Origin of the sequence: Pseudomonas sp. (assembly GCF_035497915.1) — a bacterium.
GTDB lineage: Bacteria > Pseudomonadota > Gammaproteobacteria > Pseudomonadales > Pseudomonadaceae > Serpens.
Map to the genome: position 1 here is coordinate 1 of NZ_DATJCS010000038.1, position 55,969 is coordinate 55,969.

General features: G+C 67.4%; 51 protein-coding genes, 1 tRNA gene and 1 pseudogene (1 of these 53 cut by a window edge). 28 read left to right on the plus strand and 25 right to left on the minus strand.

Annotated elements, in window-relative coordinates:
• The 8 genes and pseudogenes from VL129_RS11595 to pdxJ form a co-directional block, all read left to right on the plus strand.
• Window positions 1-147 (plus strand): annotated as a pseudogene (locus VL129_RS11595) (serine peptidase); the annotation flags it as partial.
• Between the two features lie 125 nt (window positions 148-272).
• On the plus strand, window positions 273-2,072 hold the full coding sequence (gene lepA, locus VL129_RS11600; RefSeq protein ID WP_325412977.1) for a translation elongation factor 4: 1,800 nt from the start codon (window positions 273-275) through the stop codon (window positions 2,070-2,072).
• A 5-nt stretch (window positions 2,073-2,077) separates the two neighbouring features.
• Complete coding sequence (gene lepB / locus VL129_RS11605; RefSeq protein ID WP_325412978.1) at window positions 2,078-2,935, plus strand: signal peptidase I; 858 nt, start codon at window positions 2,078-2,080, stop codon at window positions 2,933-2,935.
• Window positions 2,936-3,013: 78 nt separating this feature from the next.
• Complete coding sequence (locus tag VL129_RS11610; protein WP_325412979.1) at window positions 3,014-3,391, plus strand: DUF4845 domain-containing protein; 378 nt, start codon at window positions 3,014-3,016, stop codon at window positions 3,389-3,391.
• Entirely contained in the window at window positions 3,388-4,077 is a 690-nt protein-coding gene (gene rnc, locus VL129_RS11615; protein WP_325412980.1) for a ribonuclease III, read from the plus strand. The genes VL129_RS11610 and rnc overlap by 4 nt, the downstream gene beginning before the upstream one ends.
• A complete protein-coding gene (era, locus tag VL129_RS11620) occupies window positions 4,070-4,966 on the plus strand; it encodes a GTPase Era (RefSeq protein ID WP_325412981.1) in 897 nt (298 codons plus the stop codon). Before rnc ends, era begins: the two co-directional genes overlap by 8 nt.
• A gap of 6 nt (window positions 4,967-4,972) precedes the next feature.
• Entirely contained in the window at window positions 4,973-5,677 is a 705-nt protein-coding gene (gene recO, locus VL129_RS11625) for a DNA repair protein RecO (RefSeq protein ID WP_325412982.1), read from the plus strand.
• A complete protein-coding gene (gene pdxJ / locus VL129_RS11630) occupies window positions 5,670-6,404 on the plus strand; it encodes a pyridoxine 5'-phosphate synthase (RefSeq protein WP_325412983.1) in 735 nt (244 codons plus the stop codon). The genes recO and pdxJ overlap by 8 nt, the downstream gene beginning before the upstream one ends.
• A gap of 129 nt (window positions 6,405-6,533) precedes the next feature.
• On the opposite strand, the gene ung is transcribed toward pdxJ, so the two are convergent.
• On the minus strand, window positions 6,534-7,235 hold the full coding sequence (ung, locus tag VL129_RS11635) for a uracil-DNA glycosylase (protein ID WP_325412984.1): 702 nt from the start codon (window positions 7,233-7,235) through the stop codon (window positions 6,534-6,536).
• Between the two features lie 227 nt (window positions 7,236-7,462).
• Here ung and VL129_RS11640 point away from each other — a divergent pair, with 227 nt between their 5' ends.
• The 4 genes from VL129_RS11640 (at window position 7,463) to mmsB (ending at window position 11,842) form a co-directional block, all read left to right on the plus strand.
• Entirely contained in the window at window positions 7,463-8,710 is a 1,248-nt protein-coding gene (locus VL129_RS11640) for a substrate-binding protein (protein WP_325412985.1), read from the plus strand.
• Window positions 8,711-8,966: 256 nt separating this feature from the next.
• Window positions 8,967-9,785, plus strand: a complete 819-nt coding sequence (locus tag VL129_RS11645; protein WP_325412986.1) for an enoyl-CoA hydratase — start codon at window positions 8,967-8,969, stop codon at window positions 9,783-9,785.
• A 13-nt stretch (window positions 9,786-9,798) separates the two neighbouring features.
• Window positions 9,799-10,902 (plus strand): enoyl-CoA hydratase/isomerase family protein, encoded by a 1,104-nt coding sequence (locus tag VL129_RS11650; protein WP_325412987.1) that lies wholly within the window; start codon window positions 9,799-9,801, stop codon window positions 10,900-10,902.
• Window positions 10,903-10,951: 49 nt separating this feature from the next.
• The gene (gene mmsB, locus VL129_RS11655; protein WP_325412988.1) at window positions 10,952-11,842 is read left to right on the plus strand and encodes a 3-hydroxyisobutyrate dehydrogenase; all 891 of its coding nucleotides are present in this window, start codon (window positions 10,952-10,954) and stop codon (window positions 11,840-11,842) included.
• 138 nt (window positions 11,843-11,980) lie between these two features.
• Here mmsB and VL129_RS11660 read toward each other — a convergent pair whose 3' ends face one another.
• Genes VL129_RS11660 through VL129_RS11670 form a run of 3 tightly spaced genes read right to left on the minus strand, consistent with a single transcriptional unit; the run spans window position 11,981 to window position 16,785 of the window.
• Window positions 11,981-13,285 (minus strand): HlyD family type I secretion periplasmic adaptor subunit, encoded by a 1,305-nt coding sequence (locus VL129_RS11660; RefSeq protein ID WP_325412989.1) that lies wholly within the window; start codon window positions 13,283-13,285, stop codon window positions 11,981-11,983.
• Window positions 13,275-15,425, minus strand: a complete 2,151-nt coding sequence (locus VL129_RS11665) for a type I secretion system permease/ATPase (protein ID WP_325412990.1) — start codon at window positions 15,423-15,425, stop codon at window positions 13,275-13,277. The genes VL129_RS11660 and VL129_RS11665 overlap by 11 nt, the downstream gene beginning before the upstream one ends.
• Window position 15,426: 1 nt before the next feature.
• A complete protein-coding gene (locus VL129_RS11670) occupies window positions 15,427-16,785 on the minus strand; it encodes a TolC family outer membrane protein (RefSeq protein ID WP_325412991.1) in 1,359 nt (452 codons plus the stop codon).
• A gap of 237 nt (window positions 16,786-17,022) precedes the next feature.
• On the opposite strand from VL129_RS11670, the gene VL129_RS11675 reads away from it, so the two are divergent.
• The gene (locus VL129_RS11675) at window positions 17,023-19,692 is read left to right on the plus strand and encodes a retention module-containing protein (protein WP_325412992.1); all 2,670 of its coding nucleotides are present in this window, start codon (window positions 17,023-17,025) and stop codon (window positions 19,690-19,692) included.
• On the opposite strand, the gene VL129_RS11680 is transcribed toward VL129_RS11675, so the two are convergent.
• Both VL129_RS11680 and VL129_RS11685 read right to left on the minus strand, forming a co-directional pair.
• On the minus strand, window positions 19,683-21,656 hold the full coding sequence (locus tag VL129_RS11680) for a bifunctional diguanylate cyclase/phosphodiesterase (protein WP_325412993.1): 1,974 nt from the start codon (window positions 21,654-21,656) through the stop codon (window positions 19,683-19,685). The genes VL129_RS11675 and VL129_RS11680 overlap by 10 nt on opposite strands.
• Before the next feature lie 52 nt (window positions 21,657-21,708).
• Window positions 21,709-22,401: a transglutaminase-like cysteine peptidase gene (locus tag VL129_RS11685; protein WP_325412994.1), complete on the minus strand. Its 693-nt coding sequence runs from the start codon at window positions 22,399-22,401 to the stop codon at window positions 21,709-21,711.
• Window positions 22,402-22,712: 311 nt separating this feature from the next.
• Between VL129_RS11685 and VL129_RS11690 the strand changes: the two genes are divergently transcribed.
• From VL129_RS11690 to VL129_RS11705, 4 genes are read left to right on the plus strand one after another with little or no spacing between them, the layout of a single operon-like run.
• A complete protein-coding gene (locus tag VL129_RS11690) occupies window positions 22,713-23,570 on the plus strand; it encodes a c-type cytochrome (RefSeq protein WP_325412995.1) in 858 nt (285 codons plus the stop codon).
• Window positions 23,571-23,615: 45 nt separating this feature from the next.
• Window positions 23,616-24,980 carry a cbb3-type cytochrome c oxidase subunit I gene (locus tag VL129_RS11695; RefSeq protein WP_325412996.1) on the plus strand — a complete coding sequence of 455 codons (1,365 nt, stop codon included), beginning with the start codon at window positions 23,616-23,618 and terminating at the stop codon, window positions 24,978-24,980.
• Window positions 24,981-24,987: 7 nt separating this feature from the next.
• A complete protein-coding gene (locus VL129_RS11700; RefSeq protein ID WP_325412997.1) occupies window positions 24,988-25,800 on the plus strand; it encodes a CbbQ/NirQ/NorQ/GpvN family protein in 813 nt (270 codons plus the stop codon).
• A gap of 11 nt (window positions 25,801-25,811) precedes the next feature.
• On the plus strand, window positions 25,812-27,833 hold the full coding sequence (locus VL129_RS11705) for a nitric oxide reductase activation protein NorD (RefSeq protein WP_325412998.1): 2,022 nt from the start codon (window positions 25,812-25,814) through the stop codon (window positions 27,831-27,833).
• 8 nt (window positions 27,834-27,841) lie between these two features.
• Here VL129_RS11705 and VL129_RS11710 read toward each other — a convergent pair whose 3' ends face one another.
• Window positions 27,842-28,093, minus strand: a complete 252-nt coding sequence (locus tag VL129_RS11710; protein ID WP_325412999.1) for a hypothetical protein — start codon at window positions 28,091-28,093, stop codon at window positions 27,842-27,844.
• Between the two features lie 120 nt (window positions 28,094-28,213).
• Here VL129_RS11710 and VL129_RS11715 point away from each other — a divergent pair.
• Window positions 28,214-28,288, plus strand: a tRNA-Gly gene (locus VL129_RS11715).
• A 51-nt stretch (window positions 28,289-28,339) separates the two neighbouring features.
• Here the strand turns inward: VL129_RS11715 and VL129_RS11720 are convergent.
• From VL129_RS11720 to VL129_RS11730, 3 genes are all read right to left on the minus strand, one after another.
• Window positions 28,340-28,888 (minus strand): DUF2780 domain-containing protein, encoded by a 549-nt coding sequence (locus VL129_RS11720; RefSeq protein ID WP_325413000.1) that lies wholly within the window; start codon window positions 28,886-28,888, stop codon window positions 28,340-28,342.
• Between the two features lie 97 nt (window positions 28,889-28,985).
• Window positions 28,986-29,291, minus strand: a complete 306-nt coding sequence (locus VL129_RS11725) for a cell division protein ZapA (RefSeq protein WP_027590780.1) — start codon at window positions 29,289-29,291, stop codon at window positions 28,986-28,988.
• A complete protein-coding gene (locus tag VL129_RS11730; RefSeq protein ID WP_325413001.1) occupies window positions 29,288-29,554 on the minus strand; it encodes a hypothetical protein in 267 nt (88 codons plus the stop codon). The genes VL129_RS11725 and VL129_RS11730 overlap by 4 nt, the downstream gene beginning before the upstream one ends.
• A gap of 188 nt (window positions 29,555-29,742) precedes the next feature.
• On the opposite strand from VL129_RS11730, the gene VL129_RS11735 reads away from it, so the two are divergent.
• Together VL129_RS11735 and VL129_RS11740 are read left to right on the plus strand one after the other, a co-directional pair.
• Window positions 29,743-30,003 carry a hypothetical protein gene (locus VL129_RS11735; RefSeq protein WP_325413002.1) on the plus strand — a complete coding sequence of 87 codons (261 nt, stop codon included), beginning with the start codon at window positions 29,743-29,745 and terminating at the stop codon, window positions 30,001-30,003.
• 148 nt (window positions 30,004-30,151) lie between these two features.
• Window positions 30,152-30,376: a hypothetical protein gene (locus tag VL129_RS11740; protein ID WP_325413003.1), complete on the plus strand. Its 225-nt coding sequence runs from the start codon at window positions 30,152-30,154 to the stop codon at window positions 30,374-30,376.
• Between the two features lie 5 nt (window positions 30,377-30,381).
• Here VL129_RS11740 and VL129_RS11745 read toward each other — a convergent pair whose 3' ends face one another.
• The 5 genes from VL129_RS11745 to VL129_RS11765 form a co-directional block, all read right to left on the minus strand.
• A complete protein-coding gene (locus VL129_RS11745; RefSeq protein ID WP_325413004.1) occupies window positions 30,382-31,842 on the minus strand; it encodes a helicase HerA-like domain-containing protein in 1,461 nt (486 codons plus the stop codon).
• 131 nt (window positions 31,843-31,973) lie between these two features.
• Window positions 31,974-33,614, minus strand: a complete 1,641-nt coding sequence (gene groL, locus VL129_RS11750; RefSeq protein WP_325413005.1) for a chaperonin GroEL — start codon at window positions 33,612-33,614, stop codon at window positions 31,974-31,976.
• Window positions 33,615-33,657: 43 nt separating this feature from the next.
• Entirely contained in the window at window positions 33,658-33,951 is a 294-nt protein-coding gene (locus VL129_RS11755) for a co-chaperone GroES (protein WP_325413006.1), read from the minus strand.
• A 202-nt stretch (window positions 33,952-34,153) separates the two neighbouring features.
• Window positions 34,154-34,603, minus strand: a complete 450-nt coding sequence (locus VL129_RS11760; RefSeq protein WP_027590774.1) for an FxsA family protein — start codon at window positions 34,601-34,603, stop codon at window positions 34,154-34,156.
• Window positions 34,604-34,669: 66 nt separating this feature from the next.
• Window positions 34,670-35,398, minus strand: a complete 729-nt coding sequence (locus tag VL129_RS11765) for a HugZ family pyridoxamine 5'-phosphate oxidase (protein WP_325413007.1) — start codon at window positions 35,396-35,398, stop codon at window positions 34,670-34,672.
• Between the two features lie 101 nt (window positions 35,399-35,499).
• On the opposite strand from VL129_RS11765, the gene VL129_RS11770 reads away from it, so the two are divergent.
• Window positions 35,500-36,258 carry an SDR family oxidoreductase gene (locus VL129_RS11770; protein ID WP_325413008.1) on the plus strand — a complete coding sequence of 253 codons (759 nt, stop codon included), beginning with the start codon at window positions 35,500-35,502 and terminating at the stop codon, window positions 36,256-36,258.
• 39 nt (window positions 36,259-36,297) lie between these two features.
• On the opposite strand, the gene VL129_RS11775 is transcribed toward VL129_RS11770, so the two are convergent.
• On the minus strand, window positions 36,298-37,308 hold the full coding sequence (locus VL129_RS11775; protein WP_325413009.1) for a DUF481 domain-containing protein: 1,011 nt from the start codon (window positions 37,306-37,308) through the stop codon (window positions 36,298-36,300).
• Between the two features lie 108 nt (window positions 37,309-37,416).
• On the opposite strand from VL129_RS11775, the gene VL129_RS11780 reads away from it, so the two are divergent.
• Both VL129_RS11780 and VL129_RS11785 read left to right on the plus strand, forming a co-directional pair.
• Complete coding sequence (locus VL129_RS11780) at window positions 37,417-37,761, plus strand: MGMT family protein (protein WP_325413010.1); 345 nt, start codon at window positions 37,417-37,419, stop codon at window positions 37,759-37,761.
• Window positions 37,762-37,795: 34 nt separating this feature from the next.
• Entirely contained in the window at window positions 37,796-39,328 is a 1,533-nt protein-coding gene (locus VL129_RS11785; RefSeq protein WP_325413011.1) for an AmpG family muropeptide MFS transporter, read from the plus strand.
• A gap of 30 nt (window positions 39,329-39,358) precedes the next feature.
• On the opposite strand, the gene VL129_RS11790 is transcribed toward VL129_RS11785, so the two are convergent.
• A complete protein-coding gene (locus VL129_RS11790; RefSeq protein WP_325413012.1) occupies window positions 39,359-39,838 on the minus strand; it encodes a YajQ family cyclic di-GMP-binding protein in 480 nt (159 codons plus the stop codon).
• A 132-nt stretch (window positions 39,839-39,970) separates the two neighbouring features.
• Here VL129_RS11790 and VL129_RS11795 point away from each other — a divergent pair, with 132 nt between their 5' ends.
• From VL129_RS11795 to VL129_RS11810, 4 genes are read left to right on the plus strand one after another with little or no spacing between them, the layout of a single operon-like run.
• Window positions 39,971-40,927, plus strand: a complete 957-nt coding sequence (locus VL129_RS11795; protein ID WP_325413013.1) for a GGDEF domain-containing response regulator — start codon at window positions 39,971-39,973, stop codon at window positions 40,925-40,927.
• 55 nt (window positions 40,928-40,982) lie between these two features.
• A complete protein-coding gene (locus VL129_RS11800) occupies window positions 40,983-41,894 on the plus strand; it encodes a putative 2-dehydropantoate 2-reductase (protein ID WP_325413014.1) in 912 nt (303 codons plus the stop codon).
• A 45-nt stretch (window positions 41,895-41,939) separates the two neighbouring features.
• Window positions 41,940-43,946: an ATP-binding protein gene (locus VL129_RS11805; RefSeq protein WP_325413015.1), complete on the plus strand. Its 2,007-nt coding sequence runs from the start codon at window positions 41,940-41,942 to the stop codon at window positions 43,944-43,946.
• Between the two features lie 5 nt (window positions 43,947-43,951).
• Window positions 43,952-44,533, plus strand: a complete 582-nt coding sequence (locus VL129_RS11810; protein ID WP_325413016.1) for a cob(I)yrinic acid a,c-diamide adenosyltransferase — start codon at window positions 43,952-43,954, stop codon at window positions 44,531-44,533.
• A 172-nt stretch (window positions 44,534-44,705) separates the two neighbouring features.
• Here VL129_RS11810 and VL129_RS11815 read toward each other — a convergent pair whose 3' ends face one another.
• From VL129_RS11815 to VL129_RS11850, 8 genes are all read right to left on the minus strand, one after another.
• The gene (locus VL129_RS11815; protein WP_325413042.1) at window positions 44,706-46,742 is read right to left on the minus strand and encodes an LTA synthase family protein; all 2,037 of its coding nucleotides are present in this window, start codon (window positions 46,740-46,742) and stop codon (window positions 44,706-44,708) included.
• A gap of 96 nt (window positions 46,743-46,838) precedes the next feature.
• Window positions 46,839-47,435, minus strand: a complete 597-nt coding sequence (locus VL129_RS11820) for a hypothetical protein (RefSeq protein ID WP_325413017.1) — start codon at window positions 47,433-47,435, stop codon at window positions 46,839-46,841.
• The gene (locus VL129_RS11825; RefSeq protein ID WP_325413018.1) at window positions 47,432-48,727 is read right to left on the minus strand and encodes a sialidase family protein; all 1,296 of its coding nucleotides are present in this window, start codon (window positions 48,725-48,727) and stop codon (window positions 47,432-47,434) included. The genes VL129_RS11820 and VL129_RS11825 overlap by 4 nt, the downstream gene beginning before the upstream one ends.
• 104 nt (window positions 48,728-48,831) lie before the next feature.
• Window positions 48,832-49,776: a Nudix family hydrolase gene (locus tag VL129_RS11830; RefSeq protein WP_325413019.1), complete on the minus strand. Its 945-nt coding sequence runs from the start codon at window positions 49,774-49,776 to the stop codon at window positions 48,832-48,834.
• A 2-nt stretch (window positions 49,777-49,778) separates the two neighbouring features.
• Window positions 49,779-50,414, minus strand: a complete 636-nt coding sequence (locus VL129_RS11835; RefSeq protein ID WP_325413020.1) for a glutathione S-transferase family protein — start codon at window positions 50,412-50,414, stop codon at window positions 49,779-49,781.
• Window positions 50,415-50,526: 112 nt separating this feature from the next.
• Window positions 50,527-51,744, minus strand: coding sequence for a bifunctional glutamate N-acetyltransferase/amino-acid acetyltransferase ArgJ (argJ, locus tag VL129_RS11840; protein WP_325413021.1), 1,218 nt, complete (start codon window positions 51,742-51,744; stop codon window positions 50,527-50,529).
• Between the two features lie 111 nt (window positions 51,745-51,855).
• The gene (gene secA, locus VL129_RS11845) at window positions 51,856-54,594 is read right to left on the minus strand and encodes a preprotein translocase subunit SecA (RefSeq protein ID WP_325413022.1); all 2,739 of its coding nucleotides are present in this window, start codon (window positions 54,592-54,594) and stop codon (window positions 51,856-51,858) included.
• 230 nt (window positions 54,595-54,824) lie between these two features.
• Window positions 54,825-55,745 (minus strand): M23 family metallopeptidase, encoded by a 921-nt coding sequence (locus tag VL129_RS11850; RefSeq protein WP_325413023.1) that lies wholly within the window; start codon window positions 55,743-55,745, stop codon window positions 54,825-54,827.
• Between the two features lie 78 nt (window positions 55,746-55,823).
• Here VL129_RS11850 and VL129_RS11855 point away from each other — a divergent pair, with 78 nt between their 5' ends.
• A protein-coding gene (locus VL129_RS11855) for a DUF721 domain-containing protein (protein ID WP_325413024.1) crosses the window boundary here: on the plus strand, window positions 55,824-55,969 show its start. The gene runs 316 nt beyond the window's last position; 146 of the gene's 462 nt are visible here — the first part of the coding sequence; its start codon is at window positions 55,824-55,826; its stop codon lies off the right edge, out of view.

A 55,969-nucleotide genomic window follows, 5' to 3' on the forward strand; every position in this document is an offset into this window, starting at 1 on the left:
GTCATCACCCACCTGAACAACCAGGCCATCAAGTCCTCCCAGCACTTCGCGCAGATCGCCAAGGATCTGCCGAAGAACCGCTCGGTGTCGATGCGCGTGCTGCGCCAGGGCCGCGCCAGCTTCATCACCTTCAAGCTGGCCGAGTAAGCCGGGCAGGAGGGCGCCGTTGCGCGCCCTCCCCTCCCCCGGACGTGACGCCCTCTGCGGGCTTCAGGTAGAATCCCCGACTATTTTTCGGCGGGAGGTTCCCGCGGCCCTTCGAGTAATGTCCCGTGAGCGACCTGAGCCATATCCGCAATTTCTCCATCATTGCCCACATCGACCACGGCAAATCCACGCTCGCTGACCGCTTCATCCAGATCTGTGGCGGTCTGGCCGATCGCGAAATGGAAGCACAGGTGCTGGACTCCATGGACCTGGAGCGCGAGCGCGGCATCACCATCAAGGCCCACAGCGTGACCCTGTACTACAAGGCGCGCAACGGACAGACCTACCAGCTGAACTTCATCGACACCCCCGGCCACGTCGACTTCACCTACGAAGTCAGCCGCTCGCTGGCGGCCTGCGAGGGCGCCATCCTGGTGGTGGACGCCGGTCAGGGCGTGGAAGCCCAGTCCGTGGCCAACTGCTACACCGCCATCGAGCAGGGCCTGGAAGTGATGCCGGTGCTGAACAAGATGGACCTGCCGCAGGCCGACCCGGACAAGGTGAAGGACGAGATCGAGCAGATCATTGGCATCGACGCCACCGACGCGGTGCCGTGCAGCGCCAAGAGCGGCATGGGCGTGGAAGACGTGCTGGAGCGCCTGATCACCGTGGTGCCGCCGCCAGAAGGCGAAATCGAAGCACCGCTGCAGGCGCTGATCATCGACTCCTGGTTCGACAACTACCTGGGCGTGGTCTCGCTGGTGCGCGTCAAGCACGGCCGGGTGAAAAAGGGTGACAAGATTCTGGTCAAGTCCACCGGCAAGCTGCATCAGGTGGACAGCGTCGGCGTGTTCAACCCCAAACACACCGAAACCGCGGACCTCAAGGCCGGCGAAGTGGGCTTCGTGATCGCCGGCATCAAGGACATCCAGGGCGCGCCGGTGGGCGACACCCTGACCCTGTCCACCACGCCGGATGTCGAGATGCTGCCGGGCTTCCAGCGCATCAAGCCGCAGGTGTACGCCGGCCTGTTCCCGGTCAGTTCCGACGACTTCGAGGATTTCCGCGACGCGCTGGAAAAGCTGACCCTGAACGACGCCGCCCTGCAGTACCAGCCGGAAAGCTCCGACGCCCTGGGCTTCGGCTTCCGCATCGGCTTCCTCGGCATGCTGCACATGGAGATCATCCAGGAGCGCCTGGAGCGCGAATACGACCTGGACCTGATCACCACCGCGCCGACCGTGGTTTACGAGGTCGTGCTCAAGAACGGCGACATCGTCTACGTGGACAACCCGTCCAAGCTGCCGGACCTGGCCAACATCCAGGAAATGCGCGAACCCATCGTGCGCGCCACCATCCTGGTGCCGCAGGAACACCTGGGCAACGTCATCACCCTGTGCATCGAGAAGCGCGGCGTGCAGCGCGACATGCAGTTCCTCAGCAGCCAGGTGCAGGTGGTCTATGACCTGCCGATGAACGAAGTGGTGCTGGACTTCTTCGACCGCCTGAAATCGGTCAGCCGCGGTTACGCGTCGCTGGACTATAGTTTCGACCGCTTCCAGGCCGCCAACCTGGTGCGCCTCGACGTGCTGATCAATGGCGAGAAGGTCGATGCCCTGGCCCTGATCGTGCACCGCGACCGCTCCCATCAGAAGGGCCGCTCGCTGACCGAAAAGATGAAGGAACTGATCCCGCGCCAGATGTTCGACGTGGCGATCCAGGCGGCCATCGGTGGTCAGGTGGTGGCACGCACCACGGTCAAGGCGCTGCGCAAGAACGTATTGGCCAAGTGCTACGGCGGCGACGTGAGCCGCAAGCGCAAGCTGCTGGAAAAGCAGAAGGCCGGTAAGAAACGCATGAAGCAGGTCGGCAGCGTGGAAATCCCGCAGGAAGCCTTCCTCGCTGTGCTCAAAGTGGATAGCTGAGTTCTATGTCGATCAATTTCCCGCTGTTGCTGGTACTGGCCGTATTCATTTGCGGCGCCCTGGCCCTGTTCGACCTGCTGGTCCTGGCCCCGCGACGGCGGGCGGCGATCGCCGCCTACCAGGGGCAGGTCAACGGCGCGGCCGACACCCAGGTACTGGAGAAACTGAACAAGGAACCGGTGCTCGTCGAGTACGGCAAGTCGTTCTTCCCGGTGCTGGCCATCGTGCTGGTGCTGCGTTCGTTCCTCGTCGAGCCGTTCCAGATTCCGTCCGAGTCCATGCTGCCGACCCTGGAAGTCGGCGATTTCATCCTGGTCAACAAGTTCGCCTACGGCATCCGCCTGCCGGTGGCCGACACCAAGATCATCGAAGTGGGCGATCCCAAGCGCGGCGATGTCATGGTGTTCCGCTACCCCAGCGATCCGAGCATCAACTACATCAAGCGCGTGGTCGGCCTGCCCGGCGACACGGTGCGCTACACCAGCGACAAGCGCCTGGTGGTCAACGGCCAGCCGGTTGCCGAGTCCTTCCTGCATGAAGAGCCCGGCTCGCTGGGCAGCGCCGCGCTGTACCAGGAAAGGCTGGGTGAGGTCGAACACCTGATCCGCAAGCAGATGCGCCGCTACCGCATCGAACCCAGCCGTGAATGGGTGGTGCCCGAGGGCTACTACTTCATGGTCGGCGACAACCGTGACAACTCCAACGACAGCCGTTACTGGGACGATCCGGCGATCGCCCCCGAGCTGCGCGGCATGGTGGCCGACCGCAATATCGTCGGCAAGGCCTTCGCGGTGTGGATGAGCTGGCCGGAGCCCAAGGGCGGCAACCTGCCGAACTTTAACCGGGTGGGTCTGATCCACTGATTTGTGCGGCACCCGTCAATTCGCCGGGGGCGGCTTTTATAGGCTTGGCAGCCAATAGAAACCGCACCCGAGGTCATCATGACGTTTGCACACACCCAGAAAGGCCTGTCGTTGCTGGGCTGGCTGTTGGTACTGGCCGTGGTGGCCTTCTTCGCCAGCACGGCCTTCAAGATCCTTCCCCATTACCTCGACTACCTGTCGCTGGAGAAGATCATCAACTCGGTTGAAACCGACAAGGCGGCCGAGATCCGCGGTGTCGGGGATTTCTACACCCATGTCGGCAAGGGCATGCAGGTCAACAGCATTCGCGACCTGGACCTGCGCCAGGCCTTGACGGTGAAAGTGGAAAACCAGTATTTCCACGCACGATTGCAGTACGAAAAGCGTGAACCCCTGATCAAGAATCTCGATCTGGTGGTTCGTTTCGATAAAGAATTCCGCGTAAGAGTCCAGTGAACCCCCCACTCAATCGCCTTGAGCGCCAGCTCGGATACACCTTCCAGAACCAGGAGCTGATGCTGCTGGCCCTCACCCATCGCAGCTATGCCGGGCGCAACAACGAACGCCTGGAATTCCTCGGCGACGCCATCCTCAACTTCGTGGCCGGCGAGGCGCTGTTCGAGCGCTTCCCGCAGGCCCGCGAAGGCCAGCTGTCGCGCCTGCGCGCGCGCCTGGTCAAGGGCGAGACGCTGGCCGTGCTGGCCCGTGGTTTCAGTCTGGGCGACTACCTGCGCCTGGGCTCGGGCGAGCTGAAGAGCGGCGGCTACCGCCGCGAATCGATCCTCGCCGACGCGCTGGAAGCGCTGATCGGCGCCATCTACCTGGACAGCGGCATGGACCAGGCCCGCGAACGCGTGCTGGCCTGGCTGACCAACGAGCTGGAAAGCCTGACCCTGGTGGACACCAACAAGGATCCCAAGACCCGCCTGCAGGAATTCCTGCAATCACGAGGCTGCGAGCTGCCGCAGTACGAGGTGGTGGACATCCAGGGCGACCCGCATTGCCGCACCTTCTATGTGGAGTGCCGGGTCAGCCTGCTCAATGAAAAGACCTGCGGTCAGGGCGCCAGCCGGCGCATCGCCGAACAGGTATCCGCCGCGGCCGCCCTGGTGGCCCTGGGCGTGGAGAATGCACATGACTGAAATCAGCCGCTGCGGTTACGTGGCCATCGTCGGCCGCCCCAACGTGGGCAAGTCCACGCTGCTCAACCATATCCTCGGCCAGAAGCTGGCCATCACCTCGCGCAAGCCGCAGACCACCCGGCACAACATGCTGGGCATCAAGACCGAAGGCGCGACGCAGGCCATCTACGTGGACACCCCCGGCCTGCACAAGAACAACGAGAAGGCGCTGAACCGCTACATGAACCGCAGCGCCAGCAGCGCGCTGCGCGACGTCGACGTGGTGGTGTTCGTGCTCGACCGCACCCGCTGGACCGACGAGGACGAGCTGGTGCTGGAAAAGGTGCGCGGCGTGAAGTGCCCGCTGATCGTCGCCGTCAACAAGGCCGACCAGCTGGAGGACAAAGCCGAGCTGCTGCCGCACCTGCAGTGGCTGGCCGAGCAGTTGCCCAACGCCGAGATCGTGCCGATTTCCGCGTTGCACGCGCAGAACCTCGACACCCTGGAAAACCTGGTCAACGAACGCCTGCCGGAGAACGAGCACTTCTTCCCGGAAGACCAGATCACCGACCGCTCCAGCCGCTTCCTGGCCGCCGAACTGGTGCGCGAGAAGATCATGCGCCAGCTGGGCGCCGAACTGCCCTACCAGATCACCGTGGAGATCGAGGAGTTCAAGCAGGAAGGCCGCATCCTGCACATCCACGCGCTGATCCTGGTGGAACGCGAGGGGCAGAAGAAGATCCTCATCGGCGACAAGGGCGAGCGCATCAAGCGCATCGGCCAGGACGCCCGCCAGGACATGGAAACCCTGTTCGACTCCAAGGTGATGCTCAACCTGTGGGTCAAGGTGAAGGGCGGCTGGTCCGACGACGAACGCGCCCTGCGCTCGCTCGGCTACCTCGACCTGTAAATCCCCATGAGCCAGGCCGGCGCGCCGCAGTCGGCGTTCGTGCTGCACAGCCGCCCCTACAAGGAAACCAGTGCGCTGGTGGACCTGCTGACCCCCGAGGGGCGCCTGCGCGCGGTGCTGCGCGGCGCGCGCGGCAAGTCCGGCAGCCAGGCCCGGCCGTTCCTGCCCCTGGAGGTCGAGCTGCGCGGCAAGGGCGAGCTGAAGACCGTCGCCCGTCTGGAGCCCAACGGCATCCCCAACCTGCTGCACGGCGACGTGCTGTTCAGCGGCCTGTACCTCAACGAACTGCTGATCCGCCTGCTGCCGGCCCACGATCCGCATCCGGCGCTGTTCGAACATTACGCGCTGACCCTGCAGGCGCTGGCCGCCGGGCGCCCGCTGCAGCCCCTGCTGCGCACCTTCGAGTGGCGACTGCTGGACGAGCTGGGCTACGGCTTCGCCCTCGACCAGGATGTGCAGGGCCAGCCGCTCGTGGCGGACACCTGGTACCGCCTGCTGCCCGAGTCCGGCCTGGAAGCCGTCGATCACCTGCAACCCGGGTTGTTCCTCGGTCGCGACCTGCGGGCGCTGGCCGACGCCGACTGGGAGCAGCCCACCACCCTTGCCACCGCCAAGCGCCTGATGCGTCAGGCGCTGGCTCCCCACCTGGGCGGCCGACCGCTGGTCAGCCGCGAGTTGTTCATGAATCTCAAGGAGCCACCTCGTGTCTGAACCCATCCAGCTCGGCGTCAACATCGACCACGTCGCCACCCTGCGCCAGGCGCGCGGCACCCGCTATCCCGACCCGGTGAAGGCCGCGCTGGATGCCGAGGAAGCCGGCGCCGACGGCATCACCGTGCACCTGCGCGAAGACCGCCGGCATATCCAGGAGCGCGACGTGCTGCTGCTCAAGGAGTGCCTGCAGACCCGCATGAACTTCGAGATGGGCGTCACCGAGGCGATGCTGGCCCTCGCCGAGCGGGTGCGCCCGGAACACGTCTGCCTGGTGCCGGAAACCCGCCAGGAACTGACCACCGAGGGCGGCCTGGACGTGGCCGGCCAGGAAGAACGCATCCGCGCCGCCGTGCAGCGCCTGAGCGCGCTGGGCTGTGAGGTATCGCTGTTCATCGACGCCGAGGAAAGCCAGATCCGCGCCGCGCGCCGCGTCGGCGCGCCGGCGATCGAACTGCACACCGGCCGCTACGCCGACGCCCCCGATGCCGCCAGCCAGGCCCAGGAGCTGGAACGCATCCGCGCAGGCGTGCGCCTGGGCTGCGCCGAGGGGCTGATCGTCAATGCCGGCCATGGCCTGCATTACCACAACGTCGAGGCCGTCGCCGCCATCGACGGCATCCACGAACTGAATATCGGCCACGCCATCGTCGCCCATGCGCTGTTCGTCGGCTTCAAGGACGCGGTGAAGGAAATGAAGCAGCTGATCCGCACCGCCCGCGGCTGAACAGCAGCTTTTTTTGTAGGAGCGGCTTCAGCCGCGAGCTCTTGGCTGTGGTCGCACGAACAGCATCGCGGCTGAAGCCGCTCCTACAGAGTTGTAAGGCGGTCGGCCGCCGAAACCCGCCGTACCGCCCTACCCCTCCGCCAGCTCCGGCAACCGCCAGTCGATCGGCGTCATGCCGTGCTGTTCCAGATAGCGGTTGGCGCGGCTGAAATGCCCGTTGCCGATGAAGCCGCGATACGCCGACAGCGGCGAGGGGTGCGGTGAGCGCAGGATCAGGTGCTTGGTCGGGTCGATCAGCCGCTGCTTGCCCTGTGCGTGGGCGCCCCAGAGCATGAACACCAGATGCGGGCAATGCTCGCTGACCACCTGGATGATGCGGTCGGTGAAACGCTGCCAGCCGGCGTTCGCATGGGAGCCGGCCTGGCCCTGTTCGACGGTCAGCGAGGTGTTGAGCAGCAGCACGCCCTGTTCGGCCCAGGACTGCAGGCAGCCGTGGCTGGGAATCGGCAGGTTCAGGTCGCGCTGGAGTTCCTTGAAGATGTTCTGCAGCGACGGCGGCGCCGGCACCCCGGGCTGCACCGAGAAGCACAGCCCATGGGCCTGCCCCGGCCCGTGGTAGGGGTCCTGGCCGAGAACCACCACCTTCACCCGGTCGAGCGGCGTGGAATCCAGCGCGTTGAAGATCAGCGCCCCGGGCGGAAAGATGGTCTTGCCGTTGGCCTTCTCGCTGCGCAGAAACTCGCCCAGCTCCCGCATGTAAGGCTGCGCGAACTCCTCGCTCAACGCCGCCTTCCAGCCGGGTTCCAGCCTGATGCGCTGGCTGTCGTTCATGCCTACCCCCCGAAAAATCACCGGCCGGCACGCTAAGGAAGCCGTTGCGGCAAGTCAAGGCGCCAGCGGCAATCGGCCTCATTCCCCGGCGCCCAACCCGTGGCGTCTCATGATCTGTGGCATCCGTCACGCAGAAAACGCGATTCCTTAGACCAAAAGCCGATGCCGTCCATCGGTGCGTTTGCGTAAAAACCTTCGGATTGCCAATACGAAACCAGAGGTTATCCATGAAACGCCTGACTGCCACCCTGGCGCTCTGGGTCGGGATCGCAGCCTGTGCCCAGGCCGCCGACCCCATCACCCTCGGCCTGAACTACCCGCGCACCGGCAGTTACAAGGAAGAAGGCCTGTCACAGATGCGTGGCGCCCTGCTGGCCATCGATGAAATCAATGCCCGTGGCGGCGTGCTGGGTCGCCCGCTGCAGCTGTCCTCGCGCGACAGCGCCTCCCAGGTCGACAAGGCCATCCAGAACGTCGATGCGCTGGCCGGCGAAGGCGCCGCCATGCTGTTCGGCGGCTCCTCCAGCGCCGTGGCCATCGCCTCCGGCAAGCGCGCCCGCGAACACGGCCTGATCTACTTCGGTACCCTCGGCTACTCCAACGACACCACCGGTAAGGACGGCCACCGCTACCTGTTCCGCGAAAGCAACAACGCCACCATGAGCGCCCGCGCCCTGGGCCAGTACCTGGCCAAGCACCTGCCGAACCAGCGCTACTTCTACGTCACCTCCGATTACACCTGGGGCCTGACCACCGAGGACTCGCTGCGCAAGGCCACCGGCAGCGAAGACCAGGCCCGCCACCCCAGCGTGCGCCTGCCCTTCCCCGGCGCACGCCTGAGCCAGTACCGCGACGCCCTGACCCTGGCCGGCAAGAGCGACGCCCAGGTGCTCGCCCTGGTGCTGTTCGGCGAGGACCTGGTGCGTGCCATGCGCATCGCCCATGAAATGGGCCTGACCTCGCGCATGCAGGTGGTGGTACCCAACATCACCGGGCACATGGTCGAACAGGCCGGCCCGAGCATCATGGAAGGCGTGCTTGGCACCACGCCCTGGACCTGGCGCGTGCCGAACATGGAAAACAGCGAGCGCGGCAAGGCCTTCGTGAAGACCTATGTGGAGCGCTACCAGATTTACCCGACCAGCTCCGCCGCCCACGCCTACGGCATCGTGCATCAATGGAGCGATGCCGTGGAGCGCGCCAGGAGCCTGAAGAGCGAGCCGGTGATCAAGGCCCTGGAAGGCCATCGCTACCACCTGCTCAAGGGCGAGCAGGAATGGCGCGCCTTCGATCACCAGAACCTGCAACGGACCTACGTGGTGAAGGTCAAACCTCGCGCCGAGATCCTGAAGGATCCGCTGCACCAGGATTTCTTCGAGATCGTCCATCACCTGGACGGCGAGCAAGGTGCGCCGAGCCTGAGCGAGTGGCAGGCTGAACGCCGTGCCGCCGGCCAGCCGGAGAAGCTCCAGTAAGGTTCCCGGGGACTTCGATGCGGGCGCAGGGGCAACAGCTGATCGGCAGCGCCCGCGCCCGCACCGACAGCCGCCGACCGGGGCCGCCCCGCCGCTGCACAGCGGGGCTATGGTTATCTCACTGACGATTCACTGGCGCACGACACCCGCACCAACCGCTGGAGGATACCGGCGGAGTCGTCGTCCGGCCCAGGCGGGGCCGCTCGATTCGCCACAGGCCTGTACCGGCCACACCGACCGGAGGAACCCACACGCCATGACCCATGCCGTAGAGCCCTACCAGTCCATCCCCCTGGAGCTGACCCACAAGCTCACCGTGGAAAAGATCGGCCACACCGCGCTGATCACCATCAACCATCCGCCGGCCAATACCTGGGACCGCGATTCGCTGATCGGCCTGAAACTGCTGCTCGAGCACCTCAACCGCGACGACGACATCTACGCCCTGGTGATCACCGGCCAGGGCGAGCGCTTCTTCAGCGCCGGTGCCGACCTCAAGCTGTTCGCCGATGGCGACAAGGCGCGCGCCCGGGACATGGCCCGGCTGTTCGGCGCGGCCTTCGAGGCCTTGCGCGACTTTCGCGGCGTGTCCATCGCCGCCATCAACGGCTACGCCATGGGCGGCGGCCTGGAGTGCGCGCTGGCCTGCGACATCCGTATCGCCGAACGCGAGGCGCAGCTGGCCCTGCCGGAAGCCTCGGTGGGCCTGCTGCCCTGCGCCGGCGGCACCCAGGCGCTGCCCTGGCTGGTCGGCGAAGGCTGGGCCAAGCGCATGATCCTCTGCGGCGAGCGCGTCGACGCGCAGACCGCGCTGCGCATCGGCCTGGTCGAGGAACTGGTGGACAGCGGCGAGGCGCGCGGCGCCTCGCTGATGCTGGCCGCCCGGGTGGCGCGGCAGAGCCCGGTGGCGGTGCGCACCCTCAAGCCGCTGATCCAGGGCGCCCGCGAACGGGCGCCGAACAGCTGGCTGAGCGCCGAGCGCGAGCGCTTCGTCGACCTGTTCGATGCCGACGACACCCGCGAAGGGGTGAACGCCTTCCTGGAAAAGCGCGAACCCCGTTGGCGCAACGCATGACCCGGGGCCGCCCATGAAGGTGCATTTCGACGAGCAACCCGGCCTGCATGGCCAGCGCATCGGCGTGGCGACCCTGGCCGCGGCGCAGAGCCTCAACGCCCTGGACCTGCCGATGATCGAGGCCCTACAGGCGCGCCTGGGCGCCTGGGCCGACGACCCGGAGGTCGCCTGCGTGCTGCTGCGCGGCGCGGGCGACAAGGCCTTCTGCGCCGGCGGCGACGTGCGCCAACTGGTGGACGCCTGCCGCCAGCACCCCGGCGAGGTGCCGCCGCTGGCGGCGCGCTTCTTCGCCGACGAATACCGCCTCGACTACCGCCTGCACACCTATCCCAAGCCGCTGCTGTGCTGGGGTCACGGCCACGTGATGGGCGGCGGCATGGGCCTGCTGCAGGGCGCGACGGTGCGCATCGTCACGCCCGGCGCGCGGCTGTCGATGCCGGAGATTTCCATCGGCCTGTACCCGGACGTCGGCGCCGGCTGGTTCCTGTCCCGCCTGCCCGGGCGCTTCGGGCTGTTCCTCGCGCTGAGCGGCGCGCCGATCAACGCCCACGACGCCCTGCAACTGGGCCTGGCCGACCGCGTACTGCTGGACAGTCAACAGGACGCCCTGCTGGCCGGGCTGACCCAGCTGAACTGGCAACGCCAGCCGGAGCGCCAGCTGCTCAGCCTGCTCAAGGCGCTGGAGCAGGAGGCCCGTCCCCGGCTGCCCGAGCCGCAGTGGCTGCCGTTGCGCGCGCAGCTCGACGCGCTGCTCGACGTGGCCGACCTGCCAGCCGCCTGGCAGGCCATCAGCAGCCTGCGCGGAGAGGCGGATCCGCTGCTCAGCCGCGCCGGCCAGACCCTGCACGACGGCAGTCCGCTGAGCGCGCACCTGATCTGGGAACAGCTGCGCCGCGCCCGCCACCTTTCGCTGGCCGAGGTGTTCCGCCTGGAATACACCCTGAGCCTGAACTGCTGCCGCCACCCCGAGTTCGCCGAAGGGGTGCGCGCCCGCCTGCTCGACAAGGACAACCAGCCACGCTGGCACTGGCCCGACGTGGAGCAGGTGCCGGACGGCGTGGTCGCGGCACATTTCCAGCCGACCTGGGAGGGCCCGCATCCGCTGGACGATCTCTAGTCTGTCAATGGTCGGCGCCGCACTGCGCCGCTGATACGGAGGAACCGTCATGGCCCGCATCGCGTTCATCGGACTCGGCAACATGGGCCTGCCCATGGCCCGCAACCTGCTCAAGGCCGGTTACACCGTCAGCGGTTTCGATCTGGTGCAGGCCGTGGTCACCCAGCTGGCCAGCGAAGGCGCCCGCGCCGCCACCTCGGCCCGCGACGCGGCGCAGGATGCCGACGCGGTGATCAGCATGCTGCCGGCCGGCCGCCAGGTCGAGGACCTGTATCTGGGCGAGGACGGCTTGCTGGCGGCCCTGCCCGCCGGCCGCCTGGTGCTGGACTGTTCGACCATCGCGCCGGCGACCGCGCGCCGGGTCCACCGGGCCGCCGCCGCCCACGGTGTGGCCATGCTCGACGCGCCGGTGTCCGGCGGCACCGCCGGCGCCGCGTCGGGCAGCCTGACCTTCATGGTGGGCGGCGCCACCGTGACGCTGGAAAAGGCGCGACCGATCCTCGCCGCCATGGGTCGCAACATCTTCCACGCCGGCTTCGAGAGCGCCGGCCAGCTGGCCAAGCTGTGCAACAACCTGCTGCTGGCGGTGCAGATGATCGGCACCGCCGAAGCGATGGCGCTCGGCACCCGCTGCGGCCTGGATGCGGACGTGCTGGCCGAGATCATGCGCCAGAGCTCGGGCGGCAACTGGGTGCTGGAACGCTACAACCCCTGGCCCGGTGTGCAAGCCAACAGCCCGGCCTCGCACGGCTACCAGCCCGGCTTCATGGCCGGCCTGATGGCCAAGGACCTGGGCCTGGTGCAGGAAACCGCCCTGCAGGCCGGCGCCGCCACCCCGATGGGCAGCCTGGCGCTGAACCTGTACCGCCTGCTGCTGCAACAGGGGCTGGGCGGGCAGGATTTCTCGGCGGTGCAGAAGCTGTTCATCGATCAGCAATGACTGCTTCCCTGTAGGGCCGGTTTTATGCCGGCCGGCGGAGTTCCGGTCGCCGCCCGGGTGTATTTCCCACCTGCGTCGGCCGGCGTAAAGCCGGCCCCACAAGGGTTCCGTGCCGTCCCTTCCAGCCGTGCCTCGACTTCAACGCTCGCGAAACGCCTCGCTGCGCGCGCGGATGATCGGCTTGAGCAGGTAGCTGAGGATGCTCTTGCGGCCGGTGACGATGTCCACCGAGGCGATCATGCCGGGAATGATCAGCAGCGGCTCCTCCGCGCTGCCCAGGTGGCTGCGCTCGGTGCGCAGCTGCACCAGGTAGAAGCTGTTGCCCTCCTCGTCGCTGACGGTGTCGGCGCCGATCTGCACCAGGTGGGCCGGCAGGCCGCCGTACAGGGTGTAGTCGTAGGCGGTGAAGCGCACCATCGCCGGCTGGCCGGGATGCAGGAAGGCGATGTCCTGCGGGCGGATGCGCGCCTCGACCAGCAGGTGATCATCCAGCGGCACGATTTCCACCAGGTCGCTGCCCGGCTGGATCACCCCGCCGATGGTGTTGACCTGCAGGCGCTTGACGATGCCGCGCACCGGCGAGGTGACCAGCGTGCGGCGCAGCCGATCCGCCAGCCCCCGGCCGGTGGCGGCGAGTTTGTTGAGCTCGGCGCGCGCCTCGCTGAGCTGGCCCAGCGCCTCGTTGCGAAAGCGCGAGCGGGTTTCATCGATCTTGCGCTCCACCTCGCGGACCGCCGCCTCGGCGCGCGGAATGGCCAGGCGGGTGGCGTCCAGCTGCCCGCGAGTCTCCAGCTCGGCGCGGCGCAGGCGCAACACTTCCACCTGGGAAATCGCCCCCTCGGCCACCAGCGGCTCGGACATGCGGATCTCCTCGGCCTGCAGCGCCAGCGTGGCGCGGTACTGCTCGCGGCGGTTGGCGTAGTCATGCAGTTCCTGCTGACGCTGTTCCAGCTGCGCCTCCAGGCCCGCCACTTCCTCCTGCAACTGCTGGCGACGCCCGGCGAACAGCGCCAGTTCGCTGCGGCTGAGTACCGGCACTGCCTGTTGCAGCTCGGCGGAAAAGGCCGGCTCGCGCCCTGCCACTTCCGCCTCCAGCCGTTCGATGCGCAGCAGCAGGGCCTGCCGATCCGCCTCGCTTTCCCCCACGCTGGAGGCAAAGCGGGTGTCATCCAGCCGCACCAGCGGCGCACCGGCTTCCACCAGTTGGCCTTCGCGCACGAACAGCTCGGCGACGATGCCGCCCTCCAGGTTCTGGATCTTCTGCAGGCGCGACGAGGGAATCGCCTTGCCATCGGCGCGGGTCACCTCGTCCACCACGGCGAAGTGCGCCCAGAGTCCGGCAAACACGAAGAAGCCCAGCAGCGTCCAGAGCGTCAGCCGCGCCACGCGGGGAATATCCTCGTCGCGTGCCCGCCTCACGTCGGGCAACACATCAGCCGCCATACAGACGCCCCTCGCGCAGCGCGGCGAGCACCGCCTCGCGCGGCCCATCGGCCAGCAGGCGGCCGCGCTCCAGCACCAGCACCCGGTCCACCAGCGTCAGCAGCGAGGTCCGGTGGGTGACCAGCAGCAGGGTCTTGCCCGCCAGGGCCGGGCGCAGGCGCTGGATCAGGCGTTCCTCGCCGCCGGCATCCATGGCGCTGGTCGGCTCGTCGAGCACCAGCAGCGGCGGATCCAGCAGCAGCGCCCGCGCCAGCGCCACCTGCTGACGCTGGCCGCCGGAGAGCTGCTGGCCGCGCTCGCCCACCGGCAGTCCGTAGCCCTGCGGGTGCAGCTGGGCGAAGGCCTGCACACCACTCAGCTCGGCCACCTGCAGAATGCGTTCCTCGCTCGCCTGGCGCGCGCCCGCCACCAGGTTGTCGCGCAGCGTGCCGCTGAACAGCTGGATATCCTGGGGCACGTAGCCGATCTGTCGGCGCACCTCGGCGATGTCCAGCTGGCGAAGGTCCAGACCGTCGAGCAGCAGGCCGCCGCTTTCCGCCTGATACAGGCCGACCAGCAGGCGCGCCAGCGAACTCTTGCCCGAGCCGCTGCGCCCGAGAATGGCGACCCGCTCGCCCGGCGCGATGCGCAGGTTCAGCTCGCGCAGCGCCAGCTCCGGCTGGCCGGGATAGCGAAAGTTCAGCTGGCGGCACTCGATCTCGCCCCGCAGCCGGTGCGGCTCCAGCGCCCGTTCAGCGTCCGGACGCTCCTGGGGCAGCGCCATCATCTGATCGACGTTGCGCTTGGTCAGCCGCGCCTGCTGGTAGCGGGTCAGCAGCCCGGACAGTTGCCCCAGCGGCGCCAGTGCGCGGCCGTTGAGCATGTAGCAGGCGATCAGGCCGCCCATGCTCAGGCCGCCGCCGATGATCAGGTGCACGCCCCAGACGATCAGCACCACGCCGCTCAGCTGCTGCACCGCCTGCCCCAGGTGCAGCACCAGGCTGGACAGCTGGCGAGTGCGCAACTCCAGGCGCCCCAGGGTGCCGATGGTCTGCTCCCAGTGGTGCTGGCGCTCGCCCTCGGCATTGTTGGCCTTCAGCGCGTCCAGGCCGCCGAGGGTCTCGATCAGCGTCGACTGGCGCTCGGCGGCCAGCGCCATGCTGCGCTCCAGACTCGTCTTCAGCGGCGCCTGCAGCAGCCAGCCCAGGCCCAGCGCCAGCGGGAAGGCCAGCAAAGGCACCCAGACCAGCGGACCGCCCAGCCAGGCGATAGCCAGCAGCACCAGCAGGCAGAACGGCAGGTCGATCAGGCTGGTCAGGGTCAGCGAGGACAGGAAGTCGCGCAGGCCCTGAAAGTCATGGATGTTCTGCGCGAAGCTGCCGATCCGCGCCGGACGCAGGCTCAGCGGCATGCCGAGGATGCGCTCGAACAGGGCGGCCGAGACCATCAGGTCGGTCTTCTTGCCGGCCAGGTCCAGGCACAGGCCGCGCAGGCTGCGGAGCAGCAGCTCGAAGCCATAGGCGCCGACGATGCCGATGGCCAGCACCCAGAGGGTGGCCAGCGCCTGGTTGGGCACCACCCGGTCGTAGACATTCATCACGAACAGCGGCGCGAACAGGCCGATCAGGTTGATCAGCAGGCTGGCGACCAGGGCATCGGCGTACAGCCAGCGCGAGCGCAGCAGGGTGTCGCGAAACCAGGCGCGGGTGCGCGGAATCAGCGAGGCGGGACGCAGGTCGAAGGCGTGCCGCGGCTGGGCGAAGAACACCCGGCCGCTGTACTGCGCCGCCAGTTCGGCCAGCTCGATGCAGACCTCTCCCCCGCCGCTCTCCACGGCGAGGATGCGCGCCCGGTAGTCACCCACCTCCAGCAGTACCGCCGTGCCGCCATTGTTCAGCAACAGCAGCGCCGGCAGCGCCAGCGGCGGGATGTCGGCCAGCGCCCGGCTCAGCCAGCGGCCCTGCAGCCCGGCGCGGGCCGCCGCGCGCGGCAGCAGCGCGGCGCTCAGCCGTTGCGCCGGCAGCGGCAGTCCGCTGGTCAGCTGGCCACGACTGATCGGCCGATCGCGCAGCTGGCAAAGCAGCAGCAGGCCGTCGAGCAGCGGATCATCGGCCTCGTGCGGCGGCGCGCCCGCGGCAGCGGGCGCGGCCTGGATACCCACGTCAGTTCAGGCCGGGCAGCAGGTCGTCCCGCCGGGGCGGCGGCGAGCTGAGCGCCACGGCTTCCATGGGTGGCACCACGCCGAGGCTCTGCAGCAGTTCGCCTTCGGCCGCCTTGATGCGGTAGTGGCTGTACAGCTCGGTGTAGGTCAGATCGACCAGCCGGCGCTGGGCGGCGAACAGTTCGTTCTCGTTATCCAGCAGGTCGAGCAGCGTGCGGTCGCCCAGGCTGAACTGCTTCTGGTAGGCCTCCTTGACCCGCTCGCTGTACGACACGTAGTCGAAGGCCACGGCCTTCTGGTCGCGGGCGTTGTGCAGGGCGTTCCAGGCCAGGCCCAGATCCTCGCTGAGCAGACGCAGGGTATTGATGCGCACGTCCCAGGCCTGGGCGACCTGGTAGGAACGCGCCTCCAGCTGCGCCCGGTCGCTGCCGCCGGCCAGCAGGTTGTAGCGCATGCGCAGCATGGCCTGCCATTCGTTCACATGGCCGCGCTGGCCATCCAGGTTGTTGTCGGCGCTGTGCGACAGCTCGATGTCCATGCGCGGGTAGAAGCCGGCGCGAGCCGCCTCGTACTGGCTTTCCGCGGCGCGGATATCGGCGTCGGCCGCGCGCAGCAGCGGGTTGTTGTCGATCATGCGCAGGCGGGCCTGTTCCAGGCTGGCCGGCAGATGGCCAGGCAGCCCCGGCGGCAGGGACAGCTCTTCGGGAGGACGTCCGACCCGGCTGAAGAAGTTGACCTGGGCGTCGGCCAGGTTGGTGCGTTCGGTGGTCAGGTTGTTGCGTGCCTGGGCCAGGCGCGCGTCGGCCTGGTCGCGGTCGGAGGCGCTGCCCACGCCCCGCTCGCTGCGCAGGCGGATCTGGTCATAGACGCGCTGGTGGGCGCGCAGGTTGTCGTTGGCGATGCGCACCAGCTCCTCGCGGCGCAGCACGTCCAGATAGGCCTCGATCACCTGCAGCGCGGTGCGCTCGGCGGTCGCCTGCAGGGCATGCGCCTGCGAGTCGACTCCGGCCTTGCGACGCTGCACCTCGTTGGCGGTGGCGAAGCCATCGAACAGCAGCTGCTGGATGCGCAGGCTGGATTCGCCGCGCGTCAGGCTGGTCCAGTGATCGTCATCGCCACGTCGGGTGGCGGGCTCGTCGGTGCCTTCGCGGCCATAGCCGCCAAGCAGGTCGACCCTCGGCCAGTAACCGCCCCGGGCGGCCTTGAGCTGGTAGTCGGCGGCCAGCCGGCCATTCACCCCGGCGCGTACCTCCGGATGAACCTCCAGCGCCTGCTGCACCGCCTGCGGCAGGCTCTGCGCCTGGGCCGACACGGCAAGCCCCAGGGCACAGGGGAGGACGACGAGAAGAGACTTGCGCATGGTGGGACTTCCTTGTTCACGAGAAGGCATTGCATGCCGTGCGGCGGCGATCCGTTCGCCTGGCGCGCTGCCGGCGGCCGAACGGGCCGCAGGCGTAGCACTGCATAGATGCCCAAAGGCATAGACAAGGGTCTGGCGGAATGTCAAGGAAGCGGCACACAACCCGCCCTTCTCGGCTATAAGTGTGGAGCGGCAGTTCACGCCCGCAGTCCGTCATCGAATCAAGGAGAGATTCCCATGGCCTCCCCCTATGCCATCGTCCACACCGTGATCGGCCAGGTCTACGCGCGCTCGCCCGACGGCCTGCGCCGCCTGCTCGGCAAGGGTGCCCGGGTCTACGAAGGGGAACAGATCATCAGTCTGTCCAGCGAGGACATGATCACCCTGGCCCTGACGGACGGCCGCATGCTCGACCTCGGCCGCGACAGCCAGTGGATCCAGCCGCGCGGCCCGCGCAACCCCGACCACGTCGGCGAGGCCGTGCAGCAGATGCGCGAGATTCACTACCCGCTGCTGGCGGGCGTCGATCCGACCCTGATGTTCGAGCCGCCCGCCGCCGGCCCGGCCACCCCGGACGAGCCCGGCAAGGCCGCCGGCGGCCGGCGCAGCGTGGTGATTCTCGACACCGTGGGTGGCGAGGTGGAGGTGACCGGCGGTTTTGCCGTCGATGACCTGCCCCTGGCACGGCCGCTGGACGGTTACGAGGAGGGTCGTCATCCCCGCGCGGACGACGGGCCAGGCGTGCCGGCCCCGACCCACCAGCAGGGCCTGGAGGACCGCCCGCTGCAGGGTGACCTGTTCGAGGCCGGCGCCGCCCTGCGCCTGCTGGACTTTCGCATCGGCGACCAGACCCATGTCGCCGGCAGCCGCGTCCAGCTGCCCGGCCAGGGCAGCCTGGTACTGCATGCCGACGGCCGCTACGTATTCATCCCGGCGCCGGACTGGAACGGCAGCCTGCCGGAGATCCACTACCGGGCCGAGAGCGAGGGGCAGATTGCCGAATCGACTCTGCGCATCGACATCCTGCCCGCCAATGACGCGCCCGCCTCGGCCGACGTGCAGGTCAGCCTGGATCTGGGCCAGGCCTACCGGTTCAGCCCGGAGGATTTCCCTTTCGATGACGCGCGTGACGCGGTCAGCGGCCAGCAGCACGAACCGCTGCAACTGCTCATCGACAGCCTGCCCGCCTGCGGCAGCCTGCTGCTGAATGGCCAGCCCGTCAGTGCCGGCCAGGCCATCGATTTCGCCGACATCGCCGCCGGGCGGCTGCACTACCTGCCCGGCGCCGACGGCCAGGCAAGCTTCGACTTCCGCATCCGCGACAACGGCGGCCTGCCGGATGCGGACACCTCCGGCAGCCAGCGTTTCACCCTCGCCCAGGGCGACCTGGTGATTCCCGAGAACCCGAACTGCGACAACGAGGTACCCGGCGGCGCCGGCAACGACATCCTGCTCGGTGACAGCGGCGGCACCCAGACCAGCCTGCAGCCCGGGCAGAACTACAACATCGCCCTGCTCATCGACACCTCGGGCAGCATGGCCGCCGCCAGTGGCGACTCCAGCGCGACACGCATCGAGCTGGTGCGCGAGGCGCTGTTCAACCTGGCGCCGCAGCTCAAGGGGCACGACGGGGTCATCAATCTGGCGGTGATCGGCTTCGCCTCCCATGTCACCCTGCAGGTCAGCCTCGCCGGACTGGATGACGCCCGCCTCGACCAGTGGCTGGCGGACCTGGCGAACCTGGGCCCCGAGCACTTCGACTACAGCGCCGGCACCAACTACCAGGCGGGCTTCGAGGCGGCCACCGCCTGGTTCGCCCAGCAACCGGCGCAGGGCCATGAGAACCTCACCTACTTCCTCACCGACGGCAACCCGACCCAGTACTACGACCCCTACACCGGCAACCTGGCGGGTGGTGGCCCCTCAGTCAGCGCGGAAACGCTGCAGCACACCATCGACGCCTTCGCGCCGCTGGCGGCCATCAGCACCGTGCACGCCATCGGCATGGGCCAGGGCGTGAACGCCGAGCAGCTGGCCTTTTTCGACAACAGTCAGAGCACTGGCGAGCGCGGCCTGTGGCTGGCCGACGCCGACGGCATTCCCCGCTGGGTCAGCGGCCCGGCTGGCGACGCCACGATCATCGAACAGGCCGAGGAGCTGCAGGCCGCCCTGCAACCCGGCCGGCCGGTCAGCGAGCCGGTGGCGGTCGGCAACGACGCGATCACTGGCGGCGCCGGCAACGACATCCTGTTCGGTGATGTCATCAACACCGACCGCCTGCCCTGGGGCAGCGACGGCAACCCGGCGCGCCCGGAGCACCTGCCGGACGGTTCCGGGCTGGCGGCACTGGAAGCGTTCCTCGGCCTGCGCCAGGGCACGCCGCCCACGTCCGCGCAGCTGTACGACTACCTCAAGCAGCACCACGGCGAATTGCATCTGCCGGGCGACCCGCGCGGCGGGCACGACCGGCTGGACGGCGGCGCGGGGCACGATGTGCTGTATGGCCAGGGCGGCAACGACACCCTGCGCGGCGGGGCCGGCAGCGACCAGCTGTTCGGCGGGACCGGCGCGGACCGGTTCGTCTGGCGCCAGGGCGATGCCGGCAGGATTGGCGCGCCCGATCAGGACCGCGTCCATGACTTCAATGCCCAGGAAGGGGATCGCCTGGACCTGCGCGACCTGTTGCAGGGCGAGCACGCCGGCAACCTCGACGATTACCTGCAGCTGTTCGCCGCTGGCGAGGATGCCGTGCTGCTGGTCAGCTCGACCGGCCAGTTGAATGCCGGCGGCTCAGCGGGCACCCAGGCGGACCTGCAGATTCGCCTGGATGGCGTGGACGTGGCGGGGCGCAGCCTGGACAGCCTGATCGCCGGCGCCGATCCGCTGATCCGCGTGGATCAGGCCTGATCGCGCACCGGCACACCGGCGCCCAGCGCCGGCCAGGGCGCCGGCTCGCCGAACAGCCGGCCGACGACGCCCTGGAAACCCAGCACGCGCAGCACCTGCAGCTCCTCCGGGGTTTCCACCCGCTCGGCAATCAATGGCAGGTCGATACTGCGGGCGGTCTGCTGCAGGGCGGCGAGGAAGCGGCGTTTGTCCTCCTCGCGGTCGATGTGCTGGATATAGCCGCCATCGACCTTCAGCCAGGCCAGCCCGAGGCGTGACAGATTGCCCAGCCCGCCGAAGCGCCCGCCGAAATGCTGCAGGCTGAGGGCAAAGCCCAGGCGCCGCAGGCTGTGGGCCAGCGACTCCAGTTGCGCCGCCGGCAGCGGCCGGTTGCCGGCCAGCTCGAGGGTCAGCCGCGAGCTCAGCGTGGTATGCCGCCGCAGCAGGGCCAGCAGCTCCGCCTGGGCCTGCGCCGACTCCAGGCTGGCGGTGGACAGGCTCAGCGCCAGCGGCAGGCGATGGCCGGCCATCTGCTCCAGCACCAGGGCCAGCATCATGCGGTCGAAACGGGCCATCCAGCCGAAGCGCTCCAGCCAGGGCAGGAAACGCCCAGCCGGCAGGCAGCGGCCCTGCGCATCCGGCAGGCGCGCCAGCACCTTGTAGTGCAGCAGGTTGTCCGGATCGCGGGCCTCGACCACTGGCTGGAAGTGCAGCTGAAAGCGCCGCTGTTCCAGCGCCTGCTCCAGGCGCGCCTGCCACAGGTGGCGCTCTTCCAGGGTGTCGTCCAGGTCGGCGCGCTGCAGGCGATTCCACTGGGCGCTGGCCAGTTCGTCGATGGCCGCCAGCGCCTCGTCGGCCAGGCGCATCAGGGTCTGCGGATCGTCGCCGGGGCCGAACGGCACCAGGCCCAGGTGCGCCAGCGCGCCCTCGCGCGTGGTGGCGCGCAGGCTGTCCAGATCCGCCTGCAGGCGTTCGGCCAGCGCCTCGGCCTCGTCGGCCAGCAGCCCCGGCAACAGCAAGGCGAACTCGCCACCGCGCACCCGCGCCAGCAAGGCCGGCTGGGGCAGCTCGGCGCAGCGCTCGCGCAGCAGGCCGGCCAGATGGCAGATCAGCCGGTCCACCGGCTCGCCGCCCAGGCGCTGGTTCAGTCCCGCCAGGTCGCGGATGCGCAGCACGGCGAGGAAGCCATGGCGCACCGCCTCCTCGTCGGCCAGCCGGGCCCGCAGGCGCATCTCGAAGCTGCGGCGGTTGGCCAGCCCGGTCAGCGGGTCCGCGTAGGCCTCGTCACGCAGTGCTTCGAGGTGGCGGGCGTGCGCCTCGAACTGCCCGCGCAGACGCTCGACCATGTGATTCATCGCGCCGACCACTCGGCGCAGCTCCGGGCTGACCGGCTGTTTCGGCTGGCTGATGAACTCGCGGCGCTCCAGCGCTTCGGCCTGCTGCACCAGCGCGTCCAGCGGGCGCAGCTGCCGACGCAGCAGCCAGCCGCCGAGCAACGCGCTGGCCAGGCCGCACAGCGCCAGCCAGAACAGGCTGCCCAGCGCCGCGTGCCAGAGCGTGGCCAGGGCGAAGCGCGGCGTGCTGTCGACCTGCACGCGGGCCGCCTGCTGCCAGCCCCGGCTGACCAGCGCCTCGGCCTGGACCGCCGGCAGGTCGATCAGGCGCGCGAACCAGGCCGGCACCAGCGCCGGCTCGTGGCTGGCCTCCCGCTCCGCCAGCACCTGCTCGGCGGCGGGGTCGACCACGCGGATGCGCTCGAAGTAGCCGCTGTCGAAGATGGCGCTGACCAGCAGTTCGGTCATCTGCGCATCGTCCACATGATTGCCCAGCGCCAGGCCGAGTGCCGTCGCGGCGTTCTGGGCATGGGAGCGCAGCTGGGCCAGTTGCTGCTCGCGCGAGCTTTCCAGGCTGACCAGGACGTTGCCCGTATAGGCCAGGACCAGGAACAGGCCGATGGCCAGCAGCAGTTGTTTGAAGAGTGACATCCCTATCTCCATGAGCAAATTCCGTTGCGCGCCCCGTCGGGCCGGGCGGGCGCTAGCGCGGCACGCCGGGCGGGAACCCCTCGCGGCGCATGCGCTGCAGCACGTCCTGCCAGCGCGACAGGCCCAGGCTGTCGCCAGCCGGGCGATCGGCGTACCACAGGCCTTCGCCGTTGAAGGCATAGACGGGTTGCAGATCGCTTCGCTGGCTGGCGGGCAGCACGCGGGCGATGCGGTTATCCAGCACCCAGGGGTCCGCGTCGGCTTCAGCGTAGTAGGCCAGCACCATGTGCGCCTGTCCGTCGGCTTTCACATAGGTGAGGCGCAGGCGCTCCATCGGCACGCCGAGCCGGCGCAGGCTGACGTACTTGGCCAGCGCGTAGTCCTCGCAATCGGCCGCACCCTGGTACAGCGACTCGACGGGCGTGGCCCAGTAATCGATGCGCTGCCAGATACGGCGGTCCTCGTCGAAGCGCAGGGTGGCATTGAAGAAGCCGTTGACCGCGCGCAGCTGTTCCTCGACGTCGCGCTCGCGCTGCTCGTCGAGCAGGCGCCACCAGGCCTCCAGGCGCTGGCGACCCTCGGCCTGCGGGCCATACAGCGCCTCGGCGCGCCGGTCGATTTCCGCCTGATCCCAGGCCAGGACGGGCGCGGCACCGCCCAGCAGCACCAGCCAGCCGGCGATGCGCAGGCGCTCCGAGGCTCTTGGTAACCACGCTCCCGCGTCCGTCGATAGTCGCCTGTTCATGGGGTGGAATCCGCTCGCCGCGATCGGAAGGTTGGCCGGCCGCCGCCGTGACGGTCAGGCCCGGGCACAGGCTGTGACCGGGACAAGGCGGGAATGGTTGCATGGCCCGCGCGCCAAGGAACCGAACCCGCCCGGAGGACACTAAAGCGTACCTGCGTAGCGCAGCGGCGCCGAAGGAGCCAACCTCGATGACGACGATCTTCAGGCTCATCAGCTTTGCGGTACTCGCCCTCATGCTGATCGCAATCCTCTACGCCGGCACCATGGGCATCGTCCACTGGGCCGGTATCGGCGTCTGACGGGAGCCCGACATGAACAAGCGGCAGACCCGTTCCTTCGCCATCGGCTCCACCGCTGTCGCGGCGCTGGTCTTTCTCGGCCTCACCGTCGACAGCCACCGCCAGTTCCCCGAGCTGACCAACGCCGACAGCATCACCCCGGCGGTGACCCGCGGCATGGACATCTGGCACGCCAACAACTGCATCAACTGCCACACCCTGTTCGGCGAAGGCGCCTACTACGCGCCGGACCTGACCAAGATTACCCAGCTGCGTGGCGCGCCCTATCTCAAGGCGTTCATGAAGGAACCGGAACGCTTCTACGACGAACAGCGCCACCGCCGACTGATGCCCAATCCCGATCTCGAAGAGGGCGAGATCGACGACCTGATCGCCTTCCTGGACTGGGTCTCCAATGTCGACAACCAGGGCTGGCCGCCCCGGCCGATTCTGGTCACCGGCTCCTCGATTCCGGGCACCGGGCTGACCATCGCCCAGCAGGATCTCTCGGCCGGCGGTCAATTGCCGCCCGGCGCGCGCCCCGTCTCCGGCAGCGAGGATCCCATCGCCCTCGGCGAGGCCCTGTTCCGCACCGCCAGCCCCGCCTGCAACGCCTGCCATTCCATCGCCCCCGGGGTGAACCTGGCCGGGCCGACCCTGGCCGACCTGGCCACCCGGGCGCGCCAGGTCATCGAATCGCCGGATTACCAGGGCGAGGCCGACAGCGTCGAGGCCTTCATCCGCGAATCCATCGTGTCGCCGAGCGCCTACCTGCACCCCGGCGCGATGTATTCGACGGCGGGCGTTTCGTTCATGCCCACCAATTACGCCGAGGCGCTGTCCGCCGAGGAAATCGATCAGCTGGTGCAGTACCTCGCGTCATTCAAGTGAACGCGCCGCCACCGGTACGCCGGACGAACAATCAGGGGTTCAGCCATGCGCTACAAATCTCAATCCGTCGCCTACTGGTACTTCGCCGTGGCCATGGTGCTGTTCGGGCTGCAGCTGGTGTTCGGGCTGTTGTCGGCCGCCAAGTACCTGGGGCCGGATCCGCTGCTGAACATCCTGCCGTTCGACGTGAGCAAGGTGATCCACACCAACCTGCTGATCGTCTGGGTGCTCACCGGCTTCATGGGCGCGACCTACTGGATGGTGCCCGACGAATCACGCACCGAGCTGCACAGCACCCGGCTGGCCTATATCCAGCTGGTGCTGTGGGTGCTGATGGGCGTGACGGCGGTCATCGGCTACCTGTTCGGCTACGGCACCGGCAACAAGCTGCTTGAGCAGCCGCTGCCGCACAAGATCGTCATCGTCATCTGCATGCTGATCTTCCTCTACAACATCGGCATGACCATCAGGAAATCCGGGCGCTTCACCACCACCGAGGGCGTGCTGTTGCTGGGGCTGGTGAGCTCCGCCGTGCTGTTCCTGCCCGCCCTGCTGCATTACGAGAACTACACGGTCTCCATCTTCTACCGCTGGTGGACCATCCATCTGTGGGTGGAGGGCGTGTGGATGATGATCATGGGCGGCTTCCTCGCCTACCTGCTGATCCGCCTGTCCGGCGCGGACCGCGAGGTGCTGGAGAAGTGGCTGTACGTGATCGTCGGGCTGGTGTTCATTGCCGGCATCCTCGGCACCGCCCACCACTATTACTGGGTCGGCGTGCCCTATTACTGGCTGCCGATCGGCGGCTTCTTCAGCGCGCTGGAACCCCTGGCGATCGTCGGCATGGCCATGTACGCCTACAGCGCGATGCGCCGTTCAGGGCTGGCACACCCCAACGCGCTGGCACTGCACTGGACGCTGGGCAGCACCATCTTCACCCTGTTCGGCGCCGGGCTGCTGGGGCTGGCGCACACCTGGCCGAGCATCAACAAATGGACCCATGGCACGCTGGTCACCGCCATGCACGGCCATGCCGCCTTCTACGGCGCCTACGCAATGATCGTGCTGGCGATGATCACCTACGCCCTGCCCTCGCTCACCGACAAGCGCCCGGAGCAGGGCAGCGCCCTCGGCTACTGGGCGTTCTGGCTACAGCTGGCCGGCATGTTCGGCATGACCCTGTCCTTCGCCACCGCCGGCATCGGCCAGGTGTACCTGGAGCGGATCATGGGCATGGGTTATCTGGACGCGCAGCTGAAGATCCAGATCCACTTCGTCATGCTGATCAGCACCGCGACCCTATTCGCCGTCGGCGTGGGGCTGTTTATCTATGACTTCTTCCGCTACCACCCCCGCCTAGAGGTGATCACCGAGCGGGATGTACCGACCACGGCGGAGCGGAATGCCTGAGGTGGGGATGGAGCCGTCGATCCGGCTGACGGCGCGCCCGTCGGCGGACGCGCCCTGGTACTGCCCGGTCGGCGGCGAGGTGGCGTTGTTCGAGCAATGCCATGCCCGTGGGCTGGCCGTGATGCTCAAGGGGCCGACCGGGTGCGGCAAGACGCGCTTCGTCGAACATATGGCCTGGCGGCTGGGCCGACCGCTGATCACCATCCCCTGCCACGACGACCTGACCGCCAGCGACCTGATCGGCCGTTTCCTGATCCGCCACGACGGCACCGTCTGGCAGGACGGACCACTGACCCGCGCGGTGCGCGAAGGCGCCATCTGCTATCTGGACGAGGTCGTCGAGGCGCGACAGGACACCGTGGTGGTGCTGCATGCGCTGACCGACTACCGGCGCATGCTGCCGATCGACAAGACCGGCGAAACCCTCGAAGCCGCAGCGGGCTTCCAGCTGGTGGTGTCCTACAACCCCGGCTACCAGCGCCTGCTAAAGGACCTGAAACCCAGCACCCGGCAGCGCTTCGTGGCCATGGACCTGGACTTCCCGGCACCGGAGCAGGAGGCGCTGATCGTGCAACGGGAAAGCGGCGTCGAGCCGGCCATCGCCCGCGGGCTGGTCAGCCTGGCCGGGCGCATTCGCCAGCTGCGCGACCGTGGCTTGGCGGAAGTGCCCAGCACGCGGCTGCTGATCGCGGCCGCCACCCTGATCCAGTGCGGCGTTCCGGTGCGGGAAGCCTGTCGGGCGGCCATCGTCTCGCCACTGTCCGACGAGGCCTCGATGGTCAGCGCCCTGCGCGACCTGGTCGACGGCACCTTCGTGTAGAGGCGGGCGCCATGGCGGAAGCCGAAGAGCTGGTCAGCGACGCGGCGCGCCACGCGACTCTGCATGCGCGCGCGCTGTGGCGCCGCTACCACCCGCTGCCGGAAGGCCCGCCGACCGCCAGACTGGTCGACATCGCCCCGCGCCTGGAACTGTTGATCACCGCGACCACCGGAACGGCTTACCCGATCCGCATTGCCCAGCCACCCGCCCAGCCGACACTGCTGGCGCGCGTCTTCCGTCGCGCGCAGCACCCCTGGCAACGCCAGGCGGTCCCCGCCACCGACGGCCGTCACCTGTGGCTGCCCGCCGATTCGGGCCTCGAAGAGGTCGCCCGCGGCCACGAGCTCTATCGGGTCATGGCGCTGCAGCAGGCCATCCGGGCGCAACGCGGCAGCGCCGCAGCCATGGCTGCCCCGCTGCCGCCTCTGCTGGCAGACGCCTACCTGCTGCTCGAAGCCTGGGCCGTCGATGTGACGCTGACTCGGCTGCTGCCCGGGCTGGGCGCCGGCATCGAGCGCCTGAAGGCACATGCGCTGCGCCAGCGCCCGCCGCTGGCGGCATTCTCCGCACCACGCCAGCCACTCGAAGCGCTGGTCCGGCAACTGCTCGCCAGCCCCTGCGGCCAGGCACCGACGGGCTTTCCGTGCAGCGACTCGCCCGACCAGTCACTGCGCCAGGCTGCCGCCCTGCTCGCCAGCCTCGGCCTGTCGCCCGACGACCACCGCGTCGGCAATGCGCCGCTGCTGCACGACGGGTGGACCGGCAGTCTGCTTGCGCCAGCGCCTGGCGAGGCTGCCGCAGCGCCGGCGCCCGACCCGGCAGCCTGCCCGCCCCCACGCAGTGCCCGGTTGCCGCGTCGCCCGGAGGTGCGCCATGCCGAGCCGGACGAGGACCAGGGCGACGAAGGGATCTTCATGGTGCAGGCCGACGAGCCGCATCAGCATGCCGAAGACCCGCTGGGGCTGAATCGCCCGCTCGACCGGGACGAGGACACCAGCGCCGACGAATACGGCGACATGCTCAGCGAGCTGCCGCAGGCGCGACTGGTCGCCACGCCACAGCCCCCCCGGGAGGTTCTGATCAGCGACGATCCGCCGGAGGGCGGCACACGCCTGCAGCTCGCGCACGCCCTGGCAGCGGGCGAGGGGCTGGCATATCCGGAGTGGGACTACCGCGCCGGGCAGTATCGGCAGCCTGGCGCCATCGTCCGGCCGCTGCCCAACCTGCCCGGTTCGCCCGCCTGGGTGGAGCGGACGCTGGAGGAGCACCGCGCGCTGCTGGGGCAGATCCGGCGGCGCTTCGAGATGCTCAGGGCCCGGCGGGTGGCCCGGCGACGCCAACTGGACGGCGACGAGATCGATCTGGAGGCTTATGTCGACAGCTACGCCGACTTCCGGGGGGGCGCCTCGCTGTCCGAGGCGTTGTACCAGAGCCAACGCAAGGCGGAACGGGATCTGGCCATCTGCCTGCTGATCGACGTCAGCGGCTCCACCGACGGCTGGATCTCCAACCACCGACGCATCATCGACGTGGAGCGCGAAGCCCTGCTGCTGGTATGCGTGGCCCTCGACGGTCTGGGCGAGCCCTATGCGGTGCAGGCCTTTTCGGGCGAGGGCCCCGAGGTGGTGATCGTGCGCCAGCTGAAGGGCTTCGATGAGCCCTACGGCCGCGAAGTGGCGCTGCGCATCAGCGCGCTGGAGCCCGAGCACTACACCCGCACGGGCGCCGCGATTCGGCATGCCAGCAGCGGGCTGATGCGCCAGCGCGCCACGCACCGCCTGCTGTTGCTGCTCTCGGACGGCAGGCCGAACGATCAGGACGACTACGAGGGGACTTATGGGGTCGAGGACATGCGCCAGTCCGTCCGCGAAGCCACCGAGCAAGGCATTTCCACGTTCTGCCTGACCATCGACCGCCAAGCGCCCGGCTACCTGCCACTGACCTTCGGCGCAGGGCAGTACGCGCTACTGGACCATCCCGAACGACTGCCGAGCGTGCTGCTGGAATGGCTCAGACGCCTGGTAGCGCGCTGAGGATCCGCTCACTCCAGCGGTTCACGCTTCCAGCGGTAGTGGCTCACCTGACCGCGCCCTTCGTAACGACGGGCCTGGACGAAACGGTACTCACCCGCTGGCTCGTCGCGAAAATCCGCCTGCAGCGGCCGGAAGTGCTGGAACTGGGCCTTGGCTCCATAGCGGTTGAGCGCCTGCTCCGCAGTCGCCGAGTTCGGCTGGCCGGCACAGGCGGACAGCACAAGGGTGGAGCCCAGCAGGGCCAGGATCGACAGACGCATGGCAGGTCCCTCGCGGTAGGGGATGAGGTCACTGTGTGGACTCCTTCCGCCCGCCATGGTTGCAGCGCCGCGCCGGCGGGCTTCTTTTTTGCCCGGCCTTCTGGTAAAAAGGCCGCCGTTGCGGGCGTCGTATAATGGCCATTACCTGAGCTTCCCAAGCTCATGACGTGGGTTCGATTCCCATCGCCCGCTCCAGCTCTCCTGAAAACCGGCCCGATGGCCGGTTTTTTCGTTTCCGGCAGGTGCTCAGCGCGGTGCGCCCCAGACACTGGCCAGGTTCTGCAGCAGCGACGCGCTGACGCCTTCACCGCCGAAGTACTGCAGCAGCAGCTGGGAGAAGACCCCCACCATGCTGCTGTCCATGCCCAGCGCGGAAAACGCCTGGTTCACCCCGGCCTGGCTGCCGGTATTGCCCAGCGCGGCGCCGAGCAGTGATGACTGGCTGCCCTGGCCGCTCAGCATGCCCAGGGCGTTCAGCTGGCTGAGCGCGTTGCTGCCGGTGAGCTGCTGCAGACCCGGCACCTGCCGGGTCAGCTCGGCGTACTGGTTGCCGCCCAGCTGGCTCTGCGCCAGACCGAGCAGCGCGGCGGTGCCGCCCAGGGCCTGCTGGCCGGTGACCGGCGTGCCGGCGAACACATTGAGCAGCTCGGTGACGGTGCTTTGCGTGGCGCCGCCGGGGGTGGCGGCATGGATGGCCGAGGCGGTCTGCGCGGCATCGTTCATGGTCATGCCGGAGCCGGAGCAACCGGACAGCGCCGCGAGCAACGCCAGGGTCGCTGGAGCGAGGGGCTTCATCGAATAATCCTCATGGGGGGAAAAGAACCCAGCGGATTATCGACCGGTATCAGGCGATTGCCAGCCGAGCGGACTCGGCAGGCGCGAAGGAGGGGGATCAGCCGGCGGCCAGATCGAGTTGCAGCTGAATGCGGTCGCGGGTGGCCATGAGCCTTTGCTCGACCGACTCCAGCTGCTGGCGATGCTGTTCCTGCATTTCCAGGTGGGCGGAGCAGACGCTGAGCGCCGCCAGCAGTAGCAGTTCGTCCGAGCGCATGGCCGGACGCTTTTGCTGGATATCTGCAATGTGAGCGCGCAACAACGCAGCCGATTCCTCGAGAAGCTTCTGCTTCCCGCTCGGAGCCTTGAGAGCATAGTCGCGGCCGAAGAAGCTCAGAACCGAGACTGCGTTATCGCTGTTCATGCGCTGGCGATGACACTACCGATGCCGGTGCTCTGACCGGCGGCCGTCAGCTTGCCAGCCCGCTGCAGCAGGGTTTGCAGGCGCGCGACCACGGCGCCCTGTTTCTCTTCCATTTCCATTACCTGCAGTTGCAGGCTGTCGTTCTCTTCCTTGATCTGCGCCAGGGCTTCGGTCAACTCGGTCTGATTGGCCAGCAACTGCTGATTCTGCGTGAGCAGATCGCCAATGAGTTGCTCCATTTGCTCGAGGGTTTCTTCCAACATCATGACTTCCAGGGCATATCAACGGAGCCGCTACGATAATGGAAATGCGCAGCGGGTGGCCAGCAGCAAAAAGACTCCGAACGTCATCTTTCCGACCGCTACCCGCCGCAGTCGTCGGAGATTCGCACAGCGCTTCCCGGGGAACTATCTTTTCAGCATCGTTCACGACCGCAGGGAATCCCCGAACAATGATCAGCAACGCTTTTATAGATGCAGAAATCTTTCGCGAATATCTGATCGCCGTCGGCCTGGAAATACCGCCCCAGACAACTCCAGTGGAGGCCTGCGAGCTGGCGGTGCGCGGCCTCGACGACCAGCGGGCGCGGGAGCTGCGCCATCTGGTGGAACAGCTGCTGGCCGGCAGCGCCACCCTGCATCCGGACGTGCGCGAGGCCATTTCCCATGCGCTGCTGCCGGCGCTGTGCGAGGCGGCGGAACGGGGTGGCTGAACTCCCGGCTTTTTTATGCCGGCCACCTGCCAACGACACTTGCCGGCGATATACTTTGCAACCGCTACCGCTGTCTGGCGCGAACTTTCCGGCCAACAGTCACCGTACCCCATCTTTCAAATCACCGCGTATAGCAAACAGGTAACTCGTGACCAAAGAAGAGCTGCGTGCCGAACTCGAACGCCAGGCCAGCCGATATAAGGATATTTACGGCGGGGAAGTCATTACCTACGCCGCCCAGCCGGACCCGGGCCGCAAACCCTGGAGAAAGAAATCCACCGTTTCCGACCAAGTGTTCGAACGCGAACTGGAGCGCATGGAAAAAGACCTGCGCAAGGCCGCCGAAGAGCAGGCCGGCAAAGCGGGCAACTGATCCGCTCAGCGCTTGCCGCCGCCGCGCAGCGAGCCCAGCAGACCGCGCACCAGCTGCCGACCCAACTGACTGGCCGCCTGGCGCACCGCGCTTTGCACGGTGCGCTGCAGAAAATCACCAAGCTGCTCTGCCACCGGTGACCCGTCGCCCTGCTCTTCCGGCTTCGCCGTACTGACCACCGCCCGCGCCGCCAGCATTTCGTAGGCCGATTCGCGATCCAGGGTTCGCTCGTAGCGACCCGCCAGCGCCGAGTCGCGCAGCAGCCCTGCGCGCTCATCCTCGCCGAGCGGGCCGATACGCGATTGCGGCGGCGCGATCGCCACCCGCCGCACCGGGGCCGGCGTGCCCTTCTCTTCCAGCGTGCCCACCAGCGCCTCGCCGATGCCCAGCTCGGTCAGGGTGGCCAGGGTGTCGATCTCCGGGTTGGGGCGAAAGCCCTGGGCCACCGCACGCAGGGCCTTCTGCTCGCGCACCGTGTAGGCGCGCAGCGCGTGCTGGAGGCGCAATCCCAACTGGCCAAGCACCGCATCCGGCAGATCAGCGGGCGATTGGGTAACGAAATATACGCCGACCCCGCGCGAACGGATCAGCCGCACCACCTGCTCCAGACGCTCCTGCAGCGCCCGCGGCGTACCGTTGAACAGCAGGTGCGCCTCATCGAAGAACAGCGCCAGCAGTGGCCGCTCGGCGTCGCCACGCTCGGGCAACTGCTCGAACAGCTCGGCGAGCAGCCAGAGCAGGAAGGTGGCGTAGACCCGGGGCGCGTCATGCACCAGGCCACGGGCATCCAGCAGATGGATCATGCCGCGCCCGTCACTGGCCGGACGCAGCAGGTCTTCCAGCTGCAGGGCGGGCTCGCCGAACAGCGCCTCGGCGCCCTGCTGCTCCAGGGTGGCCAGGCGGCGTAGCAGCGCCTGGGCGGAAGCCCGGGTAAACAGCGCCGCATCGTCGCCCAGCGCCTGCGGGTTGCCCTGGAGGTAATTGAGCAGCGCCTTGAGGTCCTTGAGGTCGAGCAGCAGCAGACCTTCCCGATCGGCCACGCGGTAGGCCGCATACAGCGCGGCCTGCTGGCTGTCGGTCAGCTCCAGCAGATTGCCCAGCAACAGCGGGCCGATTTCGCTGAGGGTGGTGCGCAGCGGGTGACCGCTGCGGCCCTGGATGTCCCAGAGCGTTACCGGATAGGCCTTCGGCTGGTGCGCCAGCCAGGGCATGCTGGCGATGCGCTCGGCCACCTTGCCGGTCGGCGCACCAGCCGCGCCCAGGCCGCACAGGTCGCCCTTGATGTCGGTGGCGAACACCGCCACGCCGGCATCGCTGAAGTTTTCCACCAGGCGCTGCAGGGAGACGGTCTTGCCGGTGCCGGTGGCGCCGGCGATCAGGCCATGGCGGTTGGTCAGACGCAGCGGCTGGCCGACCGGCTGACCACGCGGGTCGCTACCGAGCAGGAAGGAAAGGGAATCGGACATGGCGGGCGCTCGCAGCGATGCATTCGCTTCTGAACGTAGCCCACCGGCCCGGATTCCTCGCGGGCCGGCCACGCAAAAAAGAAAAGCCCCGCACGAGGCGGGGCTTTCGGTACAGCGTGGGGCCGGTCGGCTTACATCATGCCGCCCATGCCACCCATGCCGCCCATGTCCGGCATGGCCGGAGCGGCCTTGTCTTCCGGCAGGTCGACGACCACGGCTTCGGTGGTGATCATCAGGCCGGCGATGGAGGCGGCGGCCTGCAGCGCGCTGCGGGTCACCTTGGCCGGATCGAGGATACCCATTTCGATCATGTCGCCGTACTCACCGGTGGCGGCGTTGTAGCCGTAGTTGCCGGAACCCTGCTTGACCTTGTCCAGCACCACGGACGCTTCGTCACCGGCGTTGGTGACGATCTGGCGCAGCGGAGCCTCGATGGCGCGACGCAGGATGTTGATACCGGCGTTCTGCTCCTCGTTGATCCCCTTCAGGTCGGCGATGGCCGACAGGGCACGCACCAGGGCGACACCGCCGCCAGGCACCACGCCTTCTTCGACGGCCGCACGGGTGGCGTGCAGGGCGTCTTCGACGCGAGCCTTCTTCTCTTTCATTTCCACTTCGGTGGCGGCGCCAACCTTGATCACCGCAACACCGCCAGCCAGCTTGGCCAGACGCTCCTGCAGCTTTTCCTTGTCGTAGTCGGAAGTGGTTTCTTCGATCTGCTTGCGGATCTGCAGCACGCGCGCTTCGATGTCGGCCTGGGCGCCGGCACCGTCGATGATGGTGGTGTTTTCCTTGGACAGGACCACGCGCTTGGCGTTGCCCAGGTGCTCCAGACCGGCGCCTTCCAGGCTCAGGCCGACTTCTTCGCTGATTACGGTACCGCCGGTGAGGATGGCGATGTCCTGCAGCATGGCCTTGCGGCGATCACCGAAGCCCGGCGCCTTGACGGCGGCGACCTTGACGATGCCACGCATGTTGTTGACCACCAGGGTGGCCAGGGCTTCGCCTTCCACGTCTTCGGCAACGATCAGCAGCGGACGACCGGACTTGGCCACGGCTTCCAGCACCGGCAGCAGTTCGCGGATGTTGGAGACTTTCTTGTCGACCAGCAGCAGCAGCGGGTTTTCCAGCTCGGCCACCATGGTGTCCGGCTTGTTGATGAAGTAGGGCGACAGGTAGCCACGGTCGAACTGCATGCCTTCGACGACGGACAGTTCGTTTTCCAGGCCCGAGCCTTCTTCAACGGTGATCACGCCTTCCTTGCCGACCTTGTCCATGGCTTCGGCAATGATGTTGCCGATGGAGTCGTCGGAGTTGGCAGAAATGGTACCCACCTGGGCGATGGCCTTGCTGTCGGCGCAGGGCTTGGCCAGGTTCTTCAGCTCGGCGACCACGGCGCTGGCGGCCTTGTCGATGCCGCGCTTGAGGTCCATCGGGTTCAGGCCGGCGGCCACGGACTTCAGGCCTTCGGTGACGATGGCCTGGGCCAGCACGGTGGCGGTGGTGGTGCCGTCACCGGCCTGGTCGTTGGCGCGGGAGGCGACGTCCTTCACCAGCTGGGCGCCGATGTTCTCGATCTTGTCCTTGAGCTCGATTTCCTTGGCGACGGACACGCCGTCCTTGGTGATCAGCGGCGCGCCGAAGCTGCGCTCGAGCACCACGTTGCGACCCTTCGGGCCGAGGGTGGCCTTCACTGCGTCGGCCAGGGTGTTGACGCCGGTCAGCATCTTCTTGCGGGCGGAATCACCGAACTTTACGTCTTTGGCAGCCATGTTCTTTCCTCGAATTCGTGGGGATAAATGCGTAAGCGGGGGATCAGCCTTCGATGATGGCGAGGATTTCGTTCTCGCTCATCACCAGCAGTTCTTCGCCATCGACCTTGATGGCGTTGCTGCCGGAATAGGGACCGAACACCACCTTGTCACCGACTTTGACGGTCAACGGACGAACGTCACCATTGTCCAGAATCCGACCTGCGCCTACGGCAACGACTTCACCGCGGTTCGGCTTTTCGGCAGCCGAGCCCGGCAGCACGATGCCACCAGCGGTTTTGCTTTCTTCTTCGCTGCGACGGATGACGACGCGGTCATTCAGAGGACGAAGTGCCATTGTCGATTTCTCCCAAGTAGTTGCTAGCAGCCGGTGATGCCACCGACCCGTTAGTGATTCCGGCGAGGCCGGAGCGGCGCGCCCCTGGCGCGCCGCGAAAACTGCTCTGCCGAAGCAGAAACCTTGCGGTGACAGCTAGATAGGGACAGGCAAGCGCATTTCAAGGGCGGGGGTGAAGAAAATTTCACCCCCGGGGGACGGGTCAGCGGTCGTGGCGCTTGTATTCGCCGTCGATAACGTTGGTGCGCTGCGACTGGCGCGCCGCCAGGTCGTCGGCAAAGGCGCGCTGGCGACGCGCCTGCTCCTCGGCCTTCTGACGCAGCTTGCGCAGCAGCAGGTTGCGGGTCATCGGCAACAGGCAGACCACGGCCAGGACATCGCTGATGAAACCGGGGAACAGCAGCAACAGGCCGCCGACAGCCAGCATCAGGCCTTCAAGCATGGCGGCTTCCGGCATTTCGCCGCGCGCCAGGCGCTCGCGGGCGCGCAGGGCCATGGCCGGTCCGGCCACGCGGATCAGCATGACGCCGAGAATCCCCGCGCCGATGATCAGCAGCAGCACGCCCAGTACCCCGATGGAGCCGCCGACCTTGATCATCACGGCCAGTTCGAGCAGGGGGAACAGCAGGAACAGCAACAGAAAGACACGCATCACAACTTCTCTGAAAGGGGAGCAACGCTCCGAATGCCCATTAGATGACGGTGCGCGGTCGGGAATTCAACCGTTGCGTTCGTCCCGTGCCGGCCATTGCGCGGCCCGCGCCAGCTGCACCAGGGCCTGACGAACCTCGAGCGGACTGTTACAGGATGTTGGGAACGCCAGCCAGTGCAGGCGCAACCCGACGCGCAGGTGAAATCCCTCGGCATCAATGCCGACCATTTCGGCCGCCTCGCCGGCAATGCCCGCCAGGGCCAGGTAGTGGGCAATCGCGGCGGCGTGATCGCTGTTCATGTGTTCCAGCATGCCGGACTCCGCCGCGCCGGCGAACGGATTGGCCAGGGTGATGCCGTCCAGCCAGTGAATCGCCCCGAAGCCGCCGATGAAACGCCAGCGCACCGGCTCGAGCACCCAGAAATCGAAATCGTGAATACGGTGGAAATCCCGCGCCTGCGGGAAATAGCGGTAGTAGCGCGCGGCAGCGGCCTCGATGGCGACCTCGTCATTCAGCTGCCGGGCCTCGGCCAGCAGGGTCAGCCGACCGGCGGCCTGCACGTCATCGGCGTCACGCTCGCCGACCAGCAGCGAACAGCGAGCGTCGGCGCGCAGGTTGTGGGTGTGCTGGGCGATGCGACTGATCAGCAGCAATGGCCGGCCGGCTTCATCCAGACAGTAGGGCACCACGGAACCGAACGGGAAACCGGGCATCTTTTTCGAGTGGGTAGCCAGCATGCCCCGGTATTCCTTGAGCAGCAGTTCTCGGGCATGCTTCGCGGCCTCGACGCTCATTTCGACTCCTCGCTGAATCCGTGGGAAACGGATGGGAGGCCCAGCATAGCCGCTGGCCCCCTGCGCGAGGCAACCACCCGCAGTACTTCAAGGGGCACAACATGGAACTCAAGGACAAAGTCATCATCATCACCGGCGGCGGACAAGGTCTGGGTCGCGCCATGGGCGAATACCTGGCGGGCCGGGGCGCCCGGCTGGCGCTGGTCGACCTCAACCAGGAGAAGCTGGACGAAGCCGTGGCCGCCTGCCAGAAGGCTGGCAGCGAGGCGCGCGCCTACCTGTGCAACGTGGCCAATGAAGAGCAGGTGACCGGCATGGTGGCCCAGGTGGCCGCCGACTTCGGCGCCCTGCACGGCCTGGTGAACAACGCCGGCATCCTGCGCGACGGCCTGACCATCAAGGTCAAGGACGGCGAGCTGAGCAAGATGAGCCTGGCCCAGTGGCAAGCGGTGATCGACGTGAACCTGACCGGCGTGTTCCTGTGCACCCGCGAGGTGGCGGCGAAGATGATCGAGCTGAACTGCCAGGGCGCGATCGTCAACATTTCCTCGATCTCCCGCGCCGGCAACATGGGCCAGGCCAACTACTCGGCCGCCAAGGCCGGGGTGGCCGCCGACACCGTGGTGTGGGCCAAGGAACTGGCCCGTTACGGCATCCGCGTCGGCGGCGTGGCACCGGGCTTCATCGAGACCGAGATGGTCGCCAGTATGAAACCCGAAGCCCTGGCCAAGATGACCTCGGGCATTCCGCTGCAGCGCCTCGGCCAGCCGAAGGAGATCGCCCACTCGGTGGCCTACATCATGGAGAACGACTACTTCACCGGTCGCATCCTGGAGCTGGACGGCGGCCTGCGCCTGTAATTCCGCTCCCCCGCCGCCGGCTCCCGCGGAGCCGGCGGATCACCAGCCGACGCCGACACCGAACAGGTAACGCTGCTCGTTCAGCCGGGCCTCGTCCTTGCCGCCCTTGAACATGTCCTTCTCGGCGCGCAGGTTCAGCCAGGCCCAGTCGGTGACCTTGTAACGCAGCCCCGCCTCGGCATCCAGCGCGTAGTCCGCCACGTTGTTCAGCGGCTTGCCGATCTCGCCCTTGCTGTACAGCTCGAAGCGCTTGCCCAGCAGGTAGCGGTTGTATTCCCACTTCAACGCCATGGACAGGAAGCTGTCGCTGCCGCCGCTGGCGTAGTCGTAATCGGTGCGGTTGAGCAGCGAAGCCAGCGAGAAGGCGCCCAGCTCGTTGTCCCAGAACTGGTAACCCGGACCGCTACCCAGCTGACGCTGGCGCTCCACATCGCCGATGTTGTCGCGCTGATAGTCGAGGCGACCCTGCCAGAACCATTGGTCGCTGACGAAATGGTCCAGCGCATAGTCGAGGTCATAGTTGTCCTCGACCTCCACGTCATTGCTCAGCTCCCGGTTGTATTCGGCCCCGGCATGGTGCCGCCAGCGACCATGACGGGCCAGGGTGGCGAGCTTGACGTTGTGGTCCTCCGTCTGGCTGGCGCCATCCTTGTAGTTGAAGGCCACGTCCACCGAGCCTTTCCAGGTCAGGTCGGTGAGCAACGGCTTGGGCCTGAGGATCTGCCGGATGCTGGACAGCGGCACGGTGCGCGGACGCTCGCCATTGGCCAGGGTCACGTGACCTTCCTCGGCGCTCTGCAGGGACCGGGCGACCTCGCCTTCATAGCGGCTTTGCTTGACCATCACGGCCTGGTCGCTTTCCAGGGTCGCCACACTCGACCAACTGATCGACAGCTCGCCGCTGTAGGAAGTCTGGAGGATCAGCTTGCCACCATCGAACGCCTTGATGGTGCCGGTCAGACGGTCGCCATTCTTCAACCAGACGGTATCGCCCAGCGCGGGCAGCGCGCAGCCCAGGGTGACTGCGCAGACAATACTTCTGAACCACATAGGGATAACTACATTGAATCGCTGCGGAAACGGTGCATTATCCCGGCTTGAACCAGGCGGCGCATCTTCGACCGACGGGCGTAGCCGTTCATCCCCTGGAGACCCGCCATGAGCGACCCGCTATTCGACAGCCCACAGGCGCGGCGCGAAGCGCTCTACGCCGCGCTCGCCCAGGTGCCGACCGGCAAGGTGGTGACCTACGGCCAGCTGGCCCAACTGGCTGGCCTGGGGCGCGCGGCGCGCTGGGTCGGACGCACCCTGGCGCAGCTGCCGGACGAAACACGCCTGCCCTGGCACCGCGTGCTGGCCGCCGGCGGACGCCTCAGCCTGCCCGCCGGCAGCCCGGCGGGCGACGAACAGCGCGCCCGCTTGCGGGGTGAGGGCCTGCTTATGGATGGGAACCGTGTGGACTTGCGTCGGCACGGCTGGCATCCGGAGGAAAACTGCGGTTAGATGCAGCCTTCTTGCCGCCTGCCTCGCCCTTTCCATGACCAAACAGACGTGGCGTGACGCCCTCGCCGCCTATGCCAGCCCGGCCACTCTGGCCCTGCTGCTGCTCGGTTTCGCCGCCGGCCTGCCCTACATGCTGGTGTTCGCCACGCTGTCGGTGTGGCTGCGCGAGGCCGGCGTATCGCTACAGGCCATTGGCTTCGCCAGCCTGATCGGCCTGGCCTATGCCTTCAAGTGGGTGTGGGCGCCAATGCTCGACCAGTGGCGCCTGCCGCTGCTCGGTCGCCTTGGCCGGCGTCGCTCCTGGCTGGTGCTGTCCCAGTGTCTGGTGATTCTTGGCCTGATCGGCATGGCGCTGTTCGATCCGCGCGAGCATCTGGCCTGGCTGATCGGCCTGGCGGTAATCGTAGCCTTCGCCTCTGCGACCCAGGATATCGCCATCGATGCCTATCGCCTGGAAGTCGCCGAGGACAGCCGGCAGGCCGCCCTGGCCGCCTGTTACATGGCCGGCTACCGGGTGGCCGCCCTGCTGGCCACCGCCGGCGCGCTGTACTTCGCCAGCTGGTTCGGCTCCACCAGCGAGGCCTACCATTTCGGCGCCTGGAGCGGCACCTACCTGCTGTTCGCCGCGCTGATGCTGCCCGGCCTGATCACCAGCCTGACGATCCGCGAGCCGCAGGCGCACAACCAGCAAAACGCGCCCTCCCAGTACGGCCTGCTTCGCCAACTGGCCTCGGTGCTGGTGCTGATCGTGTTGCTGGTTTCGGTCCCCGCGCTGTTCACCCAGCTGTACGACACCGAGTTCTCCCTGCTGGCCAGCAACCCGTTCGGCCTGCTCACCGATGATCGCGCCTTCCTGCGCGCCTTGCTCTACGGTCTGCTGGTCGCCGCCTGCCTGTCCGCCGTGGGCCGGCGCAGCCTGGCGCCGGTGCTCACGCCGGTCAGCGACTTCGTCCTGCGCTATCGCTGGCAGGCGCTGCTGATGCTCGGCCTGATCGCCACCTACCGGATGTCCGACACGGTGATGGGCGTCATGGCCAACGTGTTCTACATCGACCTGGGCTTTACCAAGGAGCAGATCGCCAGCGTCAGCAAGCTGTTCGGGCTGGTCATGACCCTGCTCGGCGCCGGCGCTGGCGGCCTGCTGATCGTGCGCTTCGGCATCATGCCGATCCTGTTCGTCGGCGGTGTGGCCTCGGCAGCCACCAATCTGCTATTCGCCCTGCTCAGCAGCATCGGACCCGATCTGCACATGCTGATGGTCACCATCAGTTGCGACAACTTCAGTGGCGGGCTGGCCACGGCGGCATTCGTCGCCTACCTGTCGAGCCTCACCAACCTGAAGTTCTCCGCCACCCAGTACGCGCTGCTCAGCTCCATCATGCTGCTGCTGCCACGCCTGGTGGGCGGCTATTCCGGCGCGCTGGTGGAAAGCCTCGGCTACCGGGAATTCTTCGTCATCACCGCCCTGCTGGGCATTCCCACCCTGATGCTCATCGGCCTGCAGTGGGGGCGTGATCGTCGCCATCCACAGCCTGCCCCGGCGGCCGAGTCCGAGGCACGCCAATGAAAAAGGGCCGGTGAACCGGCCCTTTTTCATTCAGTCGCGGAAGTTGTTGAACTGCAGCGGCATCTCGAAGTTCTGCCCGCGCAGCGAGGCGATGACCTCCTGCAGGTCGTCGCGCTTCTTGCCGGTGACCCGCACCTGCTCGCCCTGGATGGCGGCCTGGACCTTGAGCTTGGCGTCCTTGATATGGCCGACGATCTTCTTGGCCAGTTCCTTGTCGATGCCTTCGCGGAACGCCACATCCTGCTTCATCACCTTGCCGGAGGCGTAGGCGTCCTTCACTTCCATGCACTGCACGTCGATCTTGCGCTTGACCAGGCTGCCACGCACGATTTCCAGCACCTGCTCGAGCATGAACTCGGCTTCGGCGGTGATCGTCAGCTCCTTGTCCTTGCTTTCGATGCTGCATTTGCCGCGCAGGTCGAAACGCCGGTCAATTTCCTTCACGGCATTGTCCACGGCGTTGGTCAGTTCATGCTTGTCCAGTTCGGAAACCACGTCGAACGAGGGCATGGGAATCCTCCAAAAGGTTGTCGCGACCGGCTTCACGGAACGAAACGCGGCTGGCTTGACGGTTGTAAAGGGGCCGTCATTATAGCCGCACATTGTCCAAACCGGCCCCATGCGCCACCAGCGAGTCCGCCGATGCCCAACCCCCATGTCAGCATTCTGGTGGTGGACGACACCAAGTTCTCCAGCGCCCTGATCGGCCGCGCCCTGGCGCAGGCCGGTTACCCCGACGTGCGTTTCGCCAGCAGCGCCGGCGAGGCCCTGCGCCAGCTCGAGGAGCGGCCGGCCGGCATTCTGCTCGCCGACTGGCTGATGCCGGAAATGGACGGCCTGGAGCTGACCGCCCGGGTCCGCCAGCAGGACGAGATGTCCGACCACTACACCTACATCATGCTGCTCACCGGCCGCGAGGGCGAAAGCGATCTGAGCGAGGCGTTCGCGCGCGGCGTCGACGACTTCATCAGCAAGGCCAAGATCCATGAGCAGCTGGTGCCCCGCGTGCTGGCCGGCGACCGGCTGTGCAATACCCTGCAACGCCTGCTGCAGGAGAACCGTCAGCTCACCCAGAGCGTCACCAGCCTGGAGCAGCGCAGCCTGGTGGACCCGCTCACCGGCCTGGGCAACGCCCGCTGCCTGCACCTGAACCTGGCCAACTGCCTGCGCGAGCTGGAGAGCCGCGGCGGCGCCTTCTGCTTCCTGCTGATCGGTGTGCCGCAGCTGCCGGAACTGCTCGCCCGCAGCGGCGAGGCCCAGCATCGCGAGCTGCTGGCCGCCATCGCCCGGCGCCTGCAGCAGCTGGTGCGCCCGCTGGATGTGCTGGTCCGCCTGGATGACGGCCACTTCGCGCTGATCGCCCTGCTCGACCGCCTGGAGGAAGCGGCGGTGAACAGCTTCCGCCGCCTGGCCGACGGCCTCAACCGCCAGGCGTTCAAGACCCGCGACGGTTTCGTCGAGCTGCGCGCCGACATCGCCCTGCTGGGCGTCGACGCCCGCGCCCTGCCGCAGACCCCCGAGCAGTTGCTGGAACAGGCCGTCCAGTTGCTGGCCCGGAGCGGCCCCACGGGCGAGATGCGCATCCGCCAACTGGGCTGACACGCCGGGCGCTTTTGGCTATCGTCCGGACTTTTCCGCGCAAGAGCCCTCCTTCATGACCTGGCATATCCTCGGCGCCGGCAGCCTCGGCAGCCTCTGGGCTGTGCGCCTGGCACGCGCCAGCCTGCCCGTGACCCTGCTGCTGCGCAATGCCGAGCAACTGGCCGCCTATCGCGCGGCGGGCGGCCTGGCCCTGGTCGAGAACGGCGCGGAACAGCGCCTGGCGATCCCCGCCCAGACCCTCGACGACCCCGCGCCCATCCAGCGCCTGCTGCTGGCCTGCAAGGCCTACGACGCGCTTGGCGCCGTGCAAGCCATCGCCCCGCGACTGACGCCGGATGCCGAGCTGATCCTGCTGCAGAACGGCCTGGGCAGTCAGCAGCAGGTCACCGAACGATTGCCCCATGCGCGCTGCATCCTGGCCTCCAGCACCGAAGGCGCCTACCGCGACGGCCCGTTCCGGGTGGTGTTCGCCGGTCGCGGCCTGACCTGGCTGGGCGACCCGCGGGCTCCGACGCCGCCGCAGTGGCTCGGCGAGCTGAGCCGCGCCGGCATTCCCCACGAGTGGAGCGAGCGCATCGACAGCCGCCTGTGGCGCAAGCTGGCGCTCAACTGCGCGATCAATCCGCTGACGGTGCTGCACGACTGCCGCAACGGCGAGCTGCAGGCCCACGGCGACGAGGTGGCGGCGCTCTGCGCGGAACTGGCCGAGCTGCTGCACGCCTGCGACCAGGACGACGCCGCCAGCGGGCTGCTCGACGAGGTGCAACGGGTGATTCACGCCACCGCCGCCAACAGTTCCTCGATGCGCCAGGACGTCGCCGCCGGACGGCGCACCGAGATCGGCTACCTGCTCGGCCACGCCTGCGCCGAAGGCGCGCGCCGCGGCCTGCGCCTGCCGCGCCTCACCGCCCTGCTGCAAGCGCTGCGCGCCCATCTGCGCGCGCGCGGATTGCCCGATACCTGAAGCCCCGCTACCCTGCCCAGACCGCAATCCGTCGCGAATCCCGCCATGCGCCTGCAACGCCGCCTGGACAACCTGCCGGTCGGCCGCAAACTGCTCGCCGCCCTGCTGGTGCTGCTGGCCACCGTGCTGCTGGTGGCCAACCTGACCTTCATCAGCGCCGCCTACTGGATCTCCCAGCAAAGCGTCACGCCGCAGGCCATGCACACCCTCGGCCAGCTGGTAGCCACGCCCGCCCTGAGCCAGCAGGCGCTCGGCTCGCCGCAGGCCGCCGCCGAGCTGCTGGACCTGCTGCAGACCTACCAGCCGCTGCGCGCCGCCGCGCTGTTCGATGGGCAGGGCCGCCGCCTGGCGCAGTTCGGCGAGGACGACACCCTGCAATTGCCCAAGCACCTGGCCCAGCTGCAGGCCTGGCGCAGCGGCGAATTTCGCACCCACCAACTGACCGAGCTGCCCCAACCGCCCGGTCCGCCGGGACACCTGCTGCTGGTGGCCACTGGCGAACTGCCGGGCGCGTTCTGGACCGGCACGCTGAGCGCCAGCGCAGTGATCCTCGCCCTCAGCCTGCTGCTCTGGCTGCTGATCGATCGCCAGGTGCGCCGCCTGGTGACCCGGCCGCTGCGGGAACTGGAGGAACTGGCGCGCCAGGTGACCCGCCAGGAGAACTACGCCCTGCGCGCCCCCCCCGGCAACCGCGACGAGCTGGGCAGCCTGGCGGAAGCCTTCAACACCATGCTGTCGCGCATGCAGGCCCGCGAGCAGCAGCTCAAGCGCACCCGCGACGAGGCCCGCGAGGCGTTCGATCGCGCGCACTCGCTGGCCGAGGAAACCCGCCATTCCAACCGCCAGCTGGAGCTGGAAGTGCAGGTGCGCGGCAAGATCGAGCGCCAGCTGACCGGTTTCCAGAACTACCTGAACAGCATCATCGACTCGATGCCCTCGGCGCTGATCGCCCTCGACCAGGACCTGTTCGTCACCCAGTGGAACAAGGAAGCCGCGCGCCTGTCCGGCACCAGCCTGGAGCAGGCGCTCAACCAGCCGGTGCTGCTGGCCTTCCCGCAGCTCAAGCCCTACCTGACGCAGCTGCAGGAGGCCGTCGACCAGCACCGGGTGGAGCGCATCGAGCGAGTCGCCTGGCCGCAGGGCGACGAGCTGCGCCACTACACGCTGACGGTCTATCCGCTGGCCGGCGGCGCCGGACGCGGCGTGGTGATCCGCATCGACGACATCACCCAGCGCCTGGCGCTGGAAGAGGCCATGGTGCAGTCGGAGAAGATGCTCTCGGTGGGCGGCCTGGCCGCCGGCATGGCCCACGAGATCAACAACCCGCTGGGCGCAATCCTGCACAACGTGCAGAACATCCGCCGGCGACTGTCCGCCGAGCTGGAGCGCAACCGCCAGCAGGCCGAGGCCTGCGGGGTCGATCTGGAAGCGGTCACCCGTTACCTCGATGCGCGGGAAATCCCTCGACTGCTGGATGGCATCCAGGGGGCCGGCAGCCGCGCCTCGCGCATCGTCAGCCACATGCTCAGCTTCAGCCGGCGCAGCAATCGCGAAATGGCGCTGGCCTCGTTGCCGCAGTTGATCGACCAGGCTGTGGAGATCGCCGGCAACGATTTCGACCTCAGCGAAGGTTTCGACTTCAAGGGCCTGCGCATCGAGCGCGATTTCGACACCGAACTGGGCAAGGTGCCTTGCATTGCCAACGAACTGGAGCAGGTGCTGCTCAACCTGCTGAAGAATGCCGCCCAGGCCATTCACCCGCGCGACGACGGCCGCATCCTGATACGCACCCGCCTGAGCCCCCCCTGGGCGGAAATCCAGGTCGAGGATAACGGCATGGGTATGCCCGAGGCGGTGCGCAAGCGCATCTTCGAGCCGTTCTTCACCACCAAGGAAGTCGGCGAAGGCACCGGCCTGGGCCTGTCCGTTTCCTACTTCATCATCACCAACAACCACAAGGGCCAGATGGAGGTCGCCTCCATGCCCGGCCAGGGCACGCAGTTCACCCTGCGCCTGCCGCTGGCCGAACCGCCCACCAGCTCGGGACTTTGATCCATATGGGATACCGCTTGTCGAAGATCTACACCCGCACCGGCGACGCCGGCCTGACCGGCCTGGCCGATGGCCGGCGGGTGCCCAAGGACCACCCACGCATCGAGGCGATGGGCGAGGTGGACAGCCTCAACAGCCTGCTGGGCGTGCTGCTGGCCGAGCTGGACGAGGCGCAGGAGCGTCATCCCGGTCTCGGTGAGCTGAGCGAGGTGCTCGCGCCCTGCCAGCACCGCCTGTTCGATCTGGGCGGCGAGCTGGCGATGCCCGAATACCAGGCATTGGCGGCTGCCGAGATCGCCCGCCTGGAGGACGCCATCGACCGCTGGAACGAGGAGGTCGGCCCGCTGGAAAACTTCATCCTGCCCGGCGGCTCACGGCTGATCGCCCAGGCCCACCTGTGCCGCAGCGCGGCGCGGGCGGCCGAGCGCCGCTGCCAGACCCTGAACGGCGAGGAAGCCCTGCGCGGCGAGCTGCTGGCCTATCTCAACCGCCTGTCGGACCTGCTGTTCGTCGCCGCGCGGTTGATCGCGCGGCGCCAGGGCATCGCCGAGGTGCTCTGGCAGGCGGCGCCCAAGCCGGAAAGCTGATTTCCGAAGCTGCGCAACCTACCGGACCGATGGAACCTGTAGGAGCCGCGACTGCATTTCGTGCAGGCCGCACCCGGTCGCGGCTAAAGCCCCCTCCTACAAAATCAGGCCATCCGCTTCGCATAAAAAGGCCGACATCGCTGTCGGCCTTTTTGCACATCACCCCGAAGGGTCAGTCGCGCACGTTCTGGTACATCATCAGCCGCGCGCTTTCGTACAGGCCGCGAGTCAGGTTCAGCAGGCGCTCGAACTCCTCCGGATGCTGTTGCGCCACGTCCTCAAGGGGCGTTGGCGAGGCCAAATCGTGCAGCGTCGGCTGGCTGCCGTCGTGGTTCATCTGCAACAGGTAGTCCCGGGTGATGCCGCCGATGATCGGGAAGGTGCCGGTGCGCAGCATGATCGGCACCACCCGCTCGCCTTCCGGCGTCGGCTGCTGCACATCGCGCCCCATGGTGCCGCTCTGGAATTCCACGCCGAGCATGCCGAGCACGGTGGGCAGCACGTCGGACAGGCCGACCGCCTCCTCGATGACCCGCGGCGACAGGTACTTGGGCGCGTGGATCAGCAGCGGCACATGGTTGCTCTCAATGCCCAGCTTTTCGAAGGCCGGCGGCATGTGCGGCAACTGGGTGATGCGCGTGTTGTGGTCGCCGAACATCACGAAGATGGTGTCGTCGTACCAGCCCCCTGCCTTGGCGATCTCCATCAGCCGGCCGATGTTGAAGTCCAGCAGGCGAACGGCCTCGTACTGGGCCTTGACCACCGAACCGAACTCGCGCACTTCCGCTTCCGTGCGGTCGCTGATCTGGAAGCCGTCGTTGTCTTCGGGAATGGTGAAGGGACGATGGTTGCCGGCGGTCTGGATATAGGCGAAGAACGGCTTGTCCTTCGGCACCGCCTGCAGCAGCAGATCGGCTTCCTTGAACAGGCTGAGGTCGGAAATGCCCCACACATCCACATGCGGCGATTTCCAGAAGCTCTCTTCGTACAGGCGCACGCCATCGATGCTCTGGCGCACCAGGGCGTTCATGTTCGCCCAGCCGGCGTTGCCGCCGATCATGTAGAAGCGCTCGTAGTCTTTCAGGTCATTGATCAGCGTGTGCTGGTTGGGGATCAGCGGGTTGCGCGTGGCGGTTTCCTCGCGCGACACGTCCGGAATGCCGGTGATGCTGGCCCAGACGGTACGCGCGGTGCCCACCGCCGGCACGTAGAAGTGCTTGAAGGTCCAGCTCTGCTCGGCCAGGCGGTCGAGGTTCGGCGTCGGATTCAGCGGGTTGCCGTGGTGGCCCACCGCGCTGGCGCCGAGGGATTCGAGCATGACGAACACCACGTTGGGCTTGCGCTCGGCCTGGAAGGCGTAGGGCTGCGGACCTTGCACACGGCGCAGGTTGAGGCTCTGTTCGTCCGGTGCGTCGATGCCGAAGTACTGGGTCAGCAGCGGGTAGCTGCGACGCACCGCCTCCTCGTCATAGGGCGCCAGATTGACCCTGGAGGTGTCGTAGAGGAACAGCACCGGGTTCAGGCCCAGCGAGGCGATCTGGTTGTCGCCGGAGAAGAACGCATCGCTCCAGCGCAGCGGCACCGGGTTTTCCAGGTTGAGGTTCTCGAACCGGCCCAGCAGACCGAAGAACAGCGCCACCACCACCAGTGCGCCGCCCCATACCCGCGACCAGCGCTTGAGCACGCGGGCCGGGCGCGCCAGGGTGAAGCGCTCCAGGCGCACCAGCAGGACGGTCAGCAGGACGACGCAGACCAGCCAGCCGAGGGTGATCCACACCACCGGATAGGTCTGCCAGACCATGTCGGCGGAGATCTGCGCGTCCTTCAGGAAATTGAACACCGTGGCGTTGATGCGCACGCCCAGGTAGGCGTAGTGGCCGAAGTCGGTGATGTACACCAGCATCAGCACGGCCAGTGCCAGCGCCAGGTACACGCGCGGCAACCAGCGCAGCCAGGGCTGGCTGGCCAGGTTCCAGCGCGGCAGCCAGGCCAGCAGGGCCAGCGGCAGGGTCAGCAGGATGGCCAGGCGCAGGTCGAAGCGCAGGCCGATACCCAGTGTTTCGAGCACCGCCGCGTTGCCGGTCAGCGCGCCACTGTCCAGGCCGGAAAAGCCGAAGAAGAACACCATCCGCAGGACGGCGAACCACAGGAAGAGTATTGCCACGACGCCGAAACAGTACTGCAAACGGCGGGACTGCAGCCAATCCATCATTTCACCTCGGGTTGCACATTGAATCACCGGCCCGCATGGACCGGCCAGAAACAGCAAGGCCCTGCGCAGGCAGAGCCGTGGATTGCACGGCCGTCACGCCCGGGCGCGGCCACGCGATGACCAGAGCCGTCGGATGCCACTCACCAGCAGGGCGAGCCAGCAGTAGATGACGACGAAGGGGTCGAGCAGGTAATCCCAGTAGTTTTCCGACTCCAGCAGGCCCAGGCCGAACGCCAGAGTGGCCAGCGCCAGCATGCCCGTGGCCAGCCAGTGGCCAAGGTAAAGCAGCAGCAGGGCCACCAGGCCCAGCGCCACCAGCAGCGCGCGGGGGCCGAAGCCCAACTGGTAGCTGTCGAAGGCCCCCAGGCCCAGCGCGGCAGGGTAAAGGAACAGCCCCAGCGCGCCAAACAGAACCCGCAGAGTCACGCGCTGGTTGGCGGGCAACGGCTGCGCCAGGTCCAGGCGCACCAGCGCCGCCCAGCCCAGCGCCAGCAGGGTGACGATGGACACTTCCGGAGCCAGGGCGCGCGGATAGGCCACCAGGGTCAGCCCCTGCACCGGCACGAAGCCCAGCGCCAGCAAGCCGAGCAGCACGGCGCCCTGCATAGCCCGCGAGCGACCGCGCAGCGGCAGCAGCAGGAAGATCGCCAGTGCGAAGCACAGGTGCATGTTCCACAGAGCAAGCGTCACAGCTGTTCCTCCAGCCAGGCATCGTTGAAGCTCACGTGCTTGATCAACGAATGGTTCCACGAATAGACGAGGTGGTAACGGCCATCCGCGCCGCGAATCACGTACGGGTAGTCATAGGTGAAGGTGCACTTGCCCTTGGAGCAGACCCGGTGGTCGATGCTCGACAGGAAATCGTCGAGGCGCGCCTGGGCCTGGGCACCGTTGGAATTCAGGAAGTGCTCCGCGACGATCTGCCGGTAGCTGCTTTCCTCGATGGGGTCGCCCTCCTCGTCGGGCGACTCGTCCAGGTCCAGCAACGGCTTCCACTGCTGCAGTTGAGCGTCGGTGCCGTACAGGCTGAGGCGGAAACGGCCCTGTTTCAGGTCATTGAGCGCGACCAGCAGTCCGTGACGGGGCGTGGCGATGGCCGCCAGAGACGAGTCGGGATTGCTCGGTTCGAGCAGCATCGGTTCGCTCCAGGTGCGTCCGGCGTCCTCGGTGCGACTGGCCAGCACGCGGCGGTCTTCGCCCGAGTGGCGCAGCAGGGCGATGGCGCGCTGCCGGTCGAGCGGCACCACCGACGGCTGCAGGGAGAAGCGACCGTCGCTGATGCGCGACTTCGACAGCACCCGCCCCTCACGATCCAGGTGCAGGTACTCGCCGAACTTGCCGAGGAACTCGTGATAGACCGGCAGGCCGATGGAGCCATCGGCGTGCAGCACCGGAGCGCCACGCACCAGGGTGCTGATGTTCAGCAGCGGCGAGGTCACCAGCTGACGCGGCGTGGACCAGCTGCCACCCATGTCATCCGAATACACGGCATTGATCGAGCTGGCGGCCCAGCCACCAATGGACACCGACACGTAGAACATCCACAGGCGTTGATCGGGCGTGACCACCAGCACCGGGTTGCCCAGCTTGCGGACGAAGCGCTGCAGGCCCTGCTGGGTACCCTCGCGGGTGGCCAGGGTCACCTCCTCGCCCCAGGTGCCCGTACGGGCATCGAAACGCGCGCCGCGAATCTGCACATCCGCCGCGCCTTCGCGGGAACCGGCGAACCAGACGGTCAGCAGGTCGCCATTGGGCAGGGCGGTGATCGCCGAGGCGTGGGCGAAGTTCTTCAGGTTCGAGGAGGCGAAGCGCGACTCGAACACCGGCGCCTCGTTGGCCGGCAGCGGCAGCACCTGAACCTCGGGGAGCGCAAAGTCGGCGAGCTGCGGCGCGGGCCGGGCCTGCCAGGCGAACGCAAAGATCGCCGCCAGGCCGAGACCGCCCAGTAGCTGGGCAAGCCGCTTGGATTTCAGTTGATTCATGGCAGGTCCATCGAGCGAGACAATCCGGTCTCGGTGCGCGCCGTCAGACTTGACATCGTTGGCATTTTGGCGGCACCGGGCATCGGCTGCGCCGGATACAAGAATCAGGCCAGCGGCCAGAGTCCTCGTATGGCCGCGATGCCCTGCGCGCCGATCCCCTGCGCCTGGGGCAACCGCTCGAGGGTCAAACCGCCCAGCAGGTACACCGGGCAGGTGCAACGCTCGATCAGCCCCTCCGCCTGATGCCAGCCCAGCGGCTCGGCCTCGGGATGGCTGCGCGTGGGCAGAATCGGCGACAAGGTGACAAAATCCGCCCCCATCTGACCAGCCAGCGCCAATTCCTCGGCGCTGTGGCAGGAAGCAGCCAGCCAGCGCTCGCGAGGAAATGGCCGGCCCTTGGGCGCATAGCGGCGCAACTGCTCCGCGGTCAGATGCCAGCCCGCCGCCGGGAAATCGGCCAGCCATTCCAGGGGGCCCTTGAGCATCAGTTGCGCACGCCCGGCACAGAGGCCCTGCGCATCCAGCGCCAGATCCCGGTACTGGGGATCGAACAGCGCGGGCGCGCGCAGCTGGACCAAACGCACGCCCCGTTCGAGGGCCAACCGCATCCCGCGCAGCAGCTCATCCGGCGCCAGCCCGTCAGGCGTGATCAGATACTGCTGCGGCAGGCGCGCCGCCGCCACGATGGGACGATTGGCCGCCGGGAATTCGTATGCAGGCAGATCCTGCGGGCGCACCCAGGCCAGAGGCTGCCCTTCAGCGCCGTGGGGCTCGCCGTCGAAGGTGCTCACTTCCCAGACATCCAGCAGCACCTGCTTATCCGGATAATCGTGGTGGATGCGGATCAGCGGCCGGGCGGCACGAACCTGGATGCCCAGCTCCTCCTCCAGCTCACGGCCGAGCGCCGCCTCGGCCGTCTCGCCGGGCTCGATCTTGCCGCCGGGGAATTCCCACAGCCCACCCTGATGCTTGTCCAGCGGGCGCCGGGCGATCAGCACCCGGCCATCACCGCCGCGAATCACCGCGGCGGCCACTGCAATGCGTGTCACGTTCAGATCGTCTCCGTTTCCTGCAGCGCCGCCCGGTACCAGCGCTGGAAGGCCGGCCATTGATAGACGGTGGCGACATAGGCGGCCGCCTCGTCCGGCAGGCCCACCTGGTAGCTGTGAAAGCGCGCCGCCACCGGCGCGTAGAAGGCATCGGCCAGGCTGGCGTGGCCGAACAGGAACGGTCCGTCCGCGCCGAAGTGCTGGCGGCAGTGCTGCCACAGGGCGCAGACCCGCCGGATATCGACCTGGGCCTCGTCCGGAATGCGCTCCAGGGGCGCCTGGCGCTGGAGATCCATGGGCAGGTGCGTGCGCAGGGCGGCAAAGCCGCTGTGCATTTCGGCGCACACCGAACGAGCCACCGCCCGGGCGTACTCGCCACGCGGCCACAGATGGGCTTCCGGGAAGCATTCGGCCAGGTATTCGCCGATGGCCAGCGAATCCCAGACCGGACCGAGATCGGTGAGCAGCACCGGCACCCGGCCGCTGGGCGAATGCTCGCCAATGCGTTGCGCGGTATCCGGCCGACGCAGAGGAATGTGTCGTTCTTCGTAGGGTTCGCCGGTCAGCTCCAGGGCCAGCGCCGCGCGCAGCGACCAGGACGAGTAGTTCTTGTTGCCGATCACCAGGGTCAGGGACATGGAAGCACCTCACAATCGCCGGGAGGGTTGCTCGCCCCATCCCGGCGCAGAATGGGCACGGACTGACTCAGGCCGAGCCAGGGTGGCTCTCACCACCCTGCTCGTGTGCAGATCAGGTGCGGTATTCCGCGTTGATCTTCACGTACTCGTGGGACAGGTCGGTGGTCCAGATGGTCTCGCTGCAGGCACCACGACCCAGCTCGATGCGGATGGTGATTTCCTCGCGGGCCATCACCGCCGCGCCCTGGGCCTCGGTATAGGTCGCCGCGCGGCAGCCCTGGCTGGCGATGCAGACTTCGCCGAGGAACACATCGATCAGGCTTACGTCCAGGTTCGGCACGCCGGCATAACCGACGGCGGCGAGGATGCGCCCCCAGTTCGGGTCGGAGGCGAACAGCGCGGTCTTGATCAGCGGCGAGTGGGCCACGGCGTAGGCCACGTCCAGGCATTCCTGGTGGTTGGCGCCGCCGTTGACCTGCACGGTGACGAACTTGGTGGCGCCTTCACCGTCGCGCACGATGGCCTGGGCCACCTCCATGAACACCTCGCACACCGCCTGCTTGAGCTTGGCGAACAGCTCGCCGCTGGCCTCGGTGATTTCCGGCAGCTTGGCCTGGCCGGTGGCGATCAGCATGCAGCAGTCGTTGGTGGAGGTGTCACCGTCGATGGTGATGCGGTTGAACGACTTGTTCGCCGCGTCGCGCACCAGATCCTGCAGCACTGCGCGCGCCACCTTGGCGTCGGTGGCGATGTAGCCGAGCATGGTGGCCATGTTCGGACGGATCATGCCGGCGCCCTTGGAGATGCCGGTCACGGTGACAGTCACGCCGTCATGCTGGAACTGGCGGCTGGCGCCCTTGGGCAGGGTGTCGGTGGTCATGATGCCGGTGGCGGCCTCGGCCCAGTGGTCCTCGGCCAGGTCGTCCAGCGCGGCCTGCAGGGCCGCTTCGATCTTGGCCACCGGCAGCGGCTCGCCGATCACCCCGGTGGAGAATGGCAGCACGGCGCTTTCCGGCACGCCGGTCAGCGCGGCCAGCGCGGCGCAGGTGTGGCGGGCATTGGCCAGGCCGTCGGCACCGGTACCGGCGTTGGCGTTGCCGGTGTTGGTCAGCAGATAGCGCACGTCGCCAGCCAGACGCTCGCGGGTGATCAGCACGGGGGCCGCACAGAAGGCGTTGGTGGTGGTGACACCCGCCACGCGGGAACCCTCGGCGCAGCGCATGACCACCACATCCTTGCGCCCGACGCGCTTGATGCCGGCGGAGGCAATGCCGAGTTCGAAACCGGGGACCGGGTGCAGGGTGGGCAGAGGGCCAAGACCGACAGCCATGGAAGCGCTCCTAGATCAGATTGAATGACGCCGTAACGGGCGTTGCAGTGTAAGGAAAAACGCCGCGAGCGGAAGAACCGGTCGCGGCGCTGGTAGAACTCTGGACGGACCCTATTGGACCTGCCCGTGGCAGTGCTTGTATTTCTTGCCGGAGCCGCAAGGACAGGGCTCGTTGCGACCGATCTTCGGCTCGGTGCGCACCGCAGCCACGGCGGCCGCGCCGGCAGCTTCGCCTTCGGATTGCGGCGCATCCGGCTCCAGGGCGGGGGCGGCGGCATGCTGGAACTGCATGCGCTTGGCCAGCTCCTCGGCTTCACGGCGCAGGCGCGCTTCTTCCTCGGCCGGATCCTCGCGGCGCACCTGCACGTGGGACAGCACGCGGATGGTGTCGCGGCGGATGCTGTCGAGCAGCTCCTGGAACAGGTTGAAGGACTCGCGCTTGTATTCCTGCTTGGGGTTCTTCTGCGCGTAGCCGCGCAGGTGAATGCCGTGGCGCAGGTGGTCCATGGTGGACAGGTGGTCTTTCCACAGGTCGTCCAGTACGCGCAGCAGGATCTGCTTCTCGAAGGTGCGCAGCGCCTCGGCGCCGGCCAGCGCTTCCTTCTCGGCGTAGGCGGCCAGCAGGGCGTCGCGGATCTTCTCGCGCAGGCTTTCCTCGTGCAGGTGATCGTCCTCGTCGAGCCACTGCTGCAGCGGCAGATCGAGACCGAAGTCGCTGCGCAGGGTGGCTTCCAGACCCTTGATGTCCCACTGTTCGGGCAGCGACTGCGGCGGCAGGTGCTGGTTGATGGCGTTGCCCAGCACTTCGTCGCGGAATTCGGCGATGGTTTCGCCCACGTCTTCGGCGGCCAGCAGGCTGTTGCGCATGTGGTAGATCACCTTGCGCTGCTCGTTGGCCACGTCGTCGAATTCCAGCAACTGCTTGCGGATGTCGAAGTTGCGACCCTCGACCTTGCGCTGCGCCTTTTCGATGGCGTTGGTGACCATGCGGTGCTCGATGGCCTCGCCGGACTGCATGCCCAGCGCCTTCATGAAGTTCTTCACCCGGTCGGAGGCGAAGATGCGCATCAGGCCGTCTTCCAGCGACAGGTAGAAGCGGCTGGAGCCCGGGTCGCCCTGGCGACCGGCGCGGCCGCGCAGCTGGTTGTCGATGCGGCGGGACTCGTGACGCTCGGAGGCGATCACATGCAGGCCGCCAGCCTCGATCACCTGCTGGTGACGCTTCTGCCAGTCGCTCTTGATCTGCGCGATCTGCGCCTCGGTGGGGGTCTCCAGCGCGGCGACTTCCACTTCCCAGTTGCCGCCCAGCAGGATGTCGGTACCCCGGCCGGCCATGTTGGTGGCGATGGTCACCGCGCCGGGACGACCGGCCTGGGCGATGATCTCGGCTTCCTTGTCGTGGTACTTGGCGTTCAGCACGTTGTGGGCGATGCCGGCCTTGTTCAGCAGCTGGGAGACATATTCGGAGCTTTCGATCGAGGCGGTGCCGACCAGCACCGGCCGCCCCTTGGCCCGGCAGTCCGTGATGTCGGCGATGATCGCCTGGTACTTCTCTTCCTGGGTGAGATAGACCAGGTCGTTGTAATCGATCCGCGCGACGTCCTTGTTGGTGGGGATGACCACCACGGCCAGGCCGTAGATCTGCTGGAACTCGAACGCCTCGGTGTCGGCGGTGCCGGTCATGCCGGACAGCTTCTTGTACAGGCGGAAGTAGTTCTGGAAGGTGGTCGACGCCAGGGTCTGGCTTTCGGCCTGGATCTGCAGTCCTTCCTTCGCCTCGATGGCCTGGTGCAGGCCCTCGGAGAGGCGGCGGCCGGGCATGGTGCGGCCGGTGTGCTCGTCGATCAGCAGCACCTGGCCGTTCTGCACGATGTACTCGACATTGCGGTTGAATAGCGTGTGGGCGCGCAGGGCAGCGTACACATGGGTGAGCAGCGACAGGTTGTGCGCCGAGTAGAGGCTTTCGCCCTCGGCTAGCAGGCCAGCGCCGGTGAGCATGTCCTCGACGAACTGGTGGCCTTCCTCGTTGAGTTCGACCTGACGGGTCTTTTCATCGATACGGTAATGGCCCTGCTGGGTGACGACCCCTTCCTCTTCCTCGATATGGCGCTTGAGCTGCGGGATCAGCTGGTTGATCTGCTGGTACAGGCGCGAGCTGTCCTCGGCCTGACCGGAGATGATCAGCGGCGTGCGCGCCTCGTCGATGAGGATGGAGTCGACTTCGTCGATCACCGCGAAATTCAGCTCGCGCTGGAACTTGTCCTCCAGGCTGAAGGCCATGTTGTCGCGCAGGTAGTCGAAACCGAATTCGTTGTTGGTGCCGTAGGTGATGTCGGCGGCATAGGCGGCGCGCTTCTCCTCCGGCGGCTGGAAGGGCGTGACCACGCCGACACTCAGGCCGAGGAATTCATACAGCGGGCGCATCCAGTTGGCGTCGCGACGCGCCAGGTAGTCGTTGACGGTGACCACATGCACGCCCTTGCCTTCCAGGGCGTTGAGGTACACGGCCAGGGTCGCCACCAGGGTCTTGCCCTCGCCGGTGCGCATTTCGGCAATGCGGCCTTCGTGCAGGGTCATGCCGCCAATCAACTGGACATCGAAATGGCGCATCCCCATGACGCGCTTGCCGGCCTCGCGGGCCACGGCAAAGGCTTCGGGCAGCAATTGATCGAGTGTCTCACCCTTGGCCAGCCGCTCGCGGAACTCCGCGGTCTTGGCGCGCAGCTGCTCATCGGAAAGCGCCAGCATCTGCTCTTCGAGCGCATTGACGGCTTTCACCGTCTTGAGCATGCGTTTGACTTCCCGCTCGTTCTTGCTGCCAAAGAGTTTTTTCAGGAGAGGCGCAAACATATCGACTGGTTCTTCCAAACATTTGAATGGAGGGCGACCAGGCAGCCGCCCGCGCAACCTGCGGCTGCGCACGAAGAGGGCATTCTACTCGGAATCGGGAATCAGGAAAGCGACCTTGTCCAGCTTGTTCGCCAGGCCGGTGAATCCCGGGAGAAGAGGGTGAAATTCCGACAGAAACGCGAATAACGCACTGACAACCCGTCGAGGCGGGTTGTCAGATGGCGGCCGACTCAGTTCTGGGTCTTGGCGCGCGCGATGAAGGTGTAGGGGTTCACCTGGCGACCGTCCTTGATCACCTCGAAGTGCACGTGCGGCCCGGTCGAGCGACCGGAGCTGCCGACCTTGGCGAGCACCTGGCCACGCTGCACCAGCTCGCCGACCCGCACCAGGTTTTCCTTGTTGTGGGCGTAGAGGGTGACATGTCCATCGCCATGGTTGACCTCGACCATGGTGCCGTACCCGCTCTTGCGACCGGACCAGGTCACCACGCCGGCGGCCACCGCCACCACATCACTGCCTTCGCGGGCGGCGAAATCCACCCCCTTGTGCATGCGCTGCTGCCCGGTAAACGGATCGCTGCGACGACCGAACGGCGAGGACAGGTAGCCCTGGGTCACCGGCCGGCCGGAGACGTTGCCGGCCTCGCTCAGCCCGCGCTCGGCGAGCACCTCTTCGAGCACTTCCAGCTGCTGTTCGCGGCTGTCCAGGCGCTCCATCAGCTCATCAAGCGTCTGCAGGAAGGGCGGCGGCGCGAAGAAGGCGTTTTCCAGCAGCTCTTCCGGACCGCCCTGCCCCACGCTGAGAGAGAAATCGAATTCGCGGTTGTCCAGCTTGGCCAGGTCGGTCAGGCGCTCACCCAGGGCATCCAGGCGGGTCAGGCGCGCCTGCATCTCCGCGATATGTACGCCGAAGGCGTCGAGTTGGCGCTGCGCCTCCTGGCGAGCCTCGGCGATCTTGGCGCGCTGCTCCTCCATGTGGGTCGCCATGCGGCCTTCCGCGTCACTGTAAAGCGGGTAAAGCACACCGCCCAGGGCGATGCCGCCAACGAGCGTAAGTACGGCCAGCACGCCGGCGCCAGCCGACAACAGACGTGCGTCGATATTGAGCGAACGCGCCGCGCCATTACGCTGACCGAGCAGAATGATTTGCATAACTCCCCCTTGGGTAACGCCGCGACCGCTGGGCATATTTGCTACCATGCGACCCCGCCAACTACAGGCTTTCCTGCCATGACTTTTCGTCCCTTGCCGGCCCGGACTCCCACCGCGCTGCTACGCGACGCCAAACCTCTCAAGGCGCTGTTCGGCGAGGCCCAACGACTTGCCCGCCTGCAGGCGCTTCTGGAAAGCCAGCTGCAACCCGCCGCACGCCCGCA

What these genes read in the sequence shown, in the direction of transcription:
- VL129_RS11735 (WP_325413002.1), top strand. Translation starts at nt 29,743, where the DNA reads ATGATCAGCAACGCTTTTATAGATGCAGAAATCTTTCGCGAATATCTG.
- VL129_RS11610 (WP_325412979.1), top strand. Translation starts at nt 3,014, where the DNA reads ATGACGTTTGCACACACCCAGAAAGGCCTGTCGTTGCTGGGCTGGCTG.
- secA (WP_325413022.1), bottom strand. Translation starts at nt 54,594, where the DNA reads ATGTTTGCGCCTCTCCTGAAAAAACTCTTTGGCAGCAAGAACGAGCGG.
- mmsB (WP_325412988.1), top strand. Translation starts at nt 10,952, where the DNA reads ATGGCCCGCATCGCGTTCATCGGACTCGGCAACATGGGCCTGCCCATG.
- VL129_RS11695 (WP_325412996.1), top strand. Translation starts at nt 23,616, where the DNA reads ATGCGCTACAAATCTCAATCCGTCGCCTACTGGTACTTCGCCGTGGCC.
- VL129_RS11640 (WP_325412985.1), top strand. Translation starts at nt 7,463, where the DNA reads ATGAAACGCCTGACTGCCACCCTGGCGCTCTGGGTCGGGATCGCAGCC.
- VL129_RS11680 (WP_325412993.1), bottom strand. Translation starts at nt 21,656, where the DNA reads ATGTCACTCTTCAAACAACTGCTGCTGGCCATCGGCCTGTTCCTGGTC.
- VL129_RS11815 (WP_325413042.1), bottom strand. Translation starts at nt 46,742, where the DNA reads ATGGATTGGCTGCAGTCCCGCCGTTTGCAGTACTGTTTCGGCGTCGTG.
- VL129_RS11690 (WP_325412995.1), top strand. Translation starts at nt 22,713, where the DNA reads ATGAACAAGCGGCAGACCCGTTCCTTCGCCATCGGCTCCACCGCTGTC.
- VL129_RS11785 (WP_325413011.1), top strand. Translation starts at nt 37,796, where the DNA reads ATGACCAAACAGACGTGGCGTGACGCCCTCGCCGCCTATGCCAGCCCG.
- VL129_RS11780 (WP_325413010.1), top strand. Translation starts at nt 37,417, where the DNA reads ATGAGCGACCCGCTATTCGACAGCCCACAGGCGCGGCGCGAAGCGCTC.
- recO (WP_325412982.1), top strand. Translation starts at nt 4,973, where the DNA reads ATGAGCCAGGCCGGCGCGCCGCAGTCGGCGTTCGTGCTGCACAGCCGC.
- VL129_RS11825 (WP_325413018.1), bottom strand. Translation starts at nt 48,727, where the DNA reads ATGAATCAACTGAAATCCAAGCGGCTTGCCCAGCTACTGGGCGGTCTC.
- VL129_RS11800 (WP_325413014.1), top strand. Translation starts at nt 40,983, where the DNA reads ATGACCTGGCATATCCTCGGCGCCGGCAGCCTCGGCAGCCTCTGGGCT.
- VL129_RS11710 (WP_325412999.1), bottom strand. Translation starts at nt 28,093, where the DNA reads ATGCGTCTGTCGATCCTGGCCCTGCTGGGCTCCACCCTTGTGCTGTCC.
- lepB (WP_325412978.1), top strand. Translation starts at nt 2,078, where the DNA reads ATGTCGATCAATTTCCCGCTGTTGCTGGTACTGGCCGTATTCATTTGC.
- VL129_RS11730 (WP_325413001.1), bottom strand. Translation starts at nt 29,554, where the DNA reads ATGTTGGAAGAAACCCTCGAGCAAATGGAGCAACTCATTGGCGATCTG.
- VL129_RS11850 (WP_325413023.1), bottom strand. Translation starts at nt 55,745, where the DNA reads ATGCAAATCATTCTGCTCGGTCAGCGTAATGGCGCGGCGCGTTCGCTC.
- ung (WP_325412984.1), bottom strand. Translation starts at nt 7,235, where the DNA reads ATGAACGACAGCCAGCGCATCAGGCTGGAACCCGGCTGGAAGGCGGCG.
- VL129_RS11675 (WP_325412992.1), top strand. Translation starts at nt 17,023, where the DNA reads ATGGCCTCCCCCTATGCCATCGTCCACACCGTGATCGGCCAGGTCTAC.
- groL (WP_325413005.1), bottom strand. Translation starts at nt 33,614, where the DNA reads ATGGCTGCCAAAGACGTAAAGTTCGGTGATTCCGCCCGCAAGAAGATG.
- VL129_RS11720 (WP_325413000.1), bottom strand. Translation starts at nt 28,888, where the DNA reads ATGAAGCCCCTCGCTCCAGCGACCCTGGCGTTGCTCGCGGCGCTGTCC.
- VL129_RS11685 (WP_325412994.1), bottom strand. Translation starts at nt 22,401, where the DNA reads ATGAACAGGCGACTATCGACGGACGCGGGAGCGTGGTTACCAAGAGCC.
- VL129_RS11805 (WP_325413015.1), top strand. Translation starts at nt 41,940, where the DNA reads ATGCGCCTGCAACGCCGCCTGGACAACCTGCCGGTCGGCCGCAAACTG.
- VL129_RS11645 (WP_325412986.1), top strand. Translation starts at nt 8,967, where the DNA reads ATGACCCATGCCGTAGAGCCCTACCAGTCCATCCCCCTGGAGCTGACC.
- VL129_RS11795 (WP_325413013.1), top strand. Translation starts at nt 39,971, where the DNA reads ATGCCCAACCCCCATGTCAGCATTCTGGTGGTGGACGACACCAAGTTC.
- VL129_RS11650 (WP_325412987.1), top strand. Translation starts at nt 9,799, where the DNA reads ATGAAGGTGCATTTCGACGAGCAACCCGGCCTGCATGGCCAGCGCATC.
- VL129_RS11670 (WP_325412991.1), bottom strand. Translation starts at nt 16,785, where the DNA reads ATGCGCAAGTCTCTTCTCGTCGTCCTCCCCTGTGCCCTGGGGCTTGCC.
- VL129_RS11700 (WP_325412997.1), top strand. Translation starts at nt 24,988, where the DNA reads ATGGAGCCGTCGATCCGGCTGACGGCGCGCCCGTCGGCGGACGCGCCC.
- VL129_RS11705 (WP_325412998.1), top strand. Translation starts at nt 25,812, where the DNA reads ATGGCGGAAGCCGAAGAGCTGGTCAGCGACGCGGCGCGCCACGCGACT.
- VL129_RS11755 (WP_325413006.1), bottom strand. Translation starts at nt 33,951, where the DNA reads ATGGCACTTCGTCCTCTGAATGACCGCGTCGTCATCCGTCGCAGCGAA.
- VL129_RS11810 (WP_325413016.1), top strand. Translation starts at nt 43,952, where the DNA reads ATGGGATACCGCTTGTCGAAGATCTACACCCGCACCGGCGACGCCGGC.
- VL129_RS11745 (WP_325413004.1), bottom strand. Translation starts at nt 31,842, where the DNA reads ATGTCCGATTCCCTTTCCTTCCTGCTCGGTAGCGACCCGCGTGGTCAG.
- VL129_RS11725 (WP_027590780.1), bottom strand. Translation starts at nt 29,291, where the DNA reads ATGAACAGCGATAACGCAGTCTCGGTTCTGAGCTTCTTCGGCCGCGAC.
- argJ (WP_325413021.1), bottom strand. Translation starts at nt 51,744, where the DNA reads ATGGCTGTCGGTCTTGGCCCTCTGCCCACCCTGCACCCGGTCCCCGGT.
- VL129_RS11775 (WP_325413009.1), bottom strand. Translation starts at nt 37,308, where the DNA reads ATGTGGTTCAGAAGTATTGTCTGCGCAGTCACCCTGGGCTGCGCGCTG.
- VL129_RS11660 (WP_325412989.1), bottom strand. Translation starts at nt 13,285, where the DNA reads ATGGCGGCTGATGTGTTGCCCGACGTGAGGCGGGCACGCGACGAGGAT.
- era (WP_325412981.1), top strand. Translation starts at nt 4,070, where the DNA reads ATGACTGAAATCAGCCGCTGCGGTTACGTGGCCATCGTCGGCCGCCCC.
- VL129_RS11765 (WP_325413007.1), bottom strand. Translation starts at nt 35,398, where the DNA reads ATGAGCGTCGAGGCCGCGAAGCATGCCCGAGAACTGCTGCTCAAGGAA.
- VL129_RS11835 (WP_325413020.1), bottom strand. Translation starts at nt 50,414, where the DNA reads ATGTCCCTGACCCTGGTGATCGGCAACAAGAACTACTCGTCCTGGTCG.
- VL129_RS11770 (WP_325413008.1), top strand. Translation starts at nt 35,500, where the DNA reads ATGGAACTCAAGGACAAAGTCATCATCATCACCGGCGGCGGACAAGGT.
- VL129_RS11790 (WP_325413012.1), bottom strand. Translation starts at nt 39,838, where the DNA reads ATGCCCTCGTTCGACGTGGTTTCCGAACTGGACAAGCATGAACTGACC.
- VL129_RS11760 (WP_027590774.1), bottom strand. Translation starts at nt 34,603, where the DNA reads ATGCGTGTCTTTCTGTTGCTGTTCCTGCTGTTCCCCCTGCTCGAACTG.